52 protein-coding genes and 2 pseudogenes (2 of these 54 running past the window's edge) are annotated in these 56,317 nt (G+C 70.9%); 27 read left to right on the top strand and 27 right to left on the bottom strand.

Annotated elements, in window-relative coordinates; translation table 11 throughout:
- The 3 genes from GR130_RS06790 to GR130_RS40320 all read right to left on the bottom strand — a co-directional run.
- A protein-coding gene (locus GR130_RS06790) for a radical SAM protein (RefSeq protein WP_159503867.1) crosses the window boundary here: on the bottom strand, window positions 1-113 show its 5' end (the start). Its footprint begins 997 nt before the window's first position; only the first 113 of its 1,110 coding nucleotides appear in the window; the start codon lies at window positions 111-113; its stop codon lies beyond the left edge, outside the window.
- A 55-nt stretch (window positions 114-168) separates the two neighbouring features.
- Window positions 169-705 carry a class IV adenylate cyclase gene (locus tag GR130_RS06785; protein ID WP_159503866.1) on the bottom strand — a complete coding sequence of 179 codons (537 nt, stop codon included), beginning with the start codon at window positions 703-705 and terminating at the stop codon, window positions 169-171.
- Window positions 706-1,170: 465 nt separating this feature from the next.
- Complete coding sequence (locus GR130_RS40320; RefSeq protein WP_236572865.1) at window positions 1,171-1,494, bottom strand: hypothetical protein; 324 nt, start codon at window positions 1,492-1,494, stop codon at window positions 1,171-1,173.
- A gap of 167 nt (window positions 1,495-1,661) precedes the next feature.
- Between GR130_RS40320 and GR130_RS06775 the strand changes: the two genes are divergently transcribed.
- Complete coding sequence (locus GR130_RS06775) at window positions 1,662-2,924, top strand: hypothetical protein (protein ID WP_159503865.1); 1,263 nt, start codon at window positions 1,662-1,664, stop codon at window positions 2,922-2,924.
- 10 nt (window positions 2,925-2,934) lie between these two features.
- A complete protein-coding gene (locus GR130_RS06770; RefSeq protein ID WP_159503864.1) occupies window positions 2,935-3,501 on the top strand; it encodes a GNAT family N-acetyltransferase in 567 nt (188 codons plus the stop codon).
- A 333-nt stretch (window positions 3,502-3,834) separates the two neighbouring features.
- On the opposite strand, the gene ppdK is transcribed toward GR130_RS06770, so the two are convergent.
- Window positions 3,835-6,528, bottom strand: a complete 2,694-nt coding sequence (gene ppdK, locus GR130_RS06765; RefSeq protein ID WP_159503863.1) for a pyruvate, phosphate dikinase — start codon at window positions 6,526-6,528, stop codon at window positions 3,835-3,837.
- A gap of 972 nt (window positions 6,529-7,500) precedes the next feature.
- Here ppdK and GR130_RS06760 point away from each other — a divergent pair.
- Complete coding sequence (locus GR130_RS06760) at window positions 7,501-8,427, top strand: helix-turn-helix transcriptional regulator (protein WP_159503862.1); 927 nt, start codon at window positions 7,501-7,503, stop codon at window positions 8,425-8,427.
- Between the two features lie 70 nt (window positions 8,428-8,497).
- Here the strand turns inward: GR130_RS06760 and GR130_RS06755 are convergent, their stop codons facing one another.
- Both GR130_RS06755 and dusB read right to left on the bottom strand, forming a co-directional pair.
- Window positions 8,498-9,070, bottom strand: a complete 573-nt coding sequence (locus GR130_RS06755) for a MarR family winged helix-turn-helix transcriptional regulator (RefSeq protein WP_201305152.1) — start codon at window positions 9,068-9,070, stop codon at window positions 8,498-8,500.
- 344 nt (window positions 9,071-9,414) lie between these two features.
- Window positions 9,415-10,551: a tRNA dihydrouridine synthase DusB gene (gene dusB, locus GR130_RS06750; protein WP_159503860.1), complete on the bottom strand. Its 1,137-nt coding sequence runs from the start codon at window positions 10,549-10,551 to the stop codon at window positions 9,415-9,417.
- Window positions 10,552-10,615: 64 nt separating this feature from the next.
- Between dusB and GR130_RS06745 the strand changes: the two genes are divergently transcribed.
- Window positions 10,616-12,073, top strand: a complete 1,458-nt coding sequence (locus GR130_RS06745) for an MFS transporter (RefSeq protein ID WP_159503859.1) — start codon at window positions 10,616-10,618, stop codon at window positions 12,071-12,073.
- Window positions 12,074-12,090: 17 nt separating this feature from the next.
- On the opposite strand, the gene GR130_RS06740 is transcribed toward GR130_RS06745, so the two are convergent.
- Entirely contained in the window at window positions 12,091-13,110 is a 1,020-nt protein-coding gene (locus GR130_RS06740; RefSeq protein WP_236572861.1) for a helix-turn-helix transcriptional regulator, read from the bottom strand.
- A 101-nt stretch (window positions 13,111-13,211) separates the two neighbouring features.
- Between GR130_RS06740 and GR130_RS06735 the strand changes: the two genes are divergently transcribed.
- The 3 genes from GR130_RS06735 to GR130_RS06725 all read left to right on the top strand — a co-directional run bounded on the left by GR130_RS06735 (window position 13,212) and on the right by GR130_RS06725 (window position 17,560).
- Window positions 13,212-14,666, top strand: a complete 1,455-nt coding sequence (locus tag GR130_RS06735; protein WP_159503858.1) for an MFS transporter — start codon at window positions 13,212-13,214, stop codon at window positions 14,664-14,666.
- Between the two features lie 171 nt (window positions 14,667-14,837).
- Window positions 14,838-15,842, top strand: coding sequence for an aldo/keto reductase (locus GR130_RS06730; protein ID WP_159503857.1), 1,005 nt, complete (start codon window positions 14,838-14,840; stop codon window positions 15,840-15,842).
- 1,136 nt (window positions 15,843-16,978) lie between these two features.
- Entirely contained in the window at window positions 16,979-17,560 is a 582-nt protein-coding gene (locus GR130_RS06725; RefSeq protein ID WP_159503856.1) for a TetR family transcriptional regulator, read from the top strand.
- 301 nt (window positions 17,561-17,861) lie between these two features.
- On the opposite strand, the gene GR130_RS06720 is transcribed toward GR130_RS06725, so the two are convergent.
- Window positions 17,862-19,244, bottom strand: coding sequence for a glycine--tRNA ligase (locus tag GR130_RS06720; RefSeq protein ID WP_159503855.1), 1,383 nt, complete (start codon window positions 19,242-19,244; stop codon window positions 17,862-17,864).
- Between the two features lie 212 nt (window positions 19,245-19,456).
- On the opposite strand from GR130_RS06720, the gene GR130_RS06715 reads away from it, so the two are divergent.
- The 4 genes from GR130_RS06715 to GR130_RS06700 all read left to right on the top strand — a co-directional run bounded on the left by GR130_RS06715 (window position 19,457) and on the right by GR130_RS06700 (window position 22,791).
- Window positions 19,457-20,419, top strand: a complete 963-nt coding sequence (locus GR130_RS06715) for a metal ABC transporter substrate-binding protein (RefSeq protein WP_159503854.1) — start codon at window positions 19,457-19,459, stop codon at window positions 20,417-20,419.
- A 67-nt stretch (window positions 20,420-20,486) separates the two neighbouring features.
- Window positions 20,487-21,299, top strand: a complete 813-nt coding sequence (locus tag GR130_RS06710) for a metal ABC transporter ATP-binding protein (RefSeq protein WP_201304816.1) — start codon at window positions 20,487-20,489, stop codon at window positions 21,297-21,299.
- On the top strand, window positions 21,299-22,192 hold the full coding sequence (locus tag GR130_RS06705; RefSeq protein WP_159503853.1) for a metal ABC transporter permease: 894 nt from the start codon (window positions 21,299-21,301) through the stop codon (window positions 22,190-22,192). Before GR130_RS06710 ends, GR130_RS06705 begins: the two co-directional genes overlap by 1 nt.
- Before the next feature lie 173 nt (window positions 22,193-22,365).
- Window positions 22,366-22,791: a Fur family transcriptional regulator gene (locus GR130_RS06700; protein WP_159503852.1), complete on the top strand. Its 426-nt coding sequence runs from the start codon at window positions 22,366-22,368 to the stop codon at window positions 22,789-22,791.
- A 122-nt stretch (window positions 22,792-22,913) separates the two neighbouring features.
- Here GR130_RS06700 and GR130_RS06695 read toward each other — a convergent pair whose 3' ends face one another.
- Genes GR130_RS06695 through GR130_RS06685 form a run of 3 tightly spaced genes read right to left on the bottom strand, consistent with a single transcriptional unit; the run spans window position 22,914 to window position 24,802 of the window.
- Window positions 22,914-23,732, bottom strand: a complete 819-nt coding sequence (locus tag GR130_RS06695; protein WP_159503851.1) for an isoprenyl transferase — start codon at window positions 23,730-23,732, stop codon at window positions 22,914-22,916.
- Window positions 23,733-23,787: 55 nt separating this feature from the next.
- Window positions 23,788-24,534 (bottom strand): DNA repair protein RecO, encoded by a 747-nt coding sequence (recO, locus tag GR130_RS06690; RefSeq protein ID WP_159503850.1) that lies wholly within the window; start codon window positions 24,532-24,534, stop codon window positions 23,788-23,790.
- Window positions 24,535-24,586: 52 nt separating this feature from the next.
- Window positions 24,587-24,802, bottom strand: coding sequence for a hypothetical protein (locus tag GR130_RS06685; RefSeq protein ID WP_159503849.1), 216 nt, complete (start codon window positions 24,800-24,802; stop codon window positions 24,587-24,589).
- Between the two features lie 117 nt (window positions 24,803-24,919).
- Between GR130_RS06685 and GR130_RS06680 the strand changes: the two genes are divergently transcribed.
- From GR130_RS06680 to GR130_RS06645, 8 genes are all read left to right on the top strand, one after another.
- Entirely contained in the window at window positions 24,920-25,753 is an 834-nt protein-coding gene (locus tag GR130_RS06680) for a helix-turn-helix domain-containing protein (protein ID WP_159503848.1), read from the top strand.
- Window positions 25,735-26,025, top strand: a complete 291-nt coding sequence (locus tag GR130_RS06675; protein WP_159503847.1) for a DUF397 domain-containing protein — start codon at window positions 25,735-25,737, stop codon at window positions 26,023-26,025. Before GR130_RS06680 ends, GR130_RS06675 begins: the two co-directional genes overlap by 19 nt.
- Before the next feature lie 229 nt (window positions 26,026-26,254).
- Window positions 26,255-27,736 (top strand): ATP-binding protein, encoded by a 1,482-nt coding sequence (locus tag GR130_RS06670; RefSeq protein WP_159503846.1) that lies wholly within the window; start codon window positions 26,255-26,257, stop codon window positions 27,734-27,736.
- A complete protein-coding gene (locus tag GR130_RS06665) occupies window positions 27,733-28,161 on the top strand; it encodes a roadblock/LC7 domain-containing protein (RefSeq protein WP_159503845.1) in 429 nt (142 codons plus the stop codon). The genes GR130_RS06670 and GR130_RS06665 overlap by 4 nt, the downstream gene beginning before the upstream one ends.
- Window positions 28,158-28,520 (top strand): DUF742 domain-containing protein, encoded by a 363-nt coding sequence (locus GR130_RS06660; protein ID WP_159503844.1) that lies wholly within the window; start codon window positions 28,158-28,160, stop codon window positions 28,518-28,520. Before GR130_RS06665 ends, GR130_RS06660 begins: the two co-directional genes overlap by 4 nt.
- A 22-nt stretch (window positions 28,521-28,542) precedes the next feature.
- Window positions 28,543-29,121, top strand: coding sequence for a GTP-binding protein (locus GR130_RS06655; RefSeq protein ID WP_159503843.1), 579 nt, complete (start codon window positions 28,543-28,545; stop codon window positions 29,119-29,121).
- Window positions 29,118-30,548, top strand: coding sequence for a cytochrome P450 (locus GR130_RS06650; RefSeq protein WP_159503842.1), 1,431 nt, complete (start codon window positions 29,118-29,120; stop codon window positions 30,546-30,548). Before GR130_RS06655 ends, GR130_RS06650 begins: the two co-directional genes overlap by 4 nt.
- Window positions 30,464-31,699 carry a cytochrome P450 family protein gene (locus tag GR130_RS06645; protein ID WP_159503841.1) on the top strand — a complete coding sequence of 412 codons (1,236 nt, stop codon included), beginning with the start codon at window positions 30,464-30,466 and terminating at the stop codon, window positions 31,697-31,699. Before GR130_RS06650 ends, GR130_RS06645 begins: the two co-directional genes overlap by 85 nt.
- A 76-nt stretch (window positions 31,700-31,775) precedes the next feature.
- Here GR130_RS06645 and GR130_RS06640 read toward each other — a convergent pair whose 3' ends face one another.
- Complete coding sequence (locus GR130_RS06640; protein ID WP_159509792.1) at window positions 31,776-32,486, bottom strand: TerB family tellurite resistance protein; 711 nt, start codon at window positions 32,484-32,486, stop codon at window positions 31,776-31,778.
- Between the two features lie 208 nt (window positions 32,487-32,694).
- Window positions 32,695-34,452: a 2-isopropylmalate synthase gene (gene leuA, locus GR130_RS06635; RefSeq protein WP_159503840.1), complete on the bottom strand. Its 1,758-nt coding sequence runs from the start codon at window positions 34,450-34,452 to the stop codon at window positions 32,695-32,697.
- 292 nt (window positions 34,453-34,744) lie between these two features.
- Between leuA and GR130_RS06630 the strand changes: the two genes are divergently transcribed.
- From GR130_RS06630 to GR130_RS06620, 3 genes are all read left to right on the top strand, one after another.
- The gene (locus GR130_RS06630) at window positions 34,745-35,830 is read left to right on the top strand and encodes a M4 family metallopeptidase (protein WP_159503839.1); all 1,086 of its coding nucleotides are present in this window, start codon (window positions 34,745-34,747) and stop codon (window positions 35,828-35,830) included.
- A gap of 84 nt (window positions 35,831-35,914) precedes the next feature.
- Complete coding sequence (locus GR130_RS06625; protein WP_159503838.1) at window positions 35,915-36,181, top strand: protealysin inhibitor emfourin; 267 nt, start codon at window positions 35,915-35,917, stop codon at window positions 36,179-36,181.
- A gap of 76 nt (window positions 36,182-36,257) precedes the next feature.
- Complete coding sequence (locus tag GR130_RS06620; RefSeq protein ID WP_159503837.1) at window positions 36,258-37,622, top strand: GH1 family beta-glucosidase; 1,365 nt, start codon at window positions 36,258-36,260, stop codon at window positions 37,620-37,622.
- A 534-nt stretch (window positions 37,623-38,156) separates the two neighbouring features.
- Here the strand turns inward: GR130_RS06620 and era are convergent.
- From era to GR130_RS06585, 7 genes are all read right to left on the bottom strand, one after another.
- A complete protein-coding gene (gene era / locus GR130_RS06615; protein ID WP_159503836.1) occupies window positions 38,157-39,095 on the bottom strand; it encodes a GTPase Era in 939 nt (312 codons plus the stop codon).
- Window positions 39,096-39,159: 64 nt separating this feature from the next.
- The gene (locus GR130_RS06610; RefSeq protein ID WP_236572859.1) at window positions 39,160-40,155 is read right to left on the bottom strand and encodes an aldo/keto reductase; all 996 of its coding nucleotides are present in this window, start codon (window positions 40,153-40,155) and stop codon (window positions 39,160-39,162) included.
- A 162-nt stretch (window positions 40,156-40,317) separates the two neighbouring features.
- Entirely contained in the window at window positions 40,318-40,683 is a 366-nt protein-coding gene (locus tag GR130_RS06605; RefSeq protein ID WP_043269681.1) for a hypothetical protein, read from the bottom strand.
- Between the two features lie 815 nt (window positions 40,684-41,498).
- Window positions 41,499-42,815 carry a hemolysin family protein gene (locus tag GR130_RS06600; RefSeq protein WP_159503835.1) on the bottom strand — a complete coding sequence of 439 codons (1,317 nt, stop codon included), beginning with the start codon at window positions 42,813-42,815 and terminating at the stop codon, window positions 41,499-41,501.
- Between the two features lie 11 nt (window positions 42,816-42,826).
- On the bottom strand, window positions 42,827-43,324 hold the full coding sequence (ybeY, locus tag GR130_RS06595) for an rRNA maturation RNase YbeY (RefSeq protein ID WP_159503834.1): 498 nt from the start codon (window positions 43,322-43,324) through the stop codon (window positions 42,827-42,829).
- A gap of 39 nt (window positions 43,325-43,363) precedes the next feature.
- Window positions 43,364-44,368, bottom strand: coding sequence for a PhoH family protein (locus GR130_RS06590; protein WP_159503833.1), 1,005 nt, complete (start codon window positions 44,366-44,368; stop codon window positions 43,364-43,366).
- 185 nt (window positions 44,369-44,553) lie between these two features.
- Window positions 44,554-45,702: a carbohydrate kinase family protein gene (locus GR130_RS06585; RefSeq protein ID WP_159503832.1), complete on the bottom strand. Its 1,149-nt coding sequence runs from the start codon at window positions 45,700-45,702 to the stop codon at window positions 44,554-44,556.
- Window positions 45,703-45,769: 67 nt separating this feature from the next.
- Here GR130_RS06585 and GR130_RS06580 point away from each other — a divergent pair, with 67 nt between their 5' ends.
- The 3 genes and pseudogenes from GR130_RS06580 to GR130_RS06570 form a co-directional block, all read left to right on the top strand.
- Window positions 45,770-47,125, top strand: a complete 1,356-nt coding sequence (locus GR130_RS06580) for a family 4 glycosyl hydrolase (RefSeq protein ID WP_159503831.1) — start codon at window positions 45,770-45,772, stop codon at window positions 47,123-47,125.
- A 482-nt stretch (window positions 47,126-47,607) separates the two neighbouring features.
- A complete protein-coding gene (locus GR130_RS06575) occupies window positions 47,608-48,210 on the top strand; it encodes a recombinase family protein (RefSeq protein WP_159503830.1) in 603 nt (200 codons plus the stop codon).
- A gap of 67 nt (window positions 48,211-48,277) precedes the next feature.
- Window positions 48,278-48,571 (top strand): annotated as a pseudogene (locus tag GR130_RS06570) (transposase); the annotation flags it as partial.
- Between the two features lie 77 nt (window positions 48,572-48,648).
- Here GR130_RS06570 and GR130_RS06565 read toward each other — a convergent pair.
- The 3 genes from GR130_RS06565 to uppS all read right to left on the bottom strand — a co-directional run bounded on the left by GR130_RS06565 (window position 48,649) and on the right by uppS (window position 51,019).
- Complete coding sequence (locus tag GR130_RS06565; protein ID WP_159503829.1) at window positions 48,649-49,590, bottom strand: MerR family transcriptional regulator; 942 nt, start codon at window positions 49,588-49,590, stop codon at window positions 48,649-48,651.
- A gap of 96 nt (window positions 49,591-49,686) precedes the next feature.
- Window positions 49,687-50,226: a GNAT family N-acetyltransferase gene (locus tag GR130_RS06560; protein ID WP_159503828.1), complete on the bottom strand. Its 540-nt coding sequence runs from the start codon at window positions 50,224-50,226 to the stop codon at window positions 49,687-49,689.
- Window positions 50,227-50,242: 16 nt separating this feature from the next.
- Window positions 50,243-51,019: a polyprenyl diphosphate synthase gene (gene uppS / locus GR130_RS06555; protein WP_201305150.1), complete on the bottom strand. Its 777-nt coding sequence runs from the start codon at window positions 51,017-51,019 to the stop codon at window positions 50,243-50,245.
- 120 nt (window positions 51,020-51,139) lie between these two features.
- Here uppS and GR130_RS06550 point away from each other — a divergent pair, with 120 nt between their 5' ends.
- Window positions 51,140-52,183: a methyltransferase domain-containing protein gene (locus GR130_RS06550; protein WP_159503826.1), complete on the top strand. Its 1,044-nt coding sequence runs from the start codon at window positions 51,140-51,142 to the stop codon at window positions 52,181-52,183.
- On the opposite strand, the pseudogene GR130_RS39690 reads toward GR130_RS06550, so the two are convergent.
- Window positions 52,180-53,175, bottom strand: a pseudogene (locus tag GR130_RS39690) (Tn3 family transposase); the annotation flags it as partial. The gene GR130_RS06550 and the pseudogene GR130_RS39690 sit on opposite strands and share 4 nt — an antisense overlap.
- Between GR130_RS39690 and GR130_RS41760 the strand changes: the two are divergent.
- Window positions 53,111-54,250, top strand: a complete 1,140-nt coding sequence (locus GR130_RS41760; RefSeq protein WP_443043580.1) for a hypothetical protein — start codon at window positions 53,111-53,113, stop codon at window positions 54,248-54,250. The pseudogene GR130_RS39690 and the gene GR130_RS41760 overlap by 65 nt on opposite strands.
- A gap of 27 nt (window positions 54,251-54,277) precedes the next feature.
- On the opposite strand, the gene GR130_RS39685 is transcribed toward GR130_RS41760, so the two are convergent.
- The 3 genes from GR130_RS39685 to GR130_RS06535 all read right to left on the bottom strand — a co-directional run.
- Entirely contained in the window at window positions 54,278-55,033 is a 756-nt protein-coding gene (locus GR130_RS39685) for a DUF4158 domain-containing protein (RefSeq protein ID WP_201304815.1), read from the bottom strand.
- A 236-nt stretch (window positions 55,034-55,269) separates the two neighbouring features.
- Complete coding sequence (locus tag GR130_RS06540) at window positions 55,270-55,893, bottom strand: MBL fold metallo-hydrolase (protein WP_159503825.1); 624 nt, start codon at window positions 55,891-55,893, stop codon at window positions 55,270-55,272.
- On the bottom strand, window positions 55,893-56,317 hold the final stretch of the coding sequence (locus tag GR130_RS06535; RefSeq protein ID WP_159503824.1) for an S-(hydroxymethyl)mycothiol dehydrogenase. Its footprint extends 661 nt past the window's final position; 425 of the gene's 1,086 nt are visible here — the last part of the coding sequence; its start codon lies beyond the right edge, outside the window; its stop codon occupies window positions 55,893-55,895. Before GR130_RS06535 ends, GR130_RS06540 begins: the two co-directional genes overlap by 1 nt.

The following is a 56,317-nucleotide window of genomic DNA, read 5'->3' as shown; positions in this document are numbered from 1 at the left end:
CCTTCGTTGTGGCAGAAGCTGCAGGCGAGTCCACACGCGTCAATGATCTTGACGCGCAAGGTCCGGTCCGGCACTACCGTGACCGGTAAGTGGTTCGTGTCGGTGTCGGTCATTGTTGCCTCCTAGCCGGCGGGGCCTGGTGACCCCGCCAGCGCGCGGTGGAGAGGTCTACGTGAACCGGAGTTCGCTGATCGAGTCGAGGTCAATCCCGTACCGAGCGAACACCTTCGTCGTGTTCTCGCTGGTCAGGTCAGTTCGCGGAATGGAAAGGCGCTCGGCGGCGGCCCACACCTGTTCTTCGGTGTCGCCTTCGATCTCCAGATAGGGCGGGATGCGCGGCCATTCGTCGATCTCCAGCCGCACACCGTCCAGCAGCCACGACGACCGCCGGTTCTCCTGGTAGCCGCGGTGCGTGAGCCCCATGAGGCCGAGCAACACGTGCGTGTCCTCGAACGATCCGACGGTCGTTTCGGTCTCCCGAGTGCCGTCGATCTCGTCCGAGCTGATCGTCTTCACACACAGGGTCACCGCGCCGCCGGAGTCCCGCAGCCGGACCCAACGGCCCTCCACCGGAGGGACGGTGTCGTAGACGTAGCGGCGCATCAGACGCTCGCCCTGGAAACCTCCCCCGGCCACCTTGATGCGCTCGGCCATGGCATCCGGATCGATGCCCAGCGCTTTCGCTTCGTACTCGATGGTGTGCATGTATCTCCTTTTCGCATGCCGCGTACTGTGCGTGAGAGCGTGAGCCTGCCGGGGGCGTAACCGTGTCGCGGGCGCGTCCGTCTCGCTGAGTTGCGTCCCGGCGGATCTTTCTGCGTTCGACACCTCCAACCTCATGCATGAGGCCCTTGCGCAGGGGAACTTCTTGGCCACCGAACCCGATCCGGCGAGCGTCGGCTTTGACAGCCTTGACGGCGGACGGGCGAGGGCTCTCTGGTGTGGTGTGATGCGTCGTCAGCGGGGCATCGATCGGCGGGACTCCGGACCCGCGGGCGACCGGGGCTGCGGACCGGTCCCGGCGAGGCACAGCCCAAGAGTCCAACTGTTTGGCCACCCAGCCGTCCCCTACGTAGCCGTACGAGCGGGCCAGCGAGGCGACGGACTCGCCCTCGTTGCACCGGGCGATCACGTTTTCTCGGTTGGCGATGAACTTGTGGCGAGCTTCGGTCAGCTCTTCTCGGGAACGACGGGGCACGGCTCCTCCTCAAGCGGTCTCATGGCACTGACCTCCACGCACCACTCCAACCCGCCGCCCGGCGGGCGCAGCCACACGCAGGACGGCTGCTCGTGGTGGAGCACGTAGGGCTGTCCGATCCCGTGGACGACGGCCTCGCACTCCTTGACGGTGTCAAGCACGCGAGCCCCGATGAAGACCCATTTCGGCATGGCCACGGGGTGCTCACCGGACGTTTCACGACCTGCGGTCCCTTCATCCGGGTCATCCCGTTGCAGGTTCTTCTGCTCGACGTACGTGGGGGTGCATCTGCTCACGCCTTGCCTCCTCGATGCCTGGCCGATGAAGCGGTGAGCCTCTAGTCCACTGCTAGTTGGGGCGTTTCCGGTGCCGCGGAGGCGGACGTTTGGGCGGACGTTTTCGTCCGCCACCACGGCCCGCTCGTTACGGTGGGAGGACCAACCGCAGCCGCAAGGGGAAGCGCATGGTGGGCATCGGTGGCAACAGGCCGGCGCAGTTACGGCAGTCCGCGGGGTACACGCAGCAGGCGTTCGTCAAAGCGTTCAGACACGAAGCCCTGCGTCTCGACACTGATGCATCGTTGAGCGTTCGGCAGCTGCGCCGCTGGGAATGCGAGACCCCTCCGCCTCTGCCCCACCCGAGTCAACAGACCGTCCTGGAAGCAATGTTCGGGGTCCCCCTCTACGAGATGGGGTTCGATGTTCCAGACCATCGCCTGTCCGTGTCCGCGCCGATCGGCGATCCTGAAGGGGTGAATCGGAGGACGTTCGTCGCCGACGCCGGTGTGCTTGCCGCAACGGCTCTGGTGTCTGCTCGGTCAGGACCTCGGATCGGCGTCGGTGACCTCGGCCGGCTGCGCGAACGACTCGACGGTCTGTACCAGACGGACCACAGCGAGGGCAGCGTGCCGGCCATGACCGCAGCGCGCCGGATCGAGAACGAGATCACGGGAGCGCTCAGCGCGGCTTCGTACACCAGCCGCGTCGGTCGCGAGCTTCAGACGATGCTGGCCGAGCTGCACGGGCACCGAGCTTGGTACGGCTACGACGGTGGGCGCATCGCCGAGGGGCGAGCGGCATGCATGGAAGCACTGGCAACGGCCCAGCTCGTCGACAGCCCTCTCCTTCAAGTCTCCGTCCTGGAAACGCTCGTGCTGCTCGCCATCAGGGCCGACCGGGCATGGGAAGCCGCGAGCGCGGTCGAGAATGCCTACCGCCTCGCCCAACGCGCCGGCGCCGGGCACACCGTGCACCTCGTGATCGCACTGCGTGCCGCCAACGTGGCCACCCATGTGGGAGACCTGTCCGGAGCGCGTCGGGCCTTGAGCCGCGCCGTCAGTCACCAGGGCCGAGTCGATGCGGACACCGCGGTACCCAACTGGGCCCAGTTCGTCGGACCGTTCGAGGTGGACTACGCCACGGCAGACATGTATGTACGAGCGGAGCAGCCCAAGCGCGCCGTTCCCTTTCTGCGTGCTGCGGTGACCGGTATCGGTGGTGACCTGCTCCGCAACAGCGCCTCGTACCGCGTGAAACTCGCGGGTGTACTCCTTGAGGCGGGGGAAGCCGAGGAGGCATGTGCCGAGATGACCACCGCACTTCAGGCGTGCGGAGGGATCTCGTCGCCGCGTTTGCTGGACAAGATCCGGAAGTTCCAGCGCGCCGTCGCCGCAATCGACACGGCGGTCGCCCGCGAGTGTGGCGACCGCATCCGCGAGACCGTCTGAGGGGCGCCATATGACCCAACCCGAAGGCACCACCGTCGCATGCATGGACGGCCCGGCTGCGGAGAAGGCCGAAGGTGACTTCACGGTCGTCTACGCCGAGGTATTCGCCGAGCCGCCCTACTGCGAGACTGACGACGACGTCGTGGCCACCTTCCGGCGTTTCCGCTCCCGGACACGGAGACGCGCCTTCCGGGCTGCCCTGGCCCGCACACCCGACGGCACACCCGTCGGCATGGCCTACGGCTGCCCCCTCGGGCCGAAGACAGGCTGGTGGGACTCGCTCACCGAGCCCGTGCCCGACGAGATGCGTCGCGAGGACGGCCACCGCACCTTCGGCCTGATGGAGCTGGCCGTGCGCCTGCCATGGCGCGGACACGGCATCGCCCGCCGACTGCACGAGACGCTCCTCCACGGCATCGAAGCCGAGCGAGTGGTACTCAACGTCCATCCGGTGAATGAGGCAGCACAAGCGGCATACCGATCGTGGGGCTACCGCAAAGTCGGTGACGCTCGCCCGTGGGCCGGTGCCGATCTCCACGACGTCATGGTCCTCGTCTTGCCCCACCCGCCGGCGTAGGCCGGTGCCGCACCACACAGCACCCGCAGCAGATACGCCCCCGGCCCGCCGCTCACCGCGACGAGCCGGGGGCGTCGTGTGCCCTGCCTATGCAGCACAGGGCGCAACGAGGGCACAAGGACCCGGAAGATCCCGAAAAACGACGGCAATCACTACGCGTAGTTTTCCCAGGTCAGAACCCACATCTGAGTATCCCCGCAGCCCACAAGACCGAGGGCGGCACCTCCGCACAGGTGCCGCCCTCGTTGCGGTGCCGGAGCCGGCGGGCGGGCGTGAGGGTGAAGGTGCCCGGCCGCCGTCTCCGGTGGTGTGTGGGGCGGGTGCCCCGTCGGGTCAGCGGCTGTCGCTGCCCTTGGCCTCCGCCGCCGCGCGGCCCGCCTCCAGCCGGGCGACCGGGATGCGGAACGGCGAGCAGGAGACGTAGTCGAGTCCGACCTCGTGGAAGAAGTGGACCGACTCCGGGTCGCCGCCGTGCTCCCCGCAGACCCCGAGTTTGAGGTCGGGGCGGGTGGCGCGGCCGGCCGCCGCTGCGTTGCGGACCAGCGAGCCCACGCCGTCCTTGTCGATGGTCTCGAAGGGGCTGACGCCGAAGATGCCCTTCTCCAGGTACGCGGTGAAGAAGCTGGCCTCCACGTCGTCGCGGGAGAAGCCCCAGACGGTCTGCGTGAGGTCGTTGGTGCCGAAGGAGAAGAAGTCGGCGGACTCGGCGATCTGGCCGGCCGTCAGCGCGGCGCGGGGCAGCTCGATCATCGTGCCGAGGGTGAGCCTGAGGCTGACGCCGTAGCGCTTCTCGACCTCGGCGATGACCTGTTCGGCCTCCTCGCGGACGATCTCCAGCTCCTGGACGGTGCCCACCAGCGGGATCATGATCTCGGCGCGCGGGTCGCCCTTGGCGTTCCGGCGCTCGGCGGCGGCCTCGGCGATGGCCCGTACCTGCATGGCGAACAGGCCGGGGATGACCAGGCCGAGGCGGACGCCGCGCAGACCCAGCATCGGGTTCTGCTCGTGCAGCTTGTGCACGGCCTGGAGGAGCCGGAGGTCGTTCTCGTGCGGCTCCTTGCGGGCCTCGGCGAGCGCGACCCGGACCGAGAGGTCCGTGATGTCGGGCAGGAACTCGTGCAGCGGCGGGTCCAGGAGGCGGACGGTCACCGGCAGGCCGTCCATCGCCTCGAACAGCTCGATGAAGTCGGCCTTCTGGAGCGGCAGCAGCTCGGCGAGGGCGGCGTCCTTGTCGGCGTCGGTGTCGGCGAGGATCAGGCGCTCGACCATCTCCCGGCGCTCGCCGAGGAACATGTGCTCGGTGCGGCACAGGCCGATGCCCTGGGCGCCGAACCGGCGGGCGCGGGCGGCGTCCTCGGCGTTGTCGGCATTGGCCCGTACGCGCAGCCGGCGGACCCGGTCCGCGTAGGCCATGATCCGGTGGACGGCCTGCACGAGTTCGTCGGCGTCCTCGGCGCCGGCGTGCATCCGGCCCTCGAAGTACTCGACGACCGGGGACGGCACGACCGGGACCTCACCGGCGTAGACCTTGCCGGAGGAGCCGTCGATGGAGACGACGTCGCCCTCTTCGATGACCGTGCCGTCCTGGGTGGTCAGCTTGCGGGTCTTGGTGTCGACCTCCAGCTCCTCGGCGCCGCAGACACAGGTCTTGCCCATGCCGCGGGCGACGACGGCGGCGTGCGAGGTCTTGCCGCCGCGGGAGGTGAGGATGCCCTCGGCGGCGATCATGCCGTTGAGGTCGTCGGGGTTGGTCTCGCGGCGGATCAGGATGACCTTCTCGCCGGACCGGGACCACTTGACGGCGGTGTAGGAGTCGAAGACGGCCTTGCCGACGGCGGCGCCCGGGGAGGCGGCGATGCCGCGGCCGATCAGCTCGGACTTCGCGTCCAGGTCGAAGCGGGGGAACATCAGCTGCGCGAGCTGGCCGCCGGTGACCCGCTGGAGGGCCTCGGCCTCGTCGATCAGGCCCTGGTCGACGAGCTGGGTGGCGATCCGGAAGGCGGCACCGGCGGTGCGCTTGCCGACCCGGGTCTGCAGCATCCACAGCTTGCCGCGCTCGATGGTGAACTCGATGTCGCACAGGTCCTTGTAGTGCGTTTCGAGCGTCTCCATGATCTGCATCAGCTCGTCGTAGGACGCCTTGTCGATGTTCTCCAGGTCGGCGAGCGGGACCGTGTTGCGGATACCGGCGACGACGTCCTCGCCCTGCGCGTTCTGCAGGTAGTCGCCGTAGACGCCCTGCTGGCCGCTGGCCGGGTCGCGGGTGAAGGCGACGCCGGTGCCGGAGTCGGGGCCGAGGTTGCCGAAGACCATGGAGCAGACGTTGACGGCCGTGCCGAGGTCGCCGGGGATGCGCTCCTGGCGGCGGTAGAGCTTGGCGCGGTCGGTGTTCCACGAGTCGAAGACGGCCCTTATGGCCAGGTCCATCTGCTCACGGGCGTCCTGCGGGAAGTCCCGCCCGGTCTCCTTGGCGACGATCTGCTTGAACTGCTCGACCAGCGCGCGGAGATCGGCGGCGTCCAGGTCGACGTCGACGGTGACGCCCTTGTCCCGCTTGGCCTCCTCCAGCGCCTCCTCGAAGAGTTCGCCGTCGACGCCCAGCACGGTCTTGCCGAACATCTGGATGAGGCGTCGGTACGAGTCCCAGGCGAACCGCTCGTCGCCGGCCTGCGCGGCGAGGCCGGAAACCGACGCATCCGAGAGGCCGATGTTGAGGACGGTGTCCATCATGCCGGGCATCGAGAACTTCGCCCCGGAACGCACGGATACGAGCAGCGGGTCGTCGGCCTGCCCGAGCTTCTTGCCCATCTTCCGCTCAAGCGCGTCGAGGTGCTCGGAGACCTCGGCACGGAGTGCCGCGGGTTCGGTGCCGCTCTCCAGGTAGACCTTGCAGGCTTCGGTGGTGATCGTGAAGCCCGGAGGGACGGGAAGTCCCAGGTTGGTCATCTCCGCAAGGTTGGCGCCCTTGCCGCCGAGGAGGTCCTTGAGGTCCTTGTTGCCCTCGGTGAAGTCGTAGACGAACTTCACGGAAGAAGACTGGCTTACGTGGGGATCTTGTGTTTCCGGCACGGGTCTGACTCCTCGCCGACGGGCTGCCCTGACGGCGAGGAACATACCCAGATCGAAGGCGTATGGGTACGTCCACTTGGTCGACATACGTGCGTAACCCGGCGTCCGCCAGTAGATCGAAAGTGATCATGGGCAATGACCATCGTTTATTTCCTGAACGGATCACTGCACCACGTAGTCGGCAGGGCGATCTACTTCTACGCAGTGCAATGGTGTTGTTGATTACTTGAACAGGCGGCGGATGGCACCCGGTGCCACCACTGCGAGAGATGGAGCCCGGCCGATTCCGCTCATCTGAGCGGACCCCCTATCAGGGGTGGCGAGAATCACGCGCTCATGTGTGAGCGGGTCCCATCATTTGGACCCGCTTCGACTCGTTGATCAAGGAATGCCTCGACCGGCATGCGCGCCCGTTGCCGTACCGCCGGAAGATCCGCACGCGATTCGGCCATCCGCCGCTCCGGGGCGGCCCCGGTGCCGGTCGTGACCGCGCCGCCTCCCCGCCCCGCGCCACCGCGGGGCCGCGCCGTCCCCGGCGGGCGCCGCGGACGGCGCCGGTTCCGCCTCGGTCCGGGCGTTTCGGCGTGCCGTCGGCCCAGAAGCGTGGGCACCGGTATCAGGCCATAGTTCCCGGGTGGCGAGAACCGCACCTCGGCGTCCCGGGTCGTATACCGCTGCACGGGAGCGCGTTGCCGTCACTCCCCTCCCAAGGTGGCGGCGTATCCCGGGAACCGGGCGCGCCTGCCGGGCGGAATGCTCGGTGCGGGAAGTCCGCTCATCGGTGGTCCCGTTCATCGGTGGTCGCGCTCATTGCCGGTCTCGCTCGTGGCGGCGGTGGTCGCGACCGGCGCATTCCGGTACCGGGAAGCCCGTGATCCTGGTAGCGGCGGTATCTGGCACCGTCCGGCGGGCGTCCCGCATGATGAACCGGTGTCAGCGATCACCCGTTCCGCATCCGCCGCTGCCGCCCGGCGCGGGGAACTCGCCGCGTTCCTGCGGCTCCGCCGGGAGCGCATCACCCCCCAGGACGTGGGCCTGCCCGGCGGCCCGCGGCGGCGCACGCCGGGCCTGCGCCGGGAGGAGGTCGCCGAGCGTGCGGGCGTCGGCGTGGCCTGGTACACCTGGCTGGAACAGGGGCGGGCGATCAACCCCAGCATCCAGGTGCTGGACGCCATCGCCGGTGCGCTGCTGCTCGGCCCGGCGGAGCGCGCACATCTGCACCGGCTCGCGGACGTCCCCGGCGCCGCCGCCCCCGAATCCCCCGCCGAGGAGATTCCGGTTCCGCCCGGGGCGCGGGCGGTGCAGACCATTCTGGATTCGCTGAACCCGCTGCCGGCGGGCCTGGTCGGCGCCCGCTACGACGTATTGGCCTTCAACGACGCCTATGCCGCGCTCGATCCCCGGATCGAGCTGCTGCCGCCGCCGGAACGGAATGTGCTGTGGCGGCTTTTCACCGCGGACGAGGAATCCCAGCCGCTGGTCGACTGGGAGCGCGAGGTCTCCTTCATGGTGGGCCGGTTGCGCGGCGCGTTCGGCCGCCGCATGCACGATCCGCGGTGGCGGGCGTATATCCGTGAACTCTCCGCGGCCAGCCCGCTGTTCGCGGAGATGTGGGCCCGGCACGACGTCCTGCCGCCGGCCAGCCACCGCAAGGCGTTCCGTACGGTCGACGGCCGCGAGGTGACGATCATCGCGACGGGTTTCACCACGATCGAGGCGCCCACCGCCACTCTGTGGGTCTATACGCCGGACGGCCCGGACGCACAGCGGGTGCTGGGTGAACTGCTCGCCCGCTACCGGGAGTTGGGGGCGGCCGGGCTGGTGGCCGCGGGCACGGCCGACCGGGAGGCCGACTGAGCACCGGGCCGTACGCCCGCCTCGCCGGGGGCGGCCGGGGCCCTTCCGGCCCTGACCCGCCGGACGGGCGCTACGCCTTCGCCCGGCGCCCGCTCCTGCGCGGTGCCGGGTCCGCCCCGTCCAGCAGTTCCAGCCGCCGCTCCGCGCCCCGGGTCTCCACCTGGGTGACGATCCGCCGCAGCAGCTCCGCCAGGGTCAGCGCCTCGTCGTCGGTCAGCCCCTCGGTGACGAAGGCCTCCTCGGCGTGGAACTCCGGGAAGGTCCGGGCCATCAGCGCCTCGCCCTCGGGCGTGAGGGAGAGCAGCGCGAGCCGGCCGTCCGTGGGGTGGGGGGTGCGTGCCATCAGGCCGCGGGACTGGAGGGTGCGGGCGACGCCGGTGAGGGTGCCCTTGGAGATGCCGGCCTCCTCGGCGACCCGGCGGGTCTCCCACGCACCGCGGACCCACACCACCCACAGCACCACGAACGAGGTCCAGGTCAGCTCGGCGCCGCGCAGCACCGAGTTCTCGAAGTGCTGCCGTACGGACGCCGCGGCGCGGTAGAGGCCCGCGACGGCGGCCATCCGCTCCTGCCGGACGGGGGTGTCGCCGAGCCTGGCCCGTACCGCCTGCTCCGTGTCCGCCACGGAGCGGTGCCCACTCACCACGGCATCTCCCTCGCCTCTCCCGTACCCGGCCGCCGGACGCGCACGCCGCACGGCGGCACGTGGGCTGCACACGGTAACGGGGCCCCGACCGGACGGCCGCCGGGACATCACGCCGTACACCCGGACGGCGCCACCGCCCGGCGCCCGTGGCCGGTATCCCGCCTGCGGTCAGCCGCCGGCGGTGTCCCGGCCGACCCCACCTTCCGCCGGCCGGGCCCGGGTCGAAGGGGCACTTGTGCTCGTCGCCCGGTTCGCGCTCGCTCACCGCGAGCACGGCGCGCCGTTCCGCCTCCGCCTCGTCGAGGCGGCCCGGCCCGCGGAGCGCACCGGCCGTCCGCCGGTCAGCCTCCCGAGGTGTCCAGCTCCGCGTCCTCGCTGACGCCGGCGCAGTCGTACGGGTCGCGCAGCCAACCGTCGGGCAGCACCACGCGGTTGTTGCCGGAGGTGCGGCCGCGCGGCCCGTCGGCACCCGCCGGCCACGGCTGGTCGAGGTCCAACTCACCCAGCCCGTCCTCCAGTTCGGCGAGCGACGAGCTGATCGCCATCCGCTTGCGCATCTCCGAGCCGACCGCGAAGCCCTTCAGATACCAGGCGACGTGCTTGCGGAAGTCGATGACGCCGCGGTTCTCGTCGCCGATCCACTCGCCCAGCAGCGCGGCGTGCCGGACCATGACCGCGGCGACCTCGCGGAGGGTCGGCGCGGCGGGCGCGCCGGTGCCCTCGAAGGCGGCGACCAGATCGCCGAAGAGCCAGGGGCGGCCCAGGCAGCCGCGGCCGACGACCACGCCGTCGCAGCCGGTCCGCCGCATCATCCGCACCGCGTCGTCCGCGGACCAGATGTCGCCGTTGCCGAGCACCGGGATCTCCGGGACGTGCTCCTTGAGGCGTGCGATGGCGTCCCAGTCGGCGGTGCCGCCGTAGTGCTGGGCGGCGGTGCGGCCGTGCAGCGCGATGGCGGTCACGCCCTCGTCGACGGCGATCCGGCCGGCGTCGAGGAAGGTGATGTGGTCGTCGTCGATGCCCTTGCGCATCTTCATCGTGACGGGCAGGTCACCGGCGCCGCTGACCGCCTCGCGCAGGATGGCGCGCAGCAGGTTCCGCTTGTAGGGGAGGGCGGAGCCGCCGCCCTTGCGGGTCACCTTCGGGACCGGGCAGCCGAAATTCAGGTCGATGTGGTCGGCCAGGTCCTCCTCCGCGATCATGCGGACGGCCTTGCCGACGGTGGCCGGGTCGACGCCGTACAGCTGGATCGAGCGCGGCTGCTCGCTCGCGTCGAAGCGGATCAGCTGCATGGTCTTCTCGTTGCGCTCGACCAGCGCCCGGGTGGTGATCATCTCGCTGACGAAGAGGCCCTTGCCGCCGCTGAACTCCCGGCACAGCGTCCGGAACGGGGCGTTGGTGATCCCGGCCATGGGCGCGAGCACCACGGGGGGCTGCACCGCATGGGGGCCGATCTGCAGCGAAGTCATGGACCCCATTGTCCCGCACCCGGCGAACCGCCCCGCCGGGGACGTCCGGCCGGGATCGTTGTAGCGTTCAACCATGCCTGTCGTCAGCCGCCGTCGCCGTCTGCTGGTCCTGGCGATCTGCTGCCTGAGCCTGCTGATCGTCAGCCTCGACAGCACCATCCTGAACGTCGCGCTGCCGACGATGCAGCGCGAGCTGGGTGCCTCGGTCTCCGGGATGCAGTGGACGATCGACGCCTACACCCTGGTCCTGGCGTCGCTGCTGATGCTGTCCGGCTCGACGGCGGACCGCCTCGGCCGCCGCCGGATCTTCACCGTCGGGCTGGTGGTCTTCGCGATCGGCTCGCTGCTGTGCAGCCTGGCGCCCGGACTGGAATGGCTGGTGGTCTTCCGGATGGTGCAGGCGGTCGGCGGGTCGATGCTCAACCCCGTCGCCATGTCGATCATCACCAACACCTTCACCGACCCCCGGGAGCGGGCCCGCGCCATCGGGGTGTGGGGCGGCGTGGTCGGCATCAGCATGGCGGCCGGGCCGGTGATCGGCGGGCTGCTGGTGCAGAACGTCGGCTGGCGGTCGATCTTCTGGATCAACGTCCCGATCGGCGCCCTGGCGCTGTTCCTCACCCTGCGGTACGTCCCGGAGTCCCGCGCCCCCAGGCCCCGCCGGGTCGACGCGGTGGGCCAGCTGCTGGTGATCGCGCTGCTCGGCTCCCTGACGTACGCGATCATCCAGGCTCCGGAGACCGGCTGGACCTCCCCGGAGATCCTCTCGTTCGTGCTGGTGGCCGCGGCCTCCCTCGCGGCCCTCGTCGGCTACGAGCGCCGCCGCCGCGAACCCCTCATCGACCTGCGGTTCTTCCACAGCGTCCCGTTCGCCGGCGCCACCGTCACAGCCGTCTGCGCCTTCGCCGCGCTCGGCGGCTTCCTCTTCGTCAACACCCTCTACCTCCAGAACATCCGCGGCCTGTCCGCCCTGGAAGCCGGCCTCTACATGCTCCCCATGGCCGGGATGACCCTGGTCTTCGCCCCGCTCTCCGGACGCCTGGTCGCCGGCCGCGGCGCCCGGCTGCCGCTGCTGCTGGCCGGTACGGCGATGGCCGCCAGCGGCCTGCTCTTCGCCGCCTTCGACGCCCCGTCGACCAGCGCCCTGCTGCTCACCGGCTACGTCCTCTTCGGCATCGGATTCGGCCTGGTCAACGCCCCGATCACGAACACCGCGGTGTCCGGTATGCCGCGCGCGCAGGCCGGCGTGGCGGCGGCGGTGGCCTCCACCAGCCGGCAGGTCGGGCAGTCGCTGGGCGTCGCGGTGATCGGCGCCGTCCTGGCCGGCGGGGCGCATCTCGGCGCCACCCCCGCCGCCTTCCTCGCCGCCGGCCGCCCCGTCTGGTGGATCATCACCGGCTGCGGCGCCGCGATCCTCCTCCTCGGCGCCCTGACCACCGGCCGCTGGGCACGCGCCACCGCCCGGCGCACCGCGGCGCTCTTCGAGAACGGGACGGCCCGCGGGCACAGCCGGGCGGGCGCGGAGTCCTGACCCGCGGCCGGGCGCGCTCACCCCTGGGCGAGCGCCAGCCTCTCCAACCGCTCCAGCCGCTCCCGCGACACCTCGTCGACCGGGGCGTACACCAGCACCTTCGGCCCGGGATTCGGCCCCGTCCACAGATTCGTCCCGGTCAGCTGGAGCACGCCGACCTCCGGGTGCCGGAAGACCTTGAGGGCGCTCGCCTGGCGCTCGACCTCGTGCTGCGCCCAGATCTCCCGGAACTCCGGCGACGCCTCGGTCAGCCTCGTCACCAGCGCCTTCCACGCGGGCTCCGCGACGTGCTCGGCCATCGAGGCGCGGAACTTGGCGGTCATCGTCCGGATCGTCGCCTCCCGGTCGACGAGCGCGGCCCGCCACCCGGGGTGGGTGAACGCCAGCCACATGCAGTTGCGGTCCTCCTCGGGCAGCGCGTCGAGGTCGCACATCAGCTGCCCGTACGTGCGGTTGTAGGCGAGGATGTCGAACCGGCTGTTCTGCACCACCGCGGGGAACGGCGCGAGTTGGTGCAGGATCTGCCGCAGCGCCAGCGGCACGCCCGTGCACTCCTTGCCCGGCAGCGGGTCGATCGCCCCGGCGAGCGCGAAGAGGTGGCTGCGCTCGGCGCGGTCCAGCAGCAGCGCGCGGGCCACCGCGTCCAGCACCTGCGGCGAGACGTGGATGTCCCGGCCCTGTTCGAGCCAGGTGTACCAGGTCACGCCGACCGCGCCGAGATGCGCGACCTCCTCGCGGCGCAGCCCGGGAGTGCGGCGGCGGCTGCCGCGCGGCAGGCCGACCTGCTCGGGGGTGATCCGCTCCCGGCGGCTGCGCAGGAACGCGGCCAGCTCCGCCCGCCGGATCGCGTCGCCGGCGCGCGGGGCGCCGCCGGCCCGGGGGGCTGCGCCGGCCCCGCCACGTGTGGCACTCTGCGACCCCGCCACATCCCGGACGGCGGCCGCATCCGAGACTGTGGTCACATCCGGGACGGTTGTCACGTCCGAGACGGTGCCCGGTCCCGCCGCCGCTGCCACATCCGTCGCATCCAGACTCATGCGTCCAGCCTGCCGCAGAGCCCAGACAGTTGCCAGGTAGTGCTGATACCAGGATAACGACACTCTGGTACCCGTCTGAGCCGACCACGATCATCGACTGCGTGACCGAAACCCAGATACAGAGCACCACCCCGGCGGCGCCCACCACCACCGCCCGGCACAGTTCGGCGGCGACCCCGCTGCTCACCCCCCTGGGCCTGCTGACCGTCCTCCTGGGCGCGGCCCTCCCGATGATCGACTTCTTTATCGTCAACGTGGCCCTGCCGACCATCGACCACGACCTGCGGGCGGGTCCCGCGCTGCTGGAAATGGTGGTCGCCGGCTACGGGGTCGCCTACGCCACGATGCTCGTCCTCGGCGGACGGATCGGCGACATCGCCGGCCGGCGTCGACTGTTCCTCTGGGGCCTTGCCACCTTCGGTCTCACCTCACTCGCCTGCGGACTGGCCCCCGACGCCTGGACGTTGGTGATCGCCCGGGTCGCCCAGGGCGCGGCCGCCGCCCTGCTGCTGCCGCAGGTACTGGCCACCATCCAGGCCACCACCACCGGCAAGCGGCGCGCCAAGGCCGTCAGCCTCTACGGCGGCACGGCCGGCGTCTCCAGCGCCCTCGGCCAGGTGCTCGGCGGGCTGCTGGTCTCGGTCGACCTGGCCGGCACCGGCTGGCGCGCGGTGTTCCTGGTGAACGTCCCGATCGCCGTGGTGGCCTGGCTGCTGGCGGCCCGCACGGTCCCCGAGACCCGGTCCCCGCACCCCACCCGCGTCGACGGCCCCGGCACCGCGCTGCTCGCCACCTCCCTGATCGCCCTGCTGCTGCCGCTCACCGAGGGCCGCGCCGCCGGCTGGCCCGTGTGGTCCTGGCTGCTGCTGGCGGTCTTCCCGTTCTCGGCCGCCGCGTTCATCGCCGTCGAGCGCCGTGCCGAGCGGACCGGCCGCACCCCCCTCGTACCGCCGTCCCTTCTCCGCATCCCCTCCGTCCACAGCGGCCTGTCCATGATGATCCCGTTCTCCGTCGGCTTCGGCGGCTTCATGTTCGTGGTGGCGGTGGCCCTCCAGACCGGCCTGCGCTACGGCCCGCTCGCCGCCGGCGTCTCGCTCGCCCCACTCTGCCTCGCCTACTTCCTCGCCTCGCTGGCCGGCCCGCGGCTGGTTCAGCGCTTCGGCCGGCGAGTGGTGATCACCGGCTCACTGCTCCAGAGCGCCGGGCTGCTCGCCCTGGCCCTGACCGTCCACGCCGACTGGCCGCACATCCCGGTCATGGAACTGGCTCCGAGCATGACGGTGCTGGGCTTCGGGCAGGGCCTGCTGCTGCCGGTCCTGATGCGGATCGTGCTGAGCGAACTGCCGGTGGCGCAGGCGGGCGTGGGCGGCGGCGTCATGGTCACCACGCAGCAGTCCGGTCTCGCCCTCGGCGTGGCCACGCTGGGCACCCTCTTCCTCGCCCTGCTCCCCGCCGCCGGCATCCGCGACGCCCTGCTCGCCGCCGTACTGGCCCAGCTCCTGATCGTCCTCGGCACGACCCTGCTCGGCCTCCGCCTCCCCCGCACCCTGCACTGAGGCCCGCACCGCCCCCTCCCCACGGCCCCCTCCCCACGGCCCGCTCCCCCACCCCTCCCCCACCACCCCCCACCCTCACGGCTGACAAATATTGAAATCTGTCAGCCGTCATGTCATGGTTGAGGCACGGCTGAACCAGCCACCCGCCATCCCTCCCCCCAGGAGCACGCCGTGCAGACCCGCACCCTCGGCACCACCGGCCCGCAGACCTCCGCCCTCGGCCTCGGCTGCATGGGCATGTCCGCCCTCTACGGCGACAGCGACCGCGCCGAATCCCTCGCCACCATCCACGCCGCCCTCGACGCCGGCATCACCCTCCTCGACACCGGCGACTTCTACGGCATGGGCCACAACGAACTCCTCATCAACGAAGCCCTGCGGACGGCCCCCGCCGCCGCCCGCGAAAAGGCCCTGACCAGCGTCAAGTTCGGCGCCCTGCGCACCGTCGAGGGCGGCTTCAGCGGCTATGACGGCCGACCCGCCGCGGTGAAGAACTTCGCCGCGTACTCCCTCCAGCGCCTGGGCACCGACCACATCGACATCTACCGGATCGCCCGTGTCGACCCCGAGGTCCCGATCGAGGAGACCATCGGCGCCATCGCCGAGCTGGTCCAGGCCGGCCACGTCCGCCACATCGGCCTCTCCGAGGTGGGCGCGGACACTCTGCGCCGGGCCGCCGCCGTCGCCCCGATCGCCGACCTCCAGATCGAGTACTCCCTCCTCTCCCGCGGCATCGAGGACGCGATCCTCCCCACCGCCCGCGAACTGGGCATCGGCATCACCGCCTACGGAGTGCTCTCCCGCGGCCTGATCAGCGGCCACTTCACCCGTGACCGCAAGCTCGCCGCCAATGACTTCCGCGGGATGTCGCCGCGCTTCCAGGGCGACAACCTGGATCGCAACCTCGACCTGGTGGACGCACTCCGCAAGATCGCCGACCAGAAGGGCGTCTCGGTCGCCCAGACCGCCATCGCCTGGGTCCTCTCCCGCGGCGAGGACATCGTCCCCCTGGTCGGCGCCCGCCGCCGCGACCGCCTCACCGAGGCCCTCGGCGCCCTGGACGTCACCCTGGACACCGGTGATCTGACCGCCATCGAGCAGGCCATCCCCGCCGGCGCCGCAGCCGGCGACCGCTACCCGGCAGCCCAGATGGCCCACTTGGACAGCGAACACTGACCGCGGGCGGAGCGACATCGAGAGGCGGACGACGAACGCCACCCTGCCGGGCACCCGGCCCGCGGCGAGCGGAAAACCACGGGGCAACGCCAACGCATCCGCCGACAGTTCGCCACTCACGCCCCGCCGACCGCCTGCCACTCACGGTCCCACCGGCAAGGCATCAGCTGCCGACGGCCACGCCCGGCAAACGAGCCGCCTGCCGACGGCCGCGGTGGCCGTCGGTGGCCGTCGGTGGCCGTCGGTGGCCGTCGGTGGCCGTCGGTGGCCGTCGGTGACAGCCGGACAGCCGGTGGCTCCGCAAGCGACGCACCTGCCGACTCTCGATGGCCCGCCCGAAGCGCGGAACGGGGAGTCCCGCCCGGAGTCCGTACCTTGGGCCTCCGCGGCCGGGGGGCGCGCTCTGAGCCTCCGACGGTCGGGGTTCGTGCTCCGGCACTCCGCGGCCGGGGGGGCGGACGCGGGGCTCGGGCCGAGGGGGTGGACGCGGGGCGCGGGGCCGGAGTTCAAACCCGGGCTCCGTGGCTGGAGTTCGAGTTCGTCCCTTGGGGCTCCATGACCGAGGTTCGAGCCGGGACTCCGCGGCCGGAGTTCATGCCTTGGGGCTCCGTGACCGGGATTCGAGCCCGGCGCGCTCCGAGGCCGGAGTTCGAGCCCGGGGGGCCGTGCCTGGGAATCGGGCCCGCCGCGCTCCGGGGCCGGACTTCGAGCCGGGGGGCCGTGGCTGGTGTTCGTTGGCTGGTGTTCGTTAGCTGGTGTTCCTGCCGGGGCACACGCGGGCTCGTGCCAGGGCGCACGCGAGCTCGTGCCGAGGCGCACACGGGCTCACGCCCAGGCGCACGCGAGCCCGTGTGCCGACGCATACGCGAGGGGGAGGGGTGGGGGGGGGGAGGGGGAGGCCCCCGGGAAGAGAGCATCACGGGTACCGTCCGTAGAGAACCAAGACGAACCCCAGGTCGGGCACCAGCCAGCTGCCCACCACTGGACACCGCCGGGTTGCCCACCACTGGACACCTGCCGGGTTGCCCACCACCGGGCGCCCGCGGTTACCCGTCGATGTCTCCGCCGCCACCGCCCCTTCCACCCCGCCACCACCCCTTCCGCCCCCTCCCCTCCCCGAAAGGCCGGCCCGTTTCATGCCCCCCGAGACGTTGACCCCCGAGCGCATCCTCGAAGCCACCGAGGAGGTGCTGCGCCGTTACGGCCCGGCCAAGGCCACCGTGGTCGACGTCGCGCGCGCCCTGGGCGTCAGTCACGGCAGCGTCTACCGCCACTTCCGTACGAAGACGGCGCTGCGGGAGGCCGTCACGGCGCGCTGGCTGGACCGTACGAGCGAGCAGCTCGCGACCATCGTCAGGGACGAGGGCCCGGCCGACGACCGGCTGCGCCGCTGGCTCGCGACCCTCTTCGAGGCGAAGCGCCACAAGGCCGGCGACGACCCCGAACTCTTCGCCACGTACATGACGTTGATCGGCGAGAGCGGCGGTGTCGTCGACCGCCATGTCACCGACCTCGAATCCCAGCTCGCCACGATCATCGAGGCCGGCGTCGCCGAGGGCGCCTTCCGCGCCCCCTCCCCCACCACCACCGCTCACGCCGTCTTCGCCGCCACCGGCCGTTTCCACGACCCGTGTTACGCCGCGGAGTGGTCCCGCCCGGAGATCACCGCCGACTTCGAGGCGGTCCGCGACCTGGTGATGCGGGGGCTGCAGGGCTAGGGCCTCCCGGCTCTGACCCACCGGACAGGCCCGAGGTCCCGCCCGCCCCCGACCGACCTACGGGACGGCCCCCAGGCCCCGCTCGTCCCCGATCCACCCGACCGGCGCCAGGCCCCAGGCCCCAGGCCCCAGGCCCCACCCGAGCCCAACCCACCGAACCGGCGCCAGGCCCCACCCCAAAGGACAGACCCCAGGCGGGTCAGGGGCCCCGTCCGTAGAGCCGCGCGCAGCGAAGCGCCGGCCGTCCCCGGGAAGTTGCGGGGGCGGCCGGCGCTCTGCCGTTGCCGGGGGGGGCGGCGGGTCAGCAGCCGAGGAGGCGGCCGCCCAGGTAGGACTGGATCTGGTCGAGGCTGACGCGCTCCTGCTTCATCGTGTCGCGCTCGCGCACCGTGACGGCGTTGTCGTCGAGGGTGTCGAAGTCGACGGTGACGCAGAACGGGGTGCCGATCTCGTCCTGGCGGCGGTAGCGGCGGCCGATGGCGCCCGCGTCGTCGAACTCGATGTTCCAGTTCTTACGCAGGTCCGCGGCCAGGCCCTTGGCCTTCGGGGAGAGCTGCGGGTTGCGGGACAGCGGCAGGACCGCGGCCTTGACCGGGGCCAGTCGCGGGTCGAGGCGCATGACCGTGCGCTTCTCCATCTTGCCCTTGGCGTTGGGGGCCTCGTCCTCGACGTAGGCGTCGAGGAGGAAGGCGAGCATCGCGCGGCCGACACCGGCCGCGGGCTCGATGACGTACGGGGTCCAGCGCTCGCCGGCTTCCTGGTCGAAGTAGGAGAGGTCCTGGCCGGACGCCTTGGAGTGCGAGGAGAGGTCGTAGTCGGTGCGGTTGGCGACGCCCTCCAGCTCGCCCCACTCCGAGCCGCCGAACTGGAAGCGGTACTCGATGTCAGCGGTGCGCTTGGAGTAGTGCGAGAGCTTCTCGGCGGGGTGCTCGTACCAGCGGATGTTCTCCTCGCGGATGCCGAGGTCGCGGTACCAGTTCCAGCGCTGCTCCATCCAGTACTCGTGCCACTGCTCGTCCTCGCCCGGCTTGACGAAGAACTCCATCTCCATCTGCTCGAACTCGCGGGTGCGGAAGATGAAGTTGCCCGGAGTGATCTCGTTCCGGAAGGACTTGCCCATCTGCGCGATGCCGAACGGCGGCTTCTTGCGCGAGGTCTGCTGCACCTGGGCGAAGTTGGTGAAGATGCCCTGCGCGGTCTCGGGGCGCAGGTAGGCGACCGAGGCGGTGTCCTGGGAGGGGCCGAGGTGGGTGGAGAGCAGGCCGGAGAACTGCTTGGGCTCGGTGAAGCCGCCCTTGTTGCCGCAGTGCGGGCAGTTGATGTCGGCGAGGCCGTTCTCGGGCAGCCGGCCGTGCTTCTCCTCGTACGCCTCTTCCAGGTGGTCGGCGCGGAAGCGCTTGTGGCAGGAGGTGCACTCGGTGAGCGGGTCGGTGAAGGTGGCGACGTGGCCGGACGCCTGCCATACCTCGGGGGCCAGGATCACCGACGAGTCGATACCGACGACGTCCTCGCGCGAGGTGACCATGGCGCGCCACCACTGGCGCTTGAGGTTCTCCTTGAGCTCGACGCCGAGGGGGCCGTAGTCCCAGGCAGCACGGGAGCCGCCGTAGATCTCACTGCAGGGGTAGACGAAGCCACGGCGCTTGCTCAGGCTGACGATGGTATCGATCTTGTCGGCGGCCACGGTGCTCTCTTCATTACGACGACGAACAATGGACAGGACGGCGCGTAGCGCCTCGACGAGGGGGGTTGCTCGGGAGACGGGTGGGCGAATAGTTCAGGGTACCGGCGGCCGTACCCTCCGGATCAAATCGGTTCCGGCCGCTTCCTCGGGGCACTGTGACCTGCTTCGCACTTTGTTGACAATCATTTCCATGTTTGTTGAAAATGAGTGTCATGAACGTACGCCCGAACATATCCACCGCAGCCATAGCCGGAGCCGCGGTTCTCGGCCTGCTGAGCCTCACCGCCTGCTCCGCCGCCGGCACCGGCCGCTCCGGCGACGGCAAGCTGAAGGTGACGGCGTCGTTCTATCCGATGCAGTTCCTCGCCGAGCAGATCGGCGGCTCCCACGTCGAGGTGTCCAACCTCACCAAGCCGGGCGTCGAGCCGCACGACCTGGAGCTCACCCCGAAGCAGACCGCGCAGCTCGGTGAGTCCGGCGCGATCGTCTACCTCAAGGGCCTGCAGCCCGCCGTGGACGACGCGATCAAGCAGTCCGGCGTCAAGAACGTCGCCGACGCGGCCTCCCTCACCTCGCTCGAAACGCACGGCACCGAGGTCGACGGCCACCACCACTCCACCGGCGACAACCACTCGCACTCCGAGTCCGAGCCGGGCCGGGACCCGCACGTCTGGCTGGACCCGGTGAAGTACGCCGAGGTCGCCAAGGGCGTGGGCCGGACGCTCGCCCAGGCCGACCCGAAGAACAGGGCCGACTACCAGAAGAACACCGACGCCCTGGTCAAGAAGCTGGACGGGCTGGACAAGGAGTTCCGGGACGGGCTGAAGAACCGGGCCTCGGACACGTTCATCACCACCCACGCGGCGTTCGGCTACCTCGCCGAGCGGTACGGCCTGACCGAGGAGGCGATCAGCGGCCTGGACCCGGAGTCCGAGCCCAGCGCCAACCGCATCAAGGACCTGCACACCCTCGCCGCGCAGCACCATGTCTCGACGGTCTTCTTCGAGACCATCGCCAACCCGGCCACCGCCGAGGCCCTGGCCGGGGACCTGCACCTGAAGACCGATGTCCTCGACCCGCTGGAGGGGATCACCCCCAAGTCCCGCGGCAAGGACTACTTCGGCATCCAGCGCGCCAACCTCGCCGCGCTGGAGCAGGCGCTCGGCGGCAAGTGACCGCGCAGCGGCGGCCCGGCATGCCGCCGGGCGCGTTTCGGACGTACCGCACGACGGAGGTCGGCACATGAAGGACAGGGACCAGCCCGCCATAGGGGACGCGCCCGTCATGGAGGGCGAGCCCGTCATAGCCCTGCGCGGCGCCACCGCTTCGCTCGGCGCCCGGCCCGTGCTGCGCGGGGTCGATCTCACCGTGCGCCCGGGCGAGGTCGTGGCGCTGCTCGGCGCCAACGGCTCCGGCAAGTCGACGGCCGTACGGTCGGTGATCGGCCAGGTTCCGCTGACCGGCGGTGAACTGTCGCTGTTCGGGACGCCGTTCCGGCGCTTCGGGGACTGGGCCCGGATCGGGTACGTGCCGCAGCGCACGACCGCGGCGGGCGGGGTTCCGGCCACCGTCCGCGAGGTGGTCACGGCCGGCCGGCTGGCCCGTACGAAGCTGGGCATCCTGCGCCGGGCCGACCGGGCCGCGGTGCATCGCGCCCTGGAGCTGGTCGGGATGGCGGACCGGGCCAGGGACTCCGTCAACGCGCTGTCGGGAGGACAGCACCAACGGGTGCTGATCGCCCGTGCGCTGGCCGGAGAACCGGATCTGCTGATCATGGACGAGCCGATGGCCGGGGTCGACCTGGCCAGCCAGGAGGTGCTGGCCGCCGCGCTGCGCGAGCAGGTCGCCCGGGGCACCACGGTGCTGCTCGTCCTGCACGAACTGGGGCCGCTGGAGCCGCTGATCGACCGCGCGGTGGTGCTGCGCGACGGCTGCGTGGTCCACGACGGCCCGCCGCCCCAGGCCGTCGGCCAACACGCGCTGCCCGGCCACGACCACGTCCACCCGCACGCCGACGCGTCCGCGGAACCGCTCCGAACGGGGCTGCTGAGCTGATGGAAATCCTCGACTACGCCTTTATGCAGCGGGCGCTGATCGCCGCCCTGATCGTCGGTGTCACCGCGCCCGCCATCGGTATCTACCTCGTCCAGCGCCGCCAGGCCCTGATGGGCGACGGTATCGGCCATGTCGCCCTCACCGGTGTCGGCCTCGGCTTCCTGCTGAACTCCAGCCCGGTCTGGATGGCCACCGCGGTCGCCGTCCTCGGCTCGGTGATCATGGAGTTGATCCGCTGGTACGGCAGGACCCGCGGCGATCTCGCGCTGGCCATGCTGTTCTACGGCGGCATGGCGGGCGGTGTGCTGCTGATGAACCTCTCCGACGCGGGCTCCAACGCCAATCTCGGGACGTATCTCTTCGGTTCGATCACCACCGTCTCGCCGCAGGACATGACGACGATCTGCGTGCTGGCCGCGCTGGTGCTGGCGATCACCGTCGGGCTGCGCCGCCAGTTGTTCGCGGTGTGCCTGGACGAGGAGTTCGCGCGGGTGACGGGGCTGCCGGTGCGGCTGCTGAACCTGCTGGTCGCGGTGACCGCCGCGGTCACCGTCACGGTCGCGATGCGGGTGGTCGGTCTGCTGCTGGTCAGCGCGCTGATGGTGATCCCTGTGGCGGCGGCGCAGCAGCTGAGCCGCAGTTTCGCGGTGACCTTCGCCGCGGCGGTGGCGATCGGCGTGGTGGTCACCGTCGCCGGGACGACGACCTCGTACTACGTCGACGTGCCGTCCGGCGCGACCATCGTGCTGTTCGCCATCGGGCTCTTCGTGGCGTTCACGGCGCTGGCCGCCCCGCTCGCGAGAAAACGCGCCAGAGCGGCCGCACGGGCCGCCGAGGGGTGCACTCTGGAGGTACCCGCCGGGCGGGTTCCGGCGGACGACGTGCGGGTGTGAGGCGGGTCCGCGGCGGGTGGCTCGACCCGGGCGGACGACGCGCCCGCCAGGGGTAGGGCCGGCCGGTGCGGGACAGATATGGAGGTAAGTGTCCCACCAGGGTTCCGGTCATCACCTGGCACAATGGCCCAACGCACGCGCAGGGCAAGTCCTGACGTCCTAGGGAGGCAACGGTGGCGACGAGCGCGGGATCTCCGGTACGCGGCCGGTCGACGCGGCAGCGGACCGCGGTTTCGGCCGCACTCGACGAGGTCGACGAGTTCCGCAGCGCGCAGGAGCTGCACGACATGCTCAAGCACCGGGGCGACTCGGTCGGGCTGACCACCGTCTACCGGACGCTGCAGTCCCTCGCCGACGCCGGTGAGGTCGATGTGCTGCGAACCAGCGAGGGCGAGGCCGTCTACCGCCGGTGCAGCACCGACGACCATCACCACCACCTGGTCTGCCGGGCCTGCGGCAAGGCCGTCGAGGTCGAGGGCCCCGCGGTCGAGAAGTGGGCCGACCAGATCGCCGCCGAGCACGGCTTCCGCGATGTCGCCCACACCATCGAGATCTTCGGTACGTGCGGCGAGTGCGCGGACCGCGCGGCGGCCCAGTAGCGGTAGCAGTAGCAGTAGCAGTAGCTGCGGACATACGGGAACGGCCGCCTCCGCCTGCGGGCGGGGCGGCCGTTCCGTGCTGTTCCGGCCGGGCGGCGCGGGCCGGGCCGGGACGTGCCCTTTTACGTGGCCGACTCGCCCTCGGCGATCGGCGCCGCTCCGAAGCGGCGGTCCCGCTTCGCGTACTCCAGGCAGGCGTCCCAGAGGTTCCGGCGGTCGAAGTCCGGCCAGAGAATGTCCTGGAAGACCATCTCGGCGTAGGCGCTCTGCCAGATCAGGTAGTTCGACGTCCGCTGCTCGCCGGACGGCCGGACGAAGAGGTCCACATCCGGCATGTCCGGGTAGTACATGTACTTCGCCACGGTCTTCTCGTTGACCTTGGACGGGTCCAGCTTCCCGGCCCGGACATCCGCCGCGATGGCCGCCGCGGCGTCCGCGATCTCCGCCCGACCGCCGTAATTCACGCAGAAATACAGCGTCATCGCGTCATTCTTCTTGGTCTGCTCCTGGGCGATCTGGAGTTCCTGCACCACGGACTTCCAGAGCTTCGGCATCCGCCCGACCCACCGGATGCGGATACCCAGCGCGTCCATCTCGTCACGGCGCCGCCGGATCACGTCCCGGTTGAAGTTCATCAGGAAACGGACCTCGTCCGGTGACCGCTTCCAGTTCTCCGTCGAGAAGGCGTAGAGCGAGAGGTTCTTCACGCCCATCTCGATGCAGCCCTTGAGCACGTCCAGGACGACGCCCTCGCCGACCTTGTGGCCCTCGGTGCGCGGCAGCCCGCGCTCCTTGGCCCACCGGCCGTTGCCGTCCATCACGATCGCGACATGGTTCGGGACGAGCTCGCCGGGGATCTTCGGCGGGCGCGCGCCGGACGGATGCGGCTCGGGCGTCTCGTACTCGCGCCGATTGCGGCCCAGAATCCCGCGTACTGCCATGCGCCCCAGTCTCCTCTGCAGATCGTTGACTCATTGACTCGATTGACGGCCCGCGCTACTTCTCCACGTAACGGAGGGAGCGCAGGCCCCGCTCCAGATGCCAGTGCAGATACGCCGCGACGAGGCCGCTGCCCTCCCGGACATGCCGCGCCTCACAGGCGTCCGCGGCCTCCCAGTCGCCGGTCAGCAGCGCGCCGAGAAGCCCGATGGCCTCTGAGGAGGGTACGACGCTTCCGGGCACCCGGCAGTCCCCGCAGACGACGCCGCCCGCGGCCACCGAGAAGAACCGGTTGGGGCCGGGCAGACCGCACCGCGCACAGGCGCCGAAGCTCGGCGCGTAGCCGTTGACCGCCAGCGAGCGCAGCAGGAACGCGTCCAGCACCAGGTGCGGCGCGTGCTCCCCGTTGGCGAGCGTGCGCAGCGCGCCGACCAGCAGCAGGTACTGCTGCACGGCCGGCTCGCCCTCGTGGTCGGTGAACCGCTCGGCGGTCTCCAGCATCGCCGTCCCGGCCGTGTAGCGCGCGTAGTCCGTGACGATGCCGCCGCCGTACGCGGCGATCGTCTCACTCTGCGTGCACAGCGGCAGCCCGCGCCCGACCAGTTCGCCGCCCCTCGCGTAGAACTGCACGTCGACGTGCGAGAAGGGCTCCAGCCGGGCCCCGAACTTCGACTTCGTGCGCCGTACGCCGCGCGCGACGGCCCGCACCCGGCCGTTCCCCCGCGTGAGCAGGGTGATGATCCGGTCCGCCTCGCCCAGCTTCTGGGTGCGCAGCACGATGCCGTCGTCGCGGAACAGACTCATGCGGCCATTCTCCCGCACGACGGCAGGGCGGCCGTCCCGGGTACCTCTCAGGTCAGGGCCGCTCTCCCCTGGACCGCTCCGCCAGCGCGTCGGTCAGCTGCCGGGCGACCTCCATCGAGCACCGCCCCAGTTCGACGAGCGGCGGCATGTAGCGGTGCGCGATCGAGACGGGGTCGGGGCGGAGCGACGGGAGGACGACTCCGGCCCGGGCGAGGGCCTCGCGCAGTTCCGTCGTCACGGCATCCACTTCCTTGAGGTGCTGCTGCATGATCGTCCGCCCTTTCCGTGGGGCTTTCACTGTTCGCAAGCAGAGCGTGACGCTGCGGAACTACGCTGGGCAATGGGATCGGCACTACAACTGCCGCGCAGGCAGAGGGAGTTAGCCATGGCCAATGGCTCACGCATGGCGGCATGGGAACACTGGGGCGCGGAGCTCAAGCACCGCAGGGAACTCGCCGGACTGACCCAGAACGAACTGGGGCGGCGGGTGTTCGTCTCCGGCGGCTACATCGGCCAGTTCGAGCAGGCGATCCGCAGGCCGCAGCTGGATGTGGCGATCCGGATCGACGAGGTACTGCAAACCGACGGCTTTTTCGAGCGGGCCTGGCGGAAGCTGATCGACGACAAGCGGTATCCGGACTACTTCGCGGCGGTGGCGGAGCTGGAGCGGTTGGCGACGAGGATCTGCGACTGCGAGCCCATGATCGTGCCTGGGCTGCTACAGACACCGGCATACGCACACGCACTCATCCTCGCGGGCAACCCGTTCGCGGCCGACGAGTACATCGAGGAAAAGGTCCGCACTCGGCTGGACCGAGCCGTCATCCTCAAGGACGCCTCACGGCCCCAGTATTGGGCCGTGCTCCACGAGGCCGTACTGCGGGTACCGGTGGGCGGCCCAACCGTCATGGCCGAGCAGCTGGACTACATCGCACAGGTGGCGCGCGCACGGAAGATCCTGGTGCAGGTCGTCCCGTTCGCTGCGAGCGCCTATCCACTCATGGGCAAGATGCTGACGCTCATGGAATTCGAGGACGCCCCGCCAACCGCCTATACAGAGGGCCTGTATTCGGGGAATTTGCTGGACGATCCTGCCATAGTGAAGCGCGCGCAGCAGGGCTACGATCTGCTAAGGGCCGCCGCACTGTCGCCGGAGGCGTCCCTGGCTCTGATCGAATCGGTGGCGGAGGACTACAGACAATGCGCGAGTACGACCTGAGCACCGCTCGTTGGCGCAAGAGCAGCTACAGCGATGACAAGGGCGGCAACTGCGTCGAGGTCGCTCACGACTTCCCTGGCGCCGTCAACTGGCGCAAGAGCAGCTACAGCGACCAGAACGGCGGCAGCTGCATCGAGGTCTCCGACGACCTCCCCGGCGTCGTCCCCGTCCGCGACAGCAAGGACCCCCACGGCCCCGCCCTGGTCTTCCCGGCCACCGGCTGGACCGCGTTCGTCGGCGCCGTCAAGGACGAGCGGCTCCGGACCGCCTGACCTCACCTCACCCGCACCACCCACGGCCCCGCCATCCCCGGATGGCGGGGCCGCATCACGTTACCGACCGGTCATCACCGTCGGAATGCGACCTTCCACACTTCTCCGTCGCTGCACGTCGAGGGCCCTCACACGGCGTCAGGTGGCAGGTAGCATCCGGTGATGATCGGCGGCACGGCAGCCGTGACGGCCGGCCATCATCCCCGTCAGTCCCCAAACGAGGATCCCGATGACATCCATACCCGAGGCGCTGTTGTGGTGCCTCAGCGCAGGTACGGCCGCCGCCGTGGTGCTGGCGGCGCTCTCGATCCGGGCGAGCGGACAGCGCAAGGCCCTCAGAGCGCGACTGGCCGCCGCCGAGGAGCACAGCAGCGCCACACTCCACAGCAACACGGAGCTGTCGGCCCGGCTGCGGGCCACGGAGGCCGAGATCCGGCATCTGGCCGGGGCGCGGCTGCCCGACCTGACGATGGCGCTGGCCCATCCGCATGTGCCCGTACGGGGGCTGCTGGACGGCCGGTTCGCCGGGTCGGAGACCGATGAGGCGCTGAGCGGCGTACTGGAGCAGGTCGGCGAGGCGATCACCAAGGAGCGGCAGCGGGTCGACGCGGCGGCGCAGTCGACGCTGCGGGGGGCCACGACGACGATCCAGGCACTGCTGTACCGGCTGCAGACGGCGTTGCAGGACATGCAGCACAAGTACGACGACCCGCAGATCGCGCAGGATCTGCTGGACGCGGACTTCCTCAACGAGCAGGCGCTGCGGCGGGTGCAGGCGACGGGTGTGGTGTGCGGTGCGTGGCCGGGGCTGACGCGGGAGGACTCGTATCTCGCGGAGCTGGTCGTGGGCGCCACGTCGCGGCTGCGGGGTTACGAGCGGGTGCAGATCAGCAATCAGCTGCGGGATCCGGTCGCCGTGGTGGCGCGGGCCGTCGAGCCGATCGCGATCACCGTCACCGAGCTGCTGGCGAACGCGCTGCACCACTCGCACCGGGAACTTCCGGTGACCGTCACCCTCCAGCAGGGCAACCGCGGCGCTTCGGTGATCATCGACGACTACGGCGTCGGGATGCACGATGACGAGATCAAGCACGCGATGGAGCTGCTGGCGGGGGACGACAGCCTGCTGCTGACGCAGCTGGGCGATCCGCCGCGGTCGGGTTTCGCGGCCGCCGGTCAGCTGGTGCGGCAGTACGGGTTCGGGGTGCATGTGGAGCCGTCGCCGTACGGCGGGGTGCGGGCCGTGGTCTACATCCAGGGTGATCCGCTGCTGACCGTGCTGGACGAGGCGGCGCAGCCGATGTCGGTGATGGCGCCGATGCCGCGCGCTTCCGCCGCCGGGACCGGTGCCGGGGTGCGCGACCGGTCGTCGTCGGCGGCGTCCGTGCTGCCGACCGGGGCCGCGGCTCCGGCCAGCGCCGCGGGGGTCACCGGGGGCACCGGGGACATCGGGGCCGCTGCCCGTCCTGCCACCGCGCCGTCCGCACCGTCCGCCGAAGTCCCGCAGGCCGACGGCGGGTTGCCGCGCCGGCGGCGCCGTAAGCCGCTGTCCGAGGAGCAGGCCGACCCGCACGACGACAGCACGATCAACCTGCGCTCCCCGGAGGAGACGGCGTCCCGCTGGGCGGCGCTCCAGCAAGGCACCGAGTCCGGGCGGGCCGCAGCCCAGTCAGACCCCCCTCGCCGTCCCGAAGGGAACACCGAGTCATGAACAGCCCCACCCGCCGCCGTGTCGCCGAGGACAAGTCCTGGGTGCTGGCTCCTCTGTTGGAGCTGCCGCACGTTGTCCACGCCGCCGTCATCTCCGGCGACGGCTTCATCGAGGGCGCCTCGCCGGGCCTTTCGCGGGAGGCCGCGGAGGGCGTGGCGGCGATGATGTCCGCGCTCCAGGGGGCGGGGCGCGCGGTGACCGCGGCGTTCGCCGAGAAGACCGACACCCGGCTGCGGCAGACGGTCATCGAGTCGGAGGAAGGTTTCGTCTTCGCGATTCCAGCGGGGGAGAACACCTGCCTCGCCGTCTTCGCCGGTCCGGAGGTGAACATGGGCGTCGTCGCGCACCACATGCAGATCCAGGTGACGACCCTGGGCAGCAAGGTCATGAACAGCCGCGCCCGGGACACCGGTACACCGGCATGACGCCCCGCCAGAGCGGCGGACGGCGCCTCGTACCGGCCTATCTGGCGACCGGCGGACGCGCCCAGCCGAGCCGCAACACGTTGGACCGGCTGACCGTGCTGCACGGCGTGGACATGCCGATCACCAGTGAGGTACGCCCCGAAGAGCACCGGATCCTGGAGCTGCTCCAGCCCGGGGCGCTGACTCTGGCCGAGGTGGCCGCCCATCTCCACCTGCCCGTCAGCGTGGTGAAGGTGCTGGTGGCCGACCTCGTCGATGCCGGGCGCCTGCACGCCCGAGTCCCCATACCCGAAGCCGAGCAATTCGACCGGCAGATCCTGGAGAGGGTTCTCGATGGACTCCGCTCTCTCAAGTCCTAGCACCGGTCCCGGAACCGGCGGCATGTACCTCGACGGCGACCGCCAGACGCTGGTGAAGCTGCTGGTCGCGGGCCCGTTCGGGGTCGGCAAGACCACGCTGATCCGTGCGCTCTCGGAAATCCAACCGCTGCACACCGAAGAGGTCATGACGCAGTCCGGCGCGATGGTCGACGACCTCGCCGGTGTCCGGGACAAGACCACCACCACCGTCGCCATCGACTTCGGGCGGCTGACGCTGCCCGGGGACCTGGTGCTGTACCTGTTCGGCACACCCGGGCAGAAACGCTTCCGCCCGCTGTGGCAGGACATCGCACGCGGCGCGCTGGGCGCCCTGGTCCTCGCGGACACCCGCCGGCTGGCGGACTCGTTCGAGGTGATGGACATCGTCGAGGAGGCCGGGCTGCGGTACGCGGTCGCGGTCAACACCTTCCCGGACGCCCCGCAGTACGACGTGGAAAAGCTCCGCGACGCACTCGATCTGCACCCGGACACACCGCTGGTGCTGTGCGACGCCCGCGACAAGGAGCAGTCCGTCGACGCGCTGATCGCACTCGTCCGCCATGTCCTGGACAACCTCCCCGAGGAGAACCCGAACCCGTGACTTCCCCGTACCAGCCGGGCGCCGCACCATCGCCGTCCTGCCCCGCGCAGGCCGTCCCCCCGCCGCAGGAGCAGGCGCCGCCGCCGGGCTGCCCGGCGCACGGGGCGCCGCAGCACCAGGCGCCGGCCCAGCCGGACGCGCACGCACCGGTGAAGCTGTACGGACCGGACTTCGCCGCCGACCCGCACCGCTTCTACCGGCATCTGCGCCAGTACGGGGCGCTGGCGCCGGTGGAGATCGCGCCCGACGTGACCGCGATGCTGGTGACCGACTACCGGGCCGCGCTCGACCTGCTGAACGACGACGCCACCTGGTCCAAGGACTCCCGGGAGTGGATGACCACCGTCCCGCAGGACACCCCGGTCATGCCGATGCTGATGTGGCGCCCCAACGTCTTCTACAGCGACGGGCCGGCGCACGTCCGCTACCGGGACGTCATCGTCGACAGCTTCAAGCTCGTCGAGCCGCACGAACTGCGCGCCCGCGTGCAGCATGCCGCGGACACCCTGATCCAGCGCTTCGGCGCCCGGGGCGAGGCCGACCTGATCGCCGACTACGCGCGGCTGATCCCGCTCCTGATGTTCAACAGCCTCTTCGGGCTGCCGGACTCCTACAGCGAACGGCTCATCGCGGCCATCGGGGGAATGCTGGAGGGCAATTCCCCCGAGGAGGCCGCCGCCGCCAACGAGGCGTTCACCACGTACATCATGGAGCTGGTCGGCGCGAAGAAGGGGGCGCGCGGGCCGGACCTCACGTCGTGGTTCATGGACCACCCCAACGCGCTCAACGACGAGGAACTGATCCACCAGATCATCCTCGTGATGGGCGCCGGCAACGAGCCGCTCGCCAACCTCATCGGCAACGCCCTGTCGCGGATGCTGTCCGACGACCGCTACTACAACACCCTGTCCGGCGGCGCGCTGACCGTGCACGACGCGATCAACGAGGTGCTGTGGAACGACCCGCCGCTGACCAACTACTCCGCCCACTTCCCGGTCCGCGACGTCTTCTTCCACGGCACCTGGGTGCGCGCCGGGCAGCTGGTGATGGTCTCGTACGCGGCGGCCAACAGCCAGTTCGACACCACGGAGGTGCTGGCGCCCGGCTCGGGCAGCGGCTCGCACCTGTCGTGGGCGGCGGGCCCGCACGCCTGCCCCGTGAAGCGGCACGCGCTGCTGATCGCCACCACCGCGATCGAGCGGCTGACCGCCTGGCTCTCGGACATCGAACTCGCCGTCGACCACAGTGAGCTGGAGTGGCGCAACGGGGCCTTCCACCGGGCGCTGGCCGCCCTCCCGGCCCGCTTCACCCCCATCACCCCGGACCAGGCAGGAGCCACGCCATGGCACAACAGCGAGCAGAGCGCTATGTCATCGACCCGGCCGGCACCGACATCCACGGCGAGGCAGCCCGCCTCCGCGAACTAGGCCCGGCGGCCCGGATCGAGCTGCCCGGCTCCATCCCGGCCTGGGCGATCACCGGCCACGGCCTGCTGAAGGAGCTGCTGACCGACGACCGGGTGTCCAAGGACCCCCGGGCCCACTGGCCGGAGTGGCAGCGCGAGGAGATCCGCGGCAGCTGGCTGCAGTCGTGGATCGGCGTGACGAACATGTTCACCGCGTACGGCGCCGACCACCGGCGGCTGCGCAAGCTGATCGCCCCGGCGTTCACCGCCCGCCGCACCGACGCCATGGTGCCGCGGGTGGAGCAGGTCACCCGCGCGTTACTGGACGGCCTCGCGGCGCGCCCCGCCGGCGAGGTCGTCGATCTGCGCGAGTCCTTCAACCACCCGCTGCCGATGCAGGTGATCTGCGAGCTGTTCGGCTACCCCGAGGGGCGGCCGCGGGTCGAACTGGCCCGGATCGTCGCGGAGATCATGGACACCACGGCCACGCCCGAGCAGGCGAGCGCGACCTGGGTGTCGGTCGACGCGCTGCTCGGCGACCTGGTCGCCGCCAAGCGCGCACAGCCCGCCGACGACCTGACGAGCCTGCTGGTCGCCGCGCGGGACGACGAGGGCCAGGGGATGACGGAGCGGGAGCTGCTGGACACCCTGATCCTGGTCATCGGCGCCGGCCACGAGACCACCGTCGACCTGCTCGGCAACGCGGTGTACGCGCTGCTGACCCACCCCGAGCAGCTCCGGCTGGTCCTCGACGGCACCGTCTCCTGGAACGACGTCATCGAGGAGACGCTCCGCTGGTCCCCCAGCATCGCCAGTCTCCCGCTGCGCTTCGCCGTCGCGGACATCGAGCTGCCGCACGGCGAGGTGATCCGCAAGGGCGAGGCGCTGCTCCCGATGTACGCGGCGGCGGGCCGCGACGCGGCGCAGCACGGCCCGGACGCGGCGGCCTTCGACGTCCGGCGGACGAGCCAGGAGCATCTGGCGTTCGGCCACGGCGTCCACCACTGCATCGGGGCGCCGCTGGCCCGCCTGGAGGCCCGCACCGCGCTCCCGGCCCTCTTCGACCGCTTCCCGGACATGCGACTGGCCGTGGAGCCCGGCGAGTTGGCGCCCGCGGGCGGTTTCATCGCGGGCGGGCTGCGCAGCCTGCCGGTGCGGCTGACGGCCGGCTGAGCCCGCCGCCGTTCCCGTACGCCGCCGACGGCCCCGCCACCTTCCCGGTGGCGGGGCCGTCGGCGTCTTTTCGCGGCTACCTCGGGGTGCGGGCCGCGGCGGCGAGCAGCCGGTGCACGTCGGCCGGGCGGAGCGTCAGGGCGGCGCCGACCGTGCCGAGCACCTCGCGTTCGGCGGGGGTGTAGGAGCCGTCGGCGAGGGCGATGCGGGCACCCTGGAGGAGCAGCGACTCCCGTCCGGCCGGGGCGAGATGGGGCGCCAGCGGCTCCAGCGCCTCGTGGAGCTCTATGGCCAGCGCGGTGCCGCACGGGTCGAGGCCCTGCGCTCCGCAGTGCCCGCCGGTGACCGCGTCGTAGGTGCCGGTGAGCCGGCCGCTGTCGGCGGCGAGCGCGGCGAGGAGGGTGAGCAGCTGGTCCTCGGAACAGTCGTCGAATCCGGCCGCGCGGACCGTGTCGACGGCGGTGTCGCGGACCGTGCGGGAGGACGTGCCGCCGGCCGCCAGGAGTGCCAGGGTCAGGGTGTGCACGGCGTCCCGGAGCATCGCCGAGAAGCGGACGGTGGTGGGGTGGTCGAGGGCGTCCGGCCCGAAGTGGCCCTGGCAGGCGGAGCATTCGAGGACGGGTCCGGCGGTGCCGCGGGACAGGACCGGGACCCCGAGGAGGGTGAGGCGGCGCCGGCCGGTGCGGCGGAGGTAGTTGCGGTCGCCGCCGCAGTCGGGACAGAAGAACTCGCCGTCGGCGACGGTACGCCAGGACGTGCGCACTCCCGTCACACCCAAGTTGCGCATCACGTCTGCCTCCGTAACTCCCCCGAAGCCCTGACGACATGGGGAGGTACCCCCACGGCCCCGTCGCCGTTCGGTACGTGATGTTAGCCACATTGGTGATGCGCCGTCAGTACCCCGTATCGGACAACGCCCGGACACATGGCCGGAATACGCGGGGCCCCGCCCCTTCCCGGAGGGAGGGGCGGGGCGTGGCGTGGCGTGGCCGGGGTCAGCGGCCCGCGCGGTTGACGGCGGAGACGACCGCCTTGAGCGAGGCCCGGGTGGTGTTCGCGTCGATGCCGATGCCCCACAGGACCCGGCCGTCGATCGCGCACTCGATGTACGAGGCGGCCTGCGCGGAGGCGCCCTCGCTCATGGTGTGCTCCTGGTAGTCCAGCAGCCGGGCGTCCACGCCGATGCCCTGGAGCGCGTGGAAGAACGCGGAGATCGGGCCGTTGCCGGAGCCGACCAGGACCGTCTCGGCACCGTCCACCTCGGCCTCGACGGTGAGGGTGTCGACGCCGTCCTTGTCGGTGGTGGTCTGCCCGGTCTTGACCTGGATACGGCCCCACGGGTCGTGCGGGTTGGGCAGGTACTCGTCCTGGAAGACGGACCAGATGGCGGCCGGGGTGACCTCGCCGCCCTCGGCGTCGGTCTTCTCCTGGATGATCCGGGAGAACTCGATCTGCATCCGGCGCGGCAGGTCCAGCTTGTGGTCGTTCTTCAGGACGTAGGCGATACCGCCCTTGCCGGACTGCGAGTTGACGCGGATGACCGCCTCGTAGGAGCGGCCGACGTCCTTGGGGTCGATGGGCAGGTACGGCACCGCCCACTCGATGTCGTCGACGGTCCTGCCCTGGGCCGCGGCGTCGGCCTCCATGGCGTCGAAGCCCTTCTTGATGGCGTCCTGGTGGGAGCCGGAGAAGGCGGTGTAGACCAGGTCGCCCGCGTAGGGGTGGCGCGGGTGGACCTCCATCTGGTTGCAGTACTCGCTGGTGCGGCGGATCTCGTCGATCTGCGAGAAGTCGATCTGCGGGTCGACGCCCTGGGAGAAGAGGTTCATGCCCAGGGTGACCAGGTCGACGTTGCCGGTGCGCTCGCCCTGCCCGAACAGGCAGCCCTCGATGCGGTCCGCGCCCGCCATGATGGCCAGCTCGGCGGCGGCGACGGCGGTACCGCGGTCGTTGTGCGGGTGTACCGACAGGCACACGTGCTCGCGGCGGGAGAGGTTGCGGCTCATCCACTCGAAGCGGTCGGCGTGCGTGGACGGCGTCGAACGCTCCACGGTGGCGGGCAGGTTGAGGATGATCTCGCGGCCCTCCTCGGGCTGCCAGACGTCCATCACCCCCTCGCAGACCTCCAGCGCGAAGTCCAGCTCGGTGTCGGTGAAGATCTCCGGGCTGTACTGGTAGCCGAAGGCCGTCTCGTCGCCGAGCAGCTTGTCGGCGTACTCCATCACCAGCCGGGTGCCGTCCACGGCGATCTGCTTGACCTGCTCCTTCGAGCCGCGGAAGACGACCCGGCGGAAGGTGGGCGCGGTGGCGTTGTAGAGGTGGACGGTGGCGCGCCGCGCACCGACCAGCGATTCCACGGTCCGCTCGATCAGCTCCTCGCGGGCCTGGGTCAGGACGGAGATGGTCACGTCCTCGGGGATCGCGCCCTCTTCGATGATGGAGCGGACGAAGGCGAAGTCGGTCTCACCGGACGACGGGAAGCCGACCTCGATCTCCTTGTAGCCCATGCGCACCAGCAGGTCGAACATCTCGCGCTTGCGGGCCGGCGACATCGGGTCGATCAGCGCCTGGTTGCCGTCGCGCAGGTCGGTGGAGAGCCAGCGGGGGGCCTGGGTGATGCGCCCGTCCGGCCAGGTGCGGTCGGGGATGTCCACGGCCTCGTAGGGGCGGTACTTGTGGATCGGCATCCCGGACGGCTGCTGCGTGCGGGTGGCGTTGGTGATCGGGGTGGGGCGGCCGACAGGCTGCGACATTGCGTAGGGCTCCTCGGGAGATCCGTAAGGACGGCCGACGGTCGAACGCAGCACCAGATCCCGCGGGGAGGGGGTCGGCCTACGACTACAGGCCCTCGCCGCGGCAGCTAAGGAGAAGCAGCCCGAAACGCATGATGTGCAGCACCTTAGCCGAGGTCGGTGGGATCCGGCGGACGCGTATCAGTATGCGGGACCGGATGGACGGAGCAGAGAAAATGCGACCAACCACACGTTTTCGGGAATCTCGCCCAACGGCAGTGACAGGCGGATTACACAGTGCCACCGTTTGTCCATGGACCACAACGTGACCCGGAAGCGCACCGCCCCCACCACGCCCGTCTTCTGCACGATCGTGCCGCCGCACATCCTCGGCAACCTCGCCGACTCCGACGACCCGGAGCTGCACGGACCCGCCCGCAGCACCCTGGAGCACGACGCCCGGCACCGCACCCGGCGCACCGACCTCGCCGGCCGCGCGGCCGCCCCCAAGGAGGCCCGCGCCGCCGCCGACCAGCCCCACCGCACGATCTACGACGCCGGCCACGAGCAGAACCTCCCCGGCACCGAAGTCCACGCCGAGTCCGACGGCCCCTCCAAGGACGCCTCCGTCAACCGCGCCCAGTCGGGCCTCGGCGCCACCTTCGCGTTCTACCTGAAGGCGTACGGCCGCAAGTCCATCGACGGCAAGGGCCTGCCGCTGGACGCCACCGTCCACTACGGCGTCAAGTACGACAACGCCTTCTGGGACGGCGAGCGGATGGTCTTCGGCGACGGCGACGGCCGGCTCTTCCGGGACTTCACCATCCCCGTCGACGTCATCGGCCACGAGCTGACCCACGGCGTCACCCAGTACACCGCCGCCCTCGACTACCAGGGCCAGTCCGGCGCTCTCAACGAGTCGATCTCCGATGTCTTCGGCTCGCTGATCAAGCAGTACGCGCTCGGCCAGACCGCCGACCAGGCCGACTGGCTCATCGGCGCCGACCTGCTCGCCCCGGGCGTCCACGGCAAGGCCCTGCGCTCCATGAAGGCGCCCGGGACCGCGTACGACGACCCCCAGCTGGGCAAGGACCCGCAGCCCGCGACGATGGCCGGGTACGTCACGACCACCGACGACAACGGCGGGGTGCACCTCAATTCGGGGATCCCCAACCACGCCTTCTACATCGCCGCCAGCACCCTCGGCGGCAAGGCGTGGGAGCGGGCCGGCCAGGTCTGGTACGACGTGCTCACCGGCGGCCACCTGGCCAAGAACGCCCAGTTCGCGGACTTCGCCGCGCTCACCGTCCAGGCCGCCCAGGCGCGCTACGGCGCGGGCGCGGAGCACGACGCGATGGTCAAGGCGTGGTCGGAGGTCGGGGTGACCGGGAAGAAGTAGCCCGGCGCCCGCGGGGCGGGGCGGCCGGGTGCCGTTCCCGCCCCTCGGCACGACTACCGCCGCCCCGCGGGGTAGGAGCCCGGTATGCGTATCCACATCCGGCGCACCGGCGGCTTCGCCGGCATCGAGCGCCGCGCCGAGGTCGACACCGACGGCCGCCCCGACGCCGCCGACTGGCAGGCCCTCGCCCACCGGGCCGTCGCCGACGCCCACCCCGTTCCCCCGCCCGGGGTGCCGGACGGCTTCCGCTACGAGATCACCGTCGACGGGAAGACGGTCCACTGCGCCGACCCCCACCTCACCGAGGACCAGCGGGAGCTGATCACGCGGCTACTGAACGAAGGCGCATAACGCGCACCGGCCGACCAACTCCCCTGCCCCGCCCACACCTTGACAGGCATTACCGGCGGTTACGAGGATCCCGCCCATGACCACCGTGCCGGCGTCGTCGCCCCTCCCCCGCTTCCCCGACGGCTTCCTCTGGGGAGTCGCCACCTCCGCCCCGCAGATCGAGGGCGCGGTGGACGAGGACGGGCGGGGGCGGTCCACCTGGGACGTGTTCGCGGCGCAGGCCGGGCACATCAAGGACGGGTCCGACGCCCGGGTGGCCACCGACCACTACCACCGCTACCGCGAGGACGTGGCGCTGATCGAGGAGCTGGGCGTCGGCGCGTACCGCTTCTCGGTGGCCTGGCCGCGCGTGGTGCCGGACGGCGCCGGTGCGGTCAACGGAGCCGGGCTGGACTTCTACGACCGGCTGGTGGACACCCTGCTGGCGGCCGGGATCGCGCCGGTGCCGACGCTGTTCCACTGGGACACCCCGCAGGCCCTGGAAGAAGGCGGCGGCTGGCTCGCCCGGGACACCGCCGAGCACTTCGCGGCGTACGCGGACGCGGTGGCGGCCCGGCTCGGGGACCGGGTGGAGCGCTGGATCACCCTCAACGAACCGGCCGAGCTGACCCTGCTCGGCTACGGCCTGGGCCAGCACGCACCCGGCCGCACCCTGCTCTTCGACGCACTGCCCGCCGCCCATCACCTGCTGCTCGGCCACGGCCTGGCCGTCCAGGCGCTGCGCGCCCGCGGCGCCACCGGCATCGGCATCGCCAACTCGCACGGCCCGACCTGGCCGGCGTCCGACTCCGCGGCCGACACGGCCGCCGCCGACCTCTACGACCTGCTCCTCAACCGGCTCTTCGCGGACCCGCTGCTGCTCGGCCGCTACCCGGACGACGGACTCGCGGCCCTGCTGCCGGGCCCGGTCGCCGACGACCTGACGGTGATCTCCGCACCGCTGGACTGGTACGGCATCAACTACTACCAGCCGACCCGGGTCGGCGCCCCGCACCCGGACACGGCCGGCCCCGCCGACTTCGCCGGGATCGCGCTGCCGCCCGAACTCCCCTTCTCCCCGCGGAAGATCGAAGGCTACCCGCGGACCGCCTTCGACTGGCCGGTGGTCCCCGAGGCACTCACCGAGCTGCTGCTGTCCTTCCGCGACCGGTACGGGGCGAGCCTGCCGCCGATCCTGATCACCGAGAACGGCTGCTCCTACGACGGCATCGACGACACCGAGCGGATCGCCTTCCTGGACGGGCACCTGCGGGCACTGCACCGGGCGATCGAAGCCGGCGCCGACGTCCGCGGCTACTTCGTCTGGACCCTGCTCGACAACTTCGAATGGGCCGAGGGATACGCGCAGCGGTTCGGCCTCGTCCATGTCGACGCGAGGACGCTGGCGCGGACGCGGAAGGCGTCTTTCCACTGGTTCCGCGGGGCGCTGCGCTTGGCCTGATTCCCACGTATTTGGCTTTCCCGCCGTGCGCCTGACGCGAGGCGGCTTCCCACGTCGCCTGCTGACCCACCGCGGGAGTTGTTCGCCGTTGCGCCTGCGGCGGGCGGGTCCGCTGCGCGGGGCTGTCGGGTGCGGTGGCGGTCCTGCGGGGTGGGGTGTCCGGACTGCTTCGCTTTACGTCCGGACACCCCACCCCTCCGGCCCGCCCCCTCCCGTGAGTGGGTGGATAAACCAGGACGGGGTGATCGTGAGTGGGACCGTGCCGGTTCACAGGTGGAGGGAAACCGTCAGCGGACCACTCGCCCAAGCCCCCACCCACCGTTTTTCCCCTCCCCCAACGGGAGGGGGCGGGCCGGAGGGGGTGGTGTGCAGGACGTAAAGCGAAGCAGTCCTGCACACCACCCCCGCAGGACCGCCACCGCACCCCAACAGCCCCGCGCAGCGGACAACACCCCGCGCCGAAGGCGCAAACACGCGAACCCCCACGGCGGGAAAGCCAAAAACGTGGGAAGCCAGCCAAGCGCAGCGAACCGGCTAAAAGCCCAACTTCCGCAGTTGCTTCGGGTCCCTCTGCCAGTCCTTGGCGACCTTGACGTGCAGGTCCAGGAAGACCGGCGTGCCCAGCAGCGCTTCGATGTGCTTGCGGGACTTCGTGCCGACCTCCTTCAGGCGCCGGCCCTTCGGGCCGATGATGATGCCCTTCTGGCTGGGGCGCTCGATGTAGATGTTGGCGTGGACGTCGAGCAGCGGCTTGTCGGCGGGGCGGTCCTCGCGGGGGATCATCTCCTCGACGACGACGGCGATGGAGTGCGGAAGCTCGTCACGTACGCCTTCCAGCGCGGCCTCGCGGATCAGTTCGGCGACCATGACCTGCTCGGGCTCGTCGGTGAGGTCGCCCTCGGGGTAGAGCGCCGGGCCCTCGGGGAGGAGCGGTACGAGCAGGTCCGCGAGCAGCGAGACCTGGGTGTCGCCGACGGCGGAGACCGGGATGATCTCGGCCCACTCGATGCCCAGTTCCCTGCCGAGCTGGTCGATGGCGATCAGCTGGGCGGCCAGCGCCTTGGAGTCGACGAGGTCGGTCTTGGTGACGATGGCGACCTTGGGGGTCTTCTTGATGTCCGCCAGCTCACCGGCGATATAGCGGTCGCCGGGGCCGATCTTCTGGTCGGCGGGCAGGCAGAAGCCGATGACGTCGACCTCGGACCAGGTGGTGCGGACGACGTCGTTCAGGCGCTCGCCGAGCAGGGTGCGCGGCTTGTGCAGGCCAGGGGTGTCGACGAGGACCAGCTGGGCGTCGGGCCGGTGCACGATGCCGCGGACGGTGTGGCGGGTGGTCTGCGGCCGGTTGGAGGTGATGGCCACCTTCGTACCCACGAGAGCGTTCGTGAGGGTGGACTTGCCCGCGTTGGGGCGGCCGACGAAGCAGGCGAAGCCGGCGCGGTGCGGGCTGGCGGAGTCTGTACGAGCGCTCATGGCGCCTATTCTCCCCGATCCCCGCGCCCGCTCCGACCATCCGCCGCTCCGGGGCCGCCGGGCCTCAGTCGACGACGGCGGCCGTGCCCTCGAAGGCGATGGCCTTCAGTGCGGCGTCGACCCGGGCGAGGGAGTGCGCGGGGAGCGCGATGCGGGCGGCGGCCAGGTTCTCCGTGATGTGGGCGGGGGTGCGGCTGCCGGGGATGGGCACCACATGTGCGTACTGGTGCAGCAGCCAGGAAAGGGCGAGCTGGCCGGGGGTGATCCCGAGGTCGGCGGCGATGGTCCGGAGGGGGGCGAAGCGGTCCCGGTTGGCCTTGAGGTTGGCCGCGCCGAAGCGCGGCAGATGGCGCCGGAGGTCGTCCTCGGCGACCTCTTCGACGGTGCCGGTGAGGAAGCCGGTGCCGAGCGGGCCCCAGGCGACGATGCCGACACCCAGCTCGCGGGCGGCGGTCAGCAGCTCGGCGTCGACGGGCTGCCACATCGACCACTGCACCTGGACGGCGGCGACCGGGTGCACGGCGTGGGCGCGGCGCAGCTGGTCGGCGGTGACGTTGGACAGGCCGAGGTGGCGCACCAGCCCGGCGCGTATCAGGTCGGCGACCGCGCCGACGGTGTCCTCGAAGGGGATCTGCGGGTCGGGGTAGTGGGGGTAGTAGAGGTCGATGCGGTCGGTGCGGAGGTTGCGCAGCGAGGCTTCGGCGTAGCCGCGGACGTGGCGGGGGTCGGCGTTGACGGCGAGTTCGCCGAAGCCGTAGTTGACGGGGAAGGGGTGCGGTTCGACGCCCTCGGGGAGCCGGAAGCCGAACTTGGTGGCGATCAGCACCTCGTCGCGGCGGCCGGTGAGCGCCGCGCCGATCAGCCGCTCGTTGTGGCCGTCGGGGCCGTAGCCGTCGGCGGTGTCGATATGGGTGGCGCCCTCGTCGAGGGCGGCGTGCAGGGCGGTGGTGCCGCGCTGCTCGTCGGTCTCGCCGTAGATGCCGGGCGAGAGGACCATGGCGCCGAAGGCGACGGCGGAGCTGGTCAGCGGTCCCAGGGTGCGGGTGGGCAGGGCGGTCACGGCGGGCTCCTCGGACGGGTGCGGGCGGGGCCGCGGCGGCGGGCCCCGATTGGCACGATCATGGCCGGAACTGCCGCCGGGTGTCCAAGAGTTGTGGTGATAGCCGTGGGTTATGAGAGTGCACGGGCGGGGCGCCTTCAGGGGGCGCCCCGCCGGGTGTGGTCAGGCCGTCGGGCCGGCGGCCGGGACGGTGGTGCGCAGGGTGCCGTCGGGGGCGGCGACGAGGACGGGGGTGTCGGGGCCGCCCAGGTCGCGGACGGCCGCGCGGTCCGCGTCGGCGGCCTGCTCGGCGTCGGTGACCACGGCCGCGGCCTCCAGGGACGTGGCGCCGCTGGCGACGGCCATCGCGACCGCCGTCTGCAGGGCGCTGAGCTGCAGGGAGTCCAGGGCGACGGTGCCGGCGACATAGGTGCGGCCGGTCTCGTCGCGGACGGCGGCGCCCTCGGGCACGCCGTTACGGGCCCGCGCCGAGCGCGCGAGGGTGATGATCTTGCGGTCTTCGGGGTCCAGCGGTGCGGCTTCGGTCATACGGGCGAGCATATGCGGGACCGGTCCGGCGCGGTCGGCCGCTCCGGCTCCACGGCGGGCCAGGGCCTGTCCGGTGGGTCAGGGTCGGAAAGGCCGCGGCGTCTGGTGCGGTGCGGCTCGGCTTCCGGCGACCGTCCAAAGAGCCGAGGCGGAGCGCAAGGCGCCGGAGCGTCCTGATAGCGGAGCTATTGGGACGGTTCGGCAACGCCGCGTGGGGGCGCCCCCAGCGTTAGCTGAGGGAGTGCCGTGCCAGACGCAGCCGTCCAGTCTCGGTCAGGGGTGCATTACGGTGGGGCACGAGGGCCTTTCGGTCGGTGTAGACGTCGCAATCCACACCGAACCCGGAAGGCCCTCACCTGTTCAAGATCCCAGCCGAGACCTGCCTCACCGTCCACAACCTCCCCGGACAGAACACCTAGGCGCACCATGGCTGAAGAGTGCGGTTGCCCCGCTCCCCTGTGCCGGGGCACCCGACTCTTCAGCCAGGACTCTTCGCCGTGCACGCATCGGGCGTCGGTCACGCGGATGCGGATCAGGGCGCGTCAGGCGTGCGTCCGGGGATGCCACCGCGGGAGCGGCACCGCCGGCGGCGCTGCCGCGGCGGCGCACTCCGCCGCGGCTCTCCGTGCACGCATTTCGCTTCGACTTCCCTGTACGGCAAAGGAAACCGGCGCCCTTTCCGGCGCCGGCCCGACGATCTTTCCACGGCGTCGCGGAGGGAATCCAGGTCTGCCGGAAATGGCATTCAGGAAATTTCCGGTGCACTGGAGATCAGTAGCCGGGTGCGCCGGAACACCGGGGAGGGAGGGGTGCGATCAGCTCGCGGCCGGGTCGCCGCGCACTTCGGAGCGGACCGGCTCGCACAGCACCGTGACGATCTTGTTGCGCCGGCCGGCCGGCGACTCGGCGATCAGCCTCAGCGCCTTGAGGTCCGGGTCGGAGGCGTCACCGGAGAGGTCGACCTCGGCGGTCGCCCCGGCGATCGGGACCCGGCCCAGCAACTTGGCGAGCAGCCCGCCGACCGTCTCCACGTCCTCGTCGTCCAGCTCCAGGCCGTACAGCTCGCCCAGCGCGCCGATGTCCAGCCGGGCGGTGACCCGGTAGCGGCCGGCGCCCAGGTCCTGGACGGGCGGCAGCTCGCGGTCGTACTCGTCGGTGATCTCCCCGACGATCTCCTCCAGGATGTCCTCGATGGTGACGATGCCGGCCGTGCCGCCGTACTCGTCGATCACCACCGCGACGTGGTTGCGGTCCTGCTGCATCTCCCGCAGCAGATCGCCGGCGTTCTTGGTGTCCGGTACGAACACCGCGGGACGCATCGCCGACGACACCAGCTCGCTCTCCGCGTCCCGGCTGATGTGCACCTTGCGGGCGAGGTCCTTGAGGTAGACGACGCCGACGATGTCGTCCTCGTTCTCCCCGGTCACCGGGATCCGGGAGAACCCGGAGCGCAGGGCGAGGGTCAGCGCCTGCCGGATGGTCTTGAACCGCTCCACGGAGATCAGGTCCGTGCGCGGCACCATCACCTCCCGCACGAGGGTGTCGCCGAGCTGGAAGACGGAGTGCACCATGCGGCGCTCCTCGTCCTCGATGAGCGACTCCTTCTCCGCGAGGTCCACCAGCGACCGGAGTTCGGCCTCGGAGGCGAACGGTCCCTTGCGGAAGCCCTTGCCGGGCGTCAGCGCGTTGCCGAGCAGGATCAGCAGCTGGGGCACCGGCCCCATCACGCGGGCCAGCGGCAGCAGCACATACGCCGCGGCGGTGGCGGTGTTCAGCGGGTGCTGGCGGCCGATCGTGCGCGGCGACACCCCGACGGCGACGTACGACACCAGCACCATCACGGCGATGGCGACGGTCAGCGCCTGCCAGGTCTCGTCGAACGACCGCAGGCAGGTGTAGGTGACCAGCACCCCGGCCGCCATCTCGCAGCCGACCCGCACCAGCAGGGCGACGTTCAGATAGCGGGTGGGGTCGGCCGCCACCGCGGCGAGCCTGGCGCTGCCGCGGCGCCCGGAGCGGACGGCCTCCTCGGCGCGGAAGCTGGTCGTCCGCGCCAGCCCGGCCTCCGCGCAGGCGGCGAGCCAGGCGATCACGACGAGGAGTACCGCGACGGCGATCAGCTGGGTGGTCATCGGGCGCCCCGTCAGGTCACGGTCGGCGCCGGCGAGGGCCCGGTCAGCCCGTGCTCGGCCCGCCAGCCGTCGATGATCGCCGCCTGGAGCCCGAACATCTCGGCCTTCTCGTCCGGCTCCTCGTGGTCGTAGCCGAGCAGGTGGAGCACGCCGTGGACGGTCAGCAGCTGGAGTTCCTCGTCCATGCTGTGCCCCGTCGGGGCCTGCTCGCCCTGCTTCGCGGCGACCTCCGGGCACAGCACGATGTCACCGAGGAGCCCCTGCGGGGGCTCCTCGTCGTCCTTGGCCGGCGGGCGCAGCTCGTCCATCGGGAAGGACATGACATCGGTCGGGCCCGGGAGGTCCATCCACTGGAGGTGGAGCTGCTCCATGGCCTCGGCGTCCACGACGATGACGGACAGCTCGGAGAGCGGGTGGATGCGCATCCGGGCGATGGCATAGCGGGCGACGTCCAGGATCGCCTGCTCGTCGATGTCCGTTCCGGACTCGTTGTTGACGTCGATCGACATGGGGAGGGTGCGTCTCGCTTCTTGATCGCGCAGTGCGGCCTACCGGCCGTTGCGGCTGTCGTACTTCTCGTATGCGTCGACGATACGGCCGACGAGCTTGTGCCGGACGACGTCCTGGCTGGTGAGCAGGGAGAAGTGCACGTCGTCGACGCCGTCCAGGATCTCCCGGACCTGGCGCAGACCGCTCTTCGTGCCGCCCGGGAGGTCGACCTGGGTCACGTCACCGGTGATGACTATCTTCGAGTCGAACCCGAGCCGGGTCAGGAACATCTTCATCTGCTCGGGATTGGTGTTCTGCGCCTCGTCGAGAATGATGAAGGCGTCGTTCAGCGTCCGGCCGCGCATGTACGCCAGCGGCGCCACCTCGATCGTGCCCGCGGCCATCAGGCGCGGGATGGAGTCGGGGTCGAGCATGTCGTGCAGCGCGTCGTAGAGCGGGCGCAGATACGGGTCGATCTTCTCGTAGAGGGTGCCGGGCAGGAAGCCCAGCCGCTCGCCGGCCTCGACCGCGGGGCGGGTCAGGATGATCCGGTTGACCTGCTTGGCCTGGAGCGCCTGGACGGCCTTGGCCATGGCGAGATAGGTCTTGCCGGTGCCGGCCGGGCCGATGCCGAAGACGATGGTGTGCTGGTCGATGGCGTCGACGTAGCGCTTCTGGTTAAGCGTCTTGGGGCGGATGGTGCGCCCGCGGTTGGAGAGGATGTTCTGGGTGAGCACCTCGGCGGGCGTCTCGCTCACCGCTCCGTTGCCGTCCTCCGCCGCGCGCAGCATGGCGATCGAGCGTTCCACCGCGTCCTCCGTCATCGGTTGTCCGGTGCGGAGCACCAGCATCATCTCGTCGAACAGGCGCTGGACGAGGGCGACTTCCCGGGCGTCGCCGACCGCGCTGATCTCGTTGCCCCGGACGTGGATGTCGGTGGCGGGAAAGGCTTTCTCGATCACGCGCAGCAGCGCGTCTCCGGATCCGAGGACCATGACCATGGGGTGCTTGGCCGGGACCGTGAACTGAGCGCTCGCCTGCGCGTGTGTCGGTGTCTGCGTCATGGGTAGGCCGTGCGGCCTGCTCAACCCCCATCCTTTGCTCATCGCGGGTGCGGTCCCCGGCAGAGCTGCCGAGCTGCCCGCACCGGGCTCCTTGCGCTACCAGAGTACGACGGGGCACCGACAGGCCCGCCGGGATTTCCCGGCGGGAGGAGCGGGGGCGGGGCGGGCGGCGGGTCCGGCGCCGCTCAGGCCGGGCGGCGGAAGCCGATGGTGGGGACCGCGCGGGCCAGCGGCGCCGGCCGGTACGCGGCCGGCAGCACGGCGTCGAGGAACCCGTACTGGCGGCACAGCCCGGCCGCGGCCGGTGTCCCGCAGGCGCGCACCCCCCGCCACCAGGCCGCGATCTCCGCCCAGCCGGGCGCGGAGAGCGAGCCGCCGAACTCCTGCACGGACAGGGCGGCGCTCAGCCCGGCGAAGGCCAGCCGGTCGGCCAGCGGCCACTCCGCGAGGGTGCCGGTGACGAACCCGGCCACGAAGACGTCCCCGGCGCCGGTCGGGTCCAGCGCCTCGACCGCGATACCGGGCACCTCGGCGCTCTCGCCGCTGCGCCCGTCCACCGCGTAGGCGCCCTCCGGGCCGAGCGTGACGACCGCGAGCGGCACGAGGTCGGCGAGCTTGCGGGCGGCGGCCCGCGGACAGCTGGTGCGGGTGTAGCGCATCGCCTCCTCGGCATTGGGGAGGAACGCCTCGCAGTGCTCCAGGTCGGCGAGGTCGGCCGGGTCCCAGCGGCCGCTGTCGTCCCAGCCGACGTCGGCGAAGATCCGGCTGCCGCGGCCCGCCGCGCAGCCCAGCCAGCCCTCCCGGCGGCCGGGGACGAGCGAGGCGATGCAGGCGCGGGACGGCGGCGGGCAGCCGGGGGCGTGCTTGCCGTCGAAGGCGTGCTCCGGAGGCGGCGCCTCGTGGCCGTGCGAGACCATCGTGCGCTCGCCCTCGTAGGCCATGGAGACGGTGACCGGGGAGTGCCAGCCGGGGACCTTGCGGGAGAGCTCCAGGTCGATGCCCTCGCCCTGTTCGAGCGCCTCCCAGCAGTACTCGCCGTACATGTCGTCGCCGAACGCCGCGGCCAGGGAGGTGCGCAGGCCGAGCCGGGCCAGGGCGGTGGCCATGTTGGCGACGCCGCCGGGGCTGGAGCCCATGCCGCGGGCCCAGGACTCGGTGCCGCGGACCGGGGCGGAATCCAGGCCGGTGAAGATGATGTCGAGGAAGACCGTGCCGGTGAGGTAGACATCGGTGCGCGGATCGCCTTCGGCGCGCACCGCGGCCAGCGGATCGAGGCCCGGCGGCACGGCGGCCGGTCCCGCGGGCGGTTGGACATCGCGTCGGCCAGTGCTCACCGCGCTCGCCCCTCTCGTACTCAACTCGTGCCGCCAGTGTGCCCGATGCTGCGGTACGTTCCGCCCCATGAAGCTCTCCATTCTCGGCGGGGGCGGCTTCCGGGTGCCGCTGGTCTACCGCGCGCTGCTGGACGACCCGGCACGCTCCGTCTCCGGGCTGACGCTCTACGACACCGATCCGCGGCGGGTCGCGGTGATCTCCGAGGTGCTGGCGCGGCTGGCCGAGGGCCGCCGCGGAGCGGTACCCGTACGAGTGGCGGACTCCCTGGACGCCGCGCTGACCGGAGCCGACTTCGTCTTCTCCGCGATACGGGTCGGCGGGACCGCCGGCCGGATCCGCGACGAGCGGATCCCGATGTCGGAGGGCGTGCTCGGCCAGGAGACGGTCGGCGCGGGCGGGGTGCTCTACGGGCTGCGGACGATCCCGGTGGCAGTGCACATCGCCGAGCGGGTCGCGGCGCTCGCCCCGGGCGCGTGGGTCATCAACTTCACCAACCCCGCGGGCATGATCACCGAGGCGATGTCCCAGGTGCTGGGTGACCGCGTCATCGGGATCTGCGATTCCCCCGTGGGGCTGGTGCGGCGCGCGGCCCGCGCGGCCGGCGCGGACCCGGCGGCGCTGTCCGACCCGGCGCGGTCCCGCTACGACTACGTGGGGCTCAACCACCTCGGCTGGCTGCGGTCGTTGACCCTCGACGGCACCGATCTGCTGCCCGGCCTGCTGGCCGACGAGGCGGCCCTGGGCTCCTTCGAGGAGGGCCGGCTCTTCGGCGCCGACTGGCTGCGCACCCTGGGCTCACTGCCCAACGAGTACCTCCACTACTACTACTTCCGCCGCGAGACCCTGCACTCCGTACGGGACACCGACCAGACCCGCGGCGAGTTCCTCGACCGGCAGCAGGGCTCCTTCTTCGAGCGGGCCGCCGCGGCCGGCTCCCCGGACGCGGCGTACGAGCTGTGGGAGCGGACCCGGCTGGAGCGCGAGGAGACATACATGGCGCACAGCCGGGAGGCGAGCGGCGGCTGGCAGCGCGACAGCCACGACCTGGAGGGGGGCGGCTACGACCGGGTGGCGCTGGCCCTGATGCACGCCCTCGTCCACGACACCGGCCGACGGCTGATCCTCAACGTCCGCAACGGCACGACGGTGCCGCAGCTGGCGCCGGACGCGATCGTGGAGACGGTGTGCGAGGTGGGCGCCGAGGGGGCCCGCCCGCTGCCCTGCGCGCCGCTGCGCGAGGACCAGTTGGGGCTGATGCTCCAGGTCAAGGCGGTGGAGCGGGCGACGGTGGAGGCCGCGGTGTTCAAGGACCGCTCCGCGGCGCTGCGCGCGCTGGCGCTGCACCCGCTGGTGGACTCGCCGGCGGTGGCCGCCCGCATCCTGGAGCGGGCGGCCGAAGGGGCGGACACGGCGGGGGCGTGACTCCGGGGGCATCTCCGCAGGGGCGTGACTCCGGGGGCATCTCCGCAGGGGCGTGGCTCCGGGGGCATCTCCGGAGGGGCGTGGCTCCGGGAGGCGCGGCGCCGGGAAGGTACGGCACGCGGGCGCCCCGCCGTGCCGCACCCCCGGGAATCCCCGCCGCCTCCGCCGCGTTGTGGCCCCGCAGGGGGCCCTCTCGCCCCCTACGGGGCTCTGCACTCCCGAAGCTGCCATGAAGCGACAAGTAGCTCTGCGTGACGATCGTTACCGGATGCGTCCGGCGCTCGGCCCAGCTCCATCGGAGGGCACCAACTGCTGACCGCATCTTTGGTCGATCCGGCCATGCGACAGGCTGATCTTCAGTGTCGGGAAACGATCGTCTGCCGACACTGAGCGCCGCGATCAGGAACCCGCAGGTGAGTAGTGTCGACAACTCGCGTCGACAATCAACACCGATGAACGGTCCGGCCGATAGATTCCGACACATGCTCATCGGCTACGCGCGGGTCTCCACCGCCGACCAGAACCCCGATCATCAGATCGATGCGCTACTCCGCCACGGAGTCGACCGCGGCAACATCCACCTCGACAAGGCAAGCGGCGCGAAGGCGTCCCGACCGAAGCTCGATCTCGTCCTCCAACTGTTGCGTGAGGGCGACACGCTGAAGGTCACCCGGCTCGACCGGCTCTCCCGCTCCGTGCTGCATCTGGTGACCCTCGGCGCTGACCTGCGCGAGCGCGGGATCGGGCTGCACGTCATCGAGCAGGGCATCGACACCTCCACGATGGAGGGCCGGGCGATGTTCGGGATGCTGTCCGTGCTAGCCGAGCTCCAGCGTGAACTGATCGTGGCGAACACCAACGACGGTCTCGCCTCCGCGCGGGCCCGCGGCCGGGTCGGCGGGCGCCGACCGAAGCTCACCGAGGACCAGTCCGCGCTCGCCCAACGGCTCTACGACGAGCGGGAGAAAACCGTCCAGCAGATCGCCGACATGTTCGGCGTGCCCCGGTCGACGGTGTATGGCCACCTCGACTCGACCACGACCGTGCCCCGCCAACCCAAGAAGACCACGCCCACGAAGCCCTGAGCGCTACTTTGCGGCGGGGCAGAGACATGAGTCCGGGGCCGTCCGCACTGTCGAGCAGGCAGCGACCTTCGCCAAGCTGTACGGCGCGAAGTTCCCCAAGGCCGTCAAGAAGATCACCGACGACCAGGATGTGCTGCTGGAGTTCTTCGACTACCCGGCCGAGCACTGGATCCACCTGCGGACCACCAACCCGATCGAGTCGGCCTTCGCCACCGTCCGGCTGCGCACGAAGGTCACCAAGGGCGCCGGCTCCCGCGCCGCTGGCCTCGCCATGGTCTTCAAGCTCGTCGAGTCCGCCCAGGCCCGCTGGCGGGCCGTCAACGGCGCCCACCTTGTCCCCTTGGTCCGCGCCGGAGCTTTGAGCACGGCCTGCTGGTCGAACACGACCGGGCGATGGTGTCATGACCGGTCCGGCCGCGCCACGTCGCGACCGGCCTGCTACCCCGGTATCCGGGCACCCAATGCCTGGATGAACCAGTCGGACGCTGGCGCCACGCTTTCCGGGGCCGACCAGCCGTTGATCACTGCGAGCAGCTGAAGGTAGCGCTCCCTGCGAGGGTCGTTCGCGGTCTCCAGCCGGGTCAACAGCCGGCGCCGAAGGTCGACATCGTCGGGACGCCCCATGGCGTGCGCGTACTGAGTCATGACCGCCGCAATGACCCGATCGGCCTGGAGCGAGCCCGGGTCGATGCCGGCTGCCAGGGCTGGGCCGACCTGGTCAAGGACGGCTGCGGCAGGGTCGCGGCGCGGGCACGTGGTGCTGACCTGAGCATGATCGGCCACATAGTGCTCGGCCATGCGCCGCATGCCGGCGCGGAAGTCCGGGTCCTGGGACAGCTCGGCCAGCTCCACCCACGCCTCGACCTGCTCGGCCTCGGGGGTGTCGGGCAGTTCGGGAGTCATCGACCGCGTGATCCCCCCGAATTCGGGGTTGGCGTCTAGTAGGCCGCTGAAGGCGGTGTCGAGGAAGTCGCCGATCAGACGTCGACGTTCGTCCTCGGAGAGCTTGGCCAGCTTGTGCATGAGATCCATCTCCTCAGGGGTGGACCCGCGCTTGGCTACCGCCGTCAGTACCGCGCGCCGCAGGCGCAGCATTCGGATCTGCACCGCCAGTGCTTCGGAGTGCGCCGCGGCGACCTCGGGAAGCGAGATCTCCCGGTCCAAGACCTTCCGGATGGTAGGGAGGTCCAGTCCCAGGTCGCGCAGCGTCCGCACGAGGTCCAAACGTGCGACGGCGTCGATGCCGTAGAGGCGGTAGCCGGCCGGGCTACGGTCAGTCGGCGGCACGATCCCGCAGTCGGAGTAGAACCGAATGGCCTTGACCGTCAGACCGGTCCGCCGGGCCAGATCGCCGATCGGGTAGAGCGTGTCGCCGTCCATACCCTCACCCTCCCGCCTCCCCTTAGAGGAGACTCAAGCTCAACCGCCTGCCAGCAGCAAACCACCCCTCAGCCACAGGTCTTGACAATTCCTCTCTCAGCCGGACGGGGTTACCGGGGACCGCAGACCGAGCCACTGCTCGGCATCCCAGGCCTGGTACCGCTCTACCTCGGTGAACCCCAGCTTTGCCGCGAGGCGCATCGAGCCGACGTTGGCGGTCTGGGTGGCGAGCACCACCGGCTCACCGGGAAGGACGCCGTCGAACCAGTCAAGTGCCGCCGCGCACGACTCGGCGGCATACCCGAATCCCCACGCCCCGGGCAGGAACAGGTAGCCGAGATCGGCCTTCCCCGCAGCAGCCGGGCGACGGTGCTCCGATGCTCTCCTGAGCAGGATCTGGCCGATCATCACCCCGTCGAGATCAACGACGAAACTCCCCGGCCACCGCTCGGGCACCTCGGGCATCTCGCGCTCAAGCTCGTCACGCGGCCGGGGGCCGCCGAGGTAGGTGTGCACCTCTGGCGACGCCAGCAGCTCGACGAACGCCGCACGGTCCCGGGCCTCGGGCTCACGGAGCACGAGCCGCTCGGTCCGTATCGGCGCAGGAGGCCAGGCGACGTTTCCAAGATCAGTCATGGCGGGCTGCCTCTTCTCAGGCGCCGTAGCGGCGCTGTCGGGCGGCGTACGCGCGTACGGCACGCAGGAAGTCGACTTCACGGAACGCCGGCCAGTACGCCTCGCAGAAGTACAGCTCCGAGTACGCGCTCTGCCACAGCAGGAAGTTCGACATGCGCTGCTCTCCGCTGGTGCGGATGACGAGGTCTGGGTCCGGCTGGCCTGCGGTGTACAGGTGGCGGGCGATGTCGTCCGCGGTCAGGTGGGCGGCTAGGTCCCGCATCGACCTGTCGGTCTCCGCCTGCTCGTACAGCAGATCCCGCATGGCGTCCACGAGTTCCTGGCGGCCGCCGTAGCCGACGGCGAGGGTTACGTGTGCCCCGGTGGTGCAATCCCGGGTGGCCTCGACCGCCTCTTTGAGGGCGTGGGCAGTGGTGTCGGGCAGCGTGTCGAGTGCGCCGGCGACATGTACCTGCCAGCGCGGCAGCGGCCTGGCGAGGTGCCGGGTCAGGACTTCCTCGATCACCTGCATCAGGAAGGCGACCTCGGCGTCATCGCGACGTTGGAGATTCTCTGCGGAGCAGACGAACACGGTGACATGCCTGATCTGGAGGGCCTCGCACCAGGACAGCACGTTCTCTACGTGCTCGGCACCGTACTTGTGGCCGAGGCTCGGGTTACCGATGCCTCGCTGGCGAGCCCATCGGCGGTTGCCATCCATGATCAGGCCGATGTGCCTGGGCAGCTCCCCGCCCTGGAGTTGTCGGCGAAGCCGGCGGGTGTACAGGGCGTAGAGGGGGTCGGTGACGCGCAACATCGAAGCCTTTCGAGTCGGGGTCGACAGCCACTGGCCAGCCGCAGCGTGCATACTAAGAAGTAATAGCACGCGTCGCGTGTTATTGGGGAGTCCACTGTTCACCGCCCGGGAGCGCCAGTGCGTACCAACGACGCCCAGATGCTTGTCCTGTCTGCGCTGGCGGACGGTCCACTGCACGGCTATGCCGTCAACACCGCAATCGAGCGGATGACCGGCGAGAGACTCGGCCGCGGCAGCCTGTCCAGCGCGCTGACACGGCTGCGCGGCAAGGGATTGATCGAGTATCTGGAGGGAGAGGGCAGGCGACGCCCGATGCGCCTGACCTTTGCCGGCCGCGAGATGCTCAAAGGCGAAATCGAAGCCCTTGCCCATGTCGCAGGGCGCATCTTCGAGACCGTGATCCCCGACAAGATCGCCTACCAGGATCGGCTCGCCACCACCGATCTCACGCACTCCTACAAGCAGGCCGTACTCGACGCGCTGGCCATCCAACCAGGCCACCTTGTCCTGGACCTGGGCTGCGGCCCGGGCACCGACCTCGGTGCGCTGGCACGCGCAGCAGCACCCGCAGGGCTGGTTCTAGGAGTCGACTCCGACCCTCAGATGGCCCGTCAGGCGCTGACTCGAATCGCCGGCATGCCAAACGCCGATGTGCTGATGGCCGACGTGCACGCGCTGCCGCTTCCCCCGTGCTCTGCGGATCGGGTACGCACCGACCGTGTGCTCCAACACGTTGCCGATGTTCCCGGGGTTCTGGCGGAGGCACGGCGGGTCCTGCGCCCTGGCGGCCGCCTCGTCATGGCCGAGCCCGACTGGGACTCGCTCGCCGTCGACCACCCGGACCTGGACGTCGCCCGGGCGTACACCCGCCATCTCACCGACCGGATCGTGCGCAATGCCGTCGTCGGGCGGCAGCTGCCTCGACTGGCCGAGCAAGCAGGATTCGCCGTCACGTCAGTCGTCCCGGTCACCTCGGTCTTTCGCGAAGTCCGTGCCGCCGACCAGGTTCTCGGTCTCCAACGCAACACCGAGCGCGCCGTGGCCGCCGGCTATCTCACCCGTCGGCAGGCCGACGGGTGGCTGGACCACCTCGTACGGAGTCCGTTCTTTGCTGCGGTGACGCTCTATGTGGTCACGGCGGAGGCCCCCGCGCAGACCTAACCCGCCTCGGCGCTTCTGGTCGCCTCCGCGCGCCCGTCATGCGACGCGCGCTGCCCCGGAATGGTCACCTTGGCCAGGTCGAGCCGGTTGCTCATGTCGAGCTCGAACCGACCGCAGGGGTTGACGTGGGTCCAGAACAGCGGGGACCGTGCCCGCCGGTCGGCGTCGGTGAGCCTGTCGGTCCACTTCGGTTCGGCCAGTACCTCCTGCAGCAGCAGGGTGTTGACGCGGACCAGGGCGGCCTGCAGCAGGTGCAGGGCGAGCATCGAGATCTCCTGGCTCTGCCGGTCCGGGCCGGTCAGGTCGCCGTCCTTGCCGTAGAACAGGTCGTGGTTGGCGGAGTTCCAGTTCTCCACCACCTGCAGTCCCTCGTGGATCTCCCGCCGCAGCTCGGGATCGGCCAGGTAGTCGCAGATGAATGCCGTCCGCACCGCCCGGCGCAGTTCCTCGATCGCCCGGTAGGTCGGGTGCTTCGGGCCGCCGCGGGTGAAGCGGCGGAGCACTTGCTCGGCCTCCACCGTGCCCAAGCGCAGGGCGGTGGTGTACTTGACGATCTGGTCGTACTGCTGGCGGATCAGCTCCCAGTCGATCGTCTTGCTGGACAGCACCGGCGCCAGGTGCGGCCAGGTGTCGTCCTCGCCGGCGGCCGCCCGGTACAGCCGCGCCGAGCCCACGTTCTTCAGCCTCGGCAGCAGGTTGAACCCCAGCATGCGCGAGAACGCGAACCCGACGATGGACGCGCCGTGGGTGTCGGTGTACTGCCGGTCGACCACCATCTCGGTGCAGTGCCGCAGCACGCCCTCGGTCATCGCCGCGACTTCGGAGGCCGAGCAGTTCTTCAGCTGCGAGTAGATGCACACCGACTTCCGCTCGACGTGCCAGTAGATCCGCACCCCCGGTCCCCGGTACCGCTGGTGCCACTCCGTCATGAAGTTGCTCGACCAGGAGCCGAACTTCTTGCTGTCCGAGGCGCATGAGGTGCCCTCGCCCCAGCGCGAACAGCACCAGCAGCAGCCGGCGCCGCAGCACCTCCCTGGGCAGGGCTTCCCGGGACGCGACCGAGGTGAACTCGCCAGTGAAGCCGGTGACGAACTCGGCCTCCTTGAGGATGTCGATCAGGTCGAACGTCCCCCAACGCCTCTCGATCTCGGCCTTCAGGGCGACCAGGTTCTCCGGCTCCTCCTGCTTGCCCAGCGGGGAGACCTTGATCCACGACTCGCCGTGCTTGCGGGTGATCTCCACCCCGCCCGTGGTGCCCAGCTCCAACGCGGTGTCGAACCGGGTCAGAGCCTCCCGGAGCTTCTTCTGCAGGGCGTCGATGAACTCACCCGGGTCCAGCGGCTGGCGGATCGCCCCGTAGTGCACGTCCCGGCTGTCCTCGAAGTCCGGCGGCAGGTCGTCCTCCGGGTTGCGCCAGCGGCTCGCGCCGGCCACCCAGATCTCCCGGAGCCGCAGAGCGTCCCGCAGCGAGACGAGCGCGCACAGCTCGTACGGGATGCGCTCCACCCGGCCTTTGTCGTCCACCACCGCCGCCCGCCAATGCTCGGGCACCACCCCGTCCAGCGGGATGCGCTCGGCCTCGTCGAAGTACGCCCCGTCCTTGATCGGCTGGTCCAGGTACCGCTTGAGCAAGGCGATCGCGTCCATCACCGGCCGGTAGGCGGTGTTGTTGCACTGCAGCTCCAGCACCGACAGCAGCGGCGAGAGCATCCGCCGCCAGTGGTTGGAGTACGACGACGGCAGCACTGTACGGATACGCGCCTTGTACCGGGCCTCGTTCGCCGCCGCCTCCGCCGCCAGCGCCTTCAGCGTCTTCTCGCCGACCACCGGAAAGATGACCTTGCGGACCGTACCGCCCGGCTCGGCCAGCGCCGCCTCCGCGACCCGCAACATCATCCCCTCCTTGCCGCGGACCTTCTTCAACTCCTTGATGAACTCGCCTTCGACCTTCTTCTCCGCCCGCGTGTTGATCTTCTGCACCAGCTGAATGAACAGGTCCACCAGCGAATCGGCGATCTCCGTCTGCCGCACGTGGCACAGCGTCGCCAGCAGCGTGTACCGCACTGAGTCGCCGGCCACCAGCAGGTCGGACGGCTACTCCTTCGCGGCCCGCGCCCGCCACGCGGACACCAGCTTCTCCGAGACGTCCCCGAACAGCTCAGGCGGCAGCTCCAGCTGACGCACCCGCTGGAGCTTGTTCACCTCCGTCAGCAGACTCTCCAGGCCGAGCGCGCCGGGGTCCGCCTTCAGCTCGGCGAAGAACGTCCGTCCGCCGCCCACGCTGCCCTCGCCGTCGTCCTCGGCGACCAGGTCGTCCAGCCGCGAGCGCGTCACCGCCGACAGCCGGTCCGTCGTCGTCCGGCAGAACCGCTCCTCGAAGGTGTTCACCGCCGACGCCACCAGCCGGGTCACCTTCGCCGGCGCAGGCGGCTCCAGCCGGTCCTTGCGGCACCGGGCAACCACCGCCTCCGCCAGCCGTTCCCGGGACAGCTCCACCCCGCACAGCTCCCCGGCCAGCCACTCCGCGAGCTGGGCTTGGTCCTCCACCGTGCACTCGCGGAACCCGAACACAGCCCGGATCTCCATCCGGTGGCGGCTGATCGCCCGGCTCGCCCAGTCGTACGCGGCGAACTCCTCCGGAGCCACCTTCACCTGCTGAGCCACGTATGCCACCGCCGACGCCGGGATCTCCGAGACGTTCTCCGGGAACCGGGCCTCCACCTCGAAGAACTTCAGCAACAGCGCGAACCCCAGGCGGTTCGCCCCGGACTTGTTCCGCAGCCGCTTCTCGTCGTCGTCCAACAACGTCCAGACCTCGATCAGGTCCTCCGGCTCCCAGTCCTGACGCACGCTCAACCCCTTTCCGATCACCACGAACGCCACCAAGGTGACGGGTCCACATCAGAGAAGGGACGAAAACGACCGAAGCCAGGACAACCAGACCCCGAATCGGCTACAGAGAGCTACTTGTCACTTCGCGGCAGCTTCGGGAGCACAGGGCCTACGGGATCTGTTCGCCCGCCCCCTAGGTGCAGGGGCGGGGCCCGGGCCCGCGGCGCGGGCCCGGGCCTGCGCGAACGACACGCCTAGCGGCTGCGCCACTCCGGCAGGTGCGGGGCCTCCTCCCCGATGGTGGTCGAGTCGCCGTGCCCGGTCCGTACGACGGTGTCCGGCGGCAGCGTCAGCAGCCGGTCCCGGATCGAGGCGATGATGGTCGGGAAGTCGGAGAACGACCGTCCGGTGGCGCCGGGGCCGCCCCGGAAGAGGGTGTCCCCGGTGAAGACGGTGCCCAGGTCCGGGGCGTACAGGCAGACCGCGCCGGGGGCGTGTCCCGGGGTGTGCAGCACCGTCAGGTCGACCCCGGCGATGGTCAGCACCTGGCCGTCCGTCAACTCCACGTCCGGCGGGGTGTCCGGGTGGGTCTGCTTCCACAGCGGCAGGTCGTCGGGGTGCAGATGGATCCGGGCGCCGGTGCGGCTCGCCAGCGCCGGGGCCGCGTCGATGTGGTCGTTGTGGGCGTGGGTGCAGATGATCGCCCGCAGCGTCCGCCCGTCGAGGGCTTCGAGGATGGCGTCGGCGTCGTGGGCGGCGTCGATGACCACCGCCTCCCCGCCGTCGCCCACGATCCACACGTTGTTGTCGACGTCCCAGGTGCCCCCGTCCAGGGAGAACGTGCCCGACGTCACGAGGTGATCGATGCGGGCGGTCATCACAGCACCACCACCGAACGCAGCACGTCGCCCGCGTGCATCCGCGTGAACGCCTGCTCCACGTCGTCGATCCCGATCGTCTCGGTGACGAACGCGCCGAGGTCGATCCGGCCCTGCTGGTGCAGGTCGATCAGCATCGGGAAGTCCCGGGACGGCAGGCAGTCGCCGTACCAGGAGGACTTGAGGGCGCCGCCGCGGCCGAAGACGTCCAGGAGGGGGAGCTCCAGCGTCATCTCCGGGGTCGGCACGCCCACCAGGACGACGGTCCCGGCCAGGTCGCGGGCGTAGAACGCCTGCCGGTAGGTCTCCGGTCGGCCGACCGCCTCGATGACGACGTCGGCCCCGAAACCGCCGGTCAGCTCGCGGATCGCGTCGACGGGGTCGGCGGTGCGGGAGTTGACGGTGTGGGTGGCGCCCATCGACT

This window comes from Streptomyces sp. GS7, assembly GCF_009834125.1.
Classification (GTDB): domain Bacteria; phylum Actinomycetota; class Actinomycetes; order Streptomycetales; family Streptomycetaceae; genus Streptomyces.
Note: the sequence above shows the minus strand (reverse complement) of the source record. Positions and strands in the feature narration are given on the sequence as shown.

What these genes read in the sequence shown, in the direction of transcription:
- GR130_RS06785 (WP_159503866.1), bottom strand. Translation starts at nt 705, where the DNA reads ATGCACACCATCGAGTACGAAGCGAAAGCGCTGGGCATCGATCCGGAT.
- GR130_RS06775 (WP_159503865.1), top strand. Translation starts at nt 1,662, where the DNA reads ATGGTGGGCATCGGTGGCAACAGGCCGGCGCAGTTACGGCAGTCCGCG.
- GR130_RS06770 (WP_159503864.1), top strand. Translation starts at nt 2,935, where the DNA reads ATGACCCAACCCGAAGGCACCACCGTCGCATGCATGGACGGCCCGGCT.
- dusB (WP_159503860.1), bottom strand. Translation starts at nt 10,551, where the DNA reads ATGGGGTCCATGACTTCGCTGCAGATCGGCCCCCATGCGGTGCAGCCC.
- GR130_RS06745 (WP_159503859.1), top strand. Translation starts at nt 10,616, where the DNA reads ATGCCTGTCGTCAGCCGCCGTCGCCGTCTGCTGGTCCTGGCGATCTGC.
- GR130_RS06740 (WP_236572861.1), bottom strand. Translation starts at nt 13,110, where the DNA reads ATGAGTCTGGATGCGACGGATGTGGCAGCGGCGGCGGGACCGGGCACC.
- GR130_RS06725 (WP_159503856.1), top strand. Translation starts at nt 16,979, where the DNA reads ATGCCCCCCGAGACGTTGACCCCCGAGCGCATCCTCGAAGCCACCGAG.
- GR130_RS06715 (WP_159503854.1), top strand. Translation starts at nt 19,457, where the DNA reads ATGAACGTACGCCCGAACATATCCACCGCAGCCATAGCCGGAGCCGCG.
- GR130_RS06710 (WP_201304816.1), top strand. Translation starts at nt 20,487, where the DNA reads ATGAAGGACAGGGACCAGCCCGCCATAGGGGACGCGCCCGTCATGGAG.
- GR130_RS06705 (WP_159503853.1), top strand. Translation starts at nt 21,299, where the DNA reads ATGGAAATCCTCGACTACGCCTTTATGCAGCGGGCGCTGATCGCCGCC.
- GR130_RS06695 (WP_159503851.1), bottom strand. Translation starts at nt 23,732, where the DNA reads ATGGCAGTACGCGGGATTCTGGGCCGCAATCGGCGCGAGTACGAGACG.
- recO (WP_159503850.1), bottom strand. Translation starts at nt 24,534, where the DNA reads ATGAGTCTGTTCCGCGACGACGGCATCGTGCTGCGCACCCAGAAGCTG.
- GR130_RS06685 (WP_159503849.1), bottom strand. Translation starts at nt 24,802, where the DNA reads ATGCAGCAGCACCTCAAGGAAGTGGATGCCGTGACGACGGAACTGCGC.
- GR130_RS06680 (WP_159503848.1), top strand. Translation starts at nt 24,920, where the DNA reads ATGGCCAATGGCTCACGCATGGCGGCATGGGAACACTGGGGCGCGGAG.
- GR130_RS06675 (WP_159503847.1), top strand. Translation starts at nt 25,735, where the DNA reads ATGCGCGAGTACGACCTGAGCACCGCTCGTTGGCGCAAGAGCAGCTAC.
- GR130_RS06670 (WP_159503846.1), top strand. Translation starts at nt 26,255, where the DNA reads ATGACATCCATACCCGAGGCGCTGTTGTGGTGCCTCAGCGCAGGTACG.
- GR130_RS06665 (WP_159503845.1), top strand. Translation starts at nt 27,733, where the DNA reads ATGAACAGCCCCACCCGCCGCCGTGTCGCCGAGGACAAGTCCTGGGTG.
- GR130_RS06660 (WP_159503844.1), top strand. Translation starts at nt 28,158, where the DNA reads ATGACGCCCCGCCAGAGCGGCGGACGGCGCCTCGTACCGGCCTATCTG.
- GR130_RS06655 (WP_159503843.1), top strand. Translation starts at nt 28,543, where the DNA reads ATGTACCTCGACGGCGACCGCCAGACGCTGGTGAAGCTGCTGGTCGCG.
- GR130_RS06645 (WP_159503841.1), top strand. Translation starts at nt 30,464, where the DNA reads ATGGCACAACAGCGAGCAGAGCGCTATGTCATCGACCCGGCCGGCACC.
- GR130_RS06640 (WP_159509792.1), bottom strand. Translation starts at nt 32,486, where the DNA reads ATGCGCAACTTGGGTGTGACGGGAGTGCGCACGTCCTGGCGTACCGTC.
- leuA (WP_159503840.1), bottom strand. Translation starts at nt 34,452, where the DNA reads ATGTCGCAGCCTGTCGGCCGCCCCACCCCGATCACCAACGCCACCCGC.
- GR130_RS06630 (WP_159503839.1), top strand. Translation starts at nt 34,745, where the DNA reads ATGGACCACAACGTGACCCGGAAGCGCACCGCCCCCACCACGCCCGTC.
- GR130_RS06625 (WP_159503838.1), top strand. Translation starts at nt 35,915, where the DNA reads ATGCGTATCCACATCCGGCGCACCGGCGGCTTCGCCGGCATCGAGCGC.
- GR130_RS06620 (WP_159503837.1), top strand. Translation starts at nt 36,258, where the DNA reads ATGACCACCGTGCCGGCGTCGTCGCCCCTCCCCCGCTTCCCCGACGGC.
- era (WP_159503836.1), bottom strand. Translation starts at nt 39,095, where the DNA reads ATGAGCGCTCGTACAGACTCCGCCAGCCCGCACCGCGCCGGCTTCGCC.
- GR130_RS06605 (WP_043269681.1), bottom strand. Translation starts at nt 40,683, where the DNA reads ATGACCGAAGCCGCACCGCTGGACCCCGAAGACCGCAAGATCATCACC.
- GR130_RS06600 (WP_159503835.1), bottom strand. Translation starts at nt 42,815, where the DNA reads ATGACCACCCAGCTGATCGCCGTCGCGGTACTCCTCGTCGTGATCGCC.
- ybeY (WP_159503834.1), bottom strand. Translation starts at nt 43,324, where the DNA reads ATGTCGATCGACGTCAACAACGAGTCCGGAACGGACATCGACGAGCAG.
- GR130_RS06590 (WP_159503833.1), bottom strand. Translation starts at nt 44,368, where the DNA reads ATGACGCAGACACCGACACACGCGCAGGCGAGCGCTCAGTTCACGGTC.
- GR130_RS06580 (WP_159503831.1), top strand. Translation starts at nt 45,770, where the DNA reads ATGAAGCTCTCCATTCTCGGCGGGGGCGGCTTCCGGGTGCCGCTGGTC.
- GR130_RS06575 (WP_159503830.1), top strand. Translation starts at nt 47,608, where the DNA reads ATGCTCATCGGCTACGCGCGGGTCTCCACCGCCGACCAGAACCCCGAT.
- GR130_RS06565 (WP_159503829.1), bottom strand. Translation starts at nt 49,590, where the DNA reads ATGGACGGCGACACGCTCTACCCGATCGGCGATCTGGCCCGGCGGACC.
- GR130_RS06560 (WP_159503828.1), bottom strand. Translation starts at nt 50,226, where the DNA reads ATGACTGATCTTGGAAACGTCGCCTGGCCTCCTGCGCCGATACGGACC.
- GR130_RS41760 (WP_443043580.1), top strand. Translation starts at nt 53,111, where the DNA reads ATGAAGTTGCTCGACCAGGAGCCGAACTTCTTGCTGTCCGAGGCGCAT.
- GR130_RS06540 (WP_159503825.1), bottom strand. Translation starts at nt 55,893, where the DNA reads ATGACCGCCCGCATCGATCACCTCGTGACGTCGGGCACGTTCTCCCTG.